At 64.2% G+C, this 54,554-nt stretch carries 61 protein-coding genes (1 of these 61 running past the window's edge); 29 read left to right on the forward strand and 32 right to left on the reverse strand.

The annotated features are described in order from the left end of the window. Positions 1-227: 227 nt before the first annotated feature. The 5 genes from AC4FWB_RS18755 to AC4FWB_RS18775 form a co-directional block, all read right to left on the reverse strand. Entirely contained in the window at positions 228-1,289 is a 1,062-nt protein-coding gene (locus tag AC4FWB_RS18755) for a cyclic nucleotide-gated potassium channel (RefSeq protein WP_491027756.1), read from the reverse strand. A gap of 293 nt (positions 1,290-1,582) precedes the next feature. After that, the gene (locus tag AC4FWB_RS18760) at positions 1,583-2,158 is read right to left on the reverse strand and encodes a DUF2272 domain-containing protein (RefSeq protein WP_491027757.1); all 576 of its coding nucleotides are present in this window, start codon (positions 2,156-2,158) and stop codon (positions 1,583-1,585) included. 217 nt (positions 2,159-2,375) lie between these two features. Then, complete coding sequence (gene gshB, locus AC4FWB_RS18765; protein WP_491027758.1) at positions 2,376-3,323, reverse strand: glutathione synthase; 948 nt, start codon at positions 3,321-3,323, stop codon at positions 2,376-2,378. Between the two features lie 78 nt (positions 3,324-3,401). Next, a complete protein-coding gene (locus AC4FWB_RS18770; RefSeq protein WP_491027759.1) occupies positions 3,402-3,776 on the reverse strand; it encodes a GtrA family protein in 375 nt (124 codons plus the stop codon). Next, positions 3,776-4,783 (reverse strand): glycosyltransferase, encoded by a 1,008-nt coding sequence (locus AC4FWB_RS18775; RefSeq protein WP_491027760.1) that lies wholly within the window; start codon positions 4,781-4,783, stop codon positions 3,776-3,778. The genes AC4FWB_RS18770 and AC4FWB_RS18775 overlap by 1 nt, the downstream gene beginning before the upstream one ends. 179 nt (positions 4,784-4,962) lie before the next feature. Between AC4FWB_RS18775 and AC4FWB_RS18780 the strand changes: the two genes are divergently transcribed. From AC4FWB_RS18780 to AC4FWB_RS18810, 7 genes are all read left to right on the forward strand, one after another. Continuing rightward, positions 4,963-5,112 carry a hypothetical protein gene (locus AC4FWB_RS18780; protein ID WP_491027761.1) on the forward strand — a complete coding sequence of 50 codons (150 nt, stop codon included), beginning with the start codon at positions 4,963-4,965 and terminating at the stop codon, positions 5,110-5,112. Further along, positions 5,112-6,461, forward strand: coding sequence for a putative bifunctional diguanylate cyclase/phosphodiesterase (locus tag AC4FWB_RS18785; protein WP_491027891.1), 1,350 nt, complete (start codon positions 5,112-5,114; stop codon positions 6,459-6,461). Before AC4FWB_RS18780 ends, AC4FWB_RS18785 begins: the two co-directional genes overlap by 1 nt. Positions 6,462-6,694: 233 nt before the next feature. Next, positions 6,695-7,462, forward strand: coding sequence for an SDR family NAD(P)-dependent oxidoreductase (locus tag AC4FWB_RS18790; RefSeq protein ID WP_491027762.1), 768 nt, complete (start codon positions 6,695-6,697; stop codon positions 7,460-7,462). Beyond that, positions 7,459-8,394, forward strand: coding sequence for a 2-dehydro-3-deoxygalactonokinase (locus AC4FWB_RS18795; protein ID WP_491027763.1), 936 nt, complete (start codon positions 7,459-7,461; stop codon positions 8,392-8,394). Before AC4FWB_RS18790 ends, AC4FWB_RS18795 begins: the two co-directional genes overlap by 4 nt. Then, complete coding sequence (locus tag AC4FWB_RS18800; RefSeq protein WP_491027764.1) at positions 8,391-9,029, forward strand: 2-dehydro-3-deoxy-6-phosphogalactonate aldolase; 639 nt, start codon at positions 8,391-8,393, stop codon at positions 9,027-9,029. Before AC4FWB_RS18795 ends, AC4FWB_RS18800 begins: the two co-directional genes overlap by 4 nt. After that, positions 9,029-9,901 (forward strand): SMP-30/gluconolactonase/LRE family protein, encoded by an 873-nt coding sequence (locus tag AC4FWB_RS18805; protein WP_491027765.1) that lies wholly within the window; start codon positions 9,029-9,031, stop codon positions 9,899-9,901. The genes AC4FWB_RS18800 and AC4FWB_RS18805 overlap by 1 nt, the downstream gene beginning before the upstream one ends. Positions 9,902-9,995: 94 nt before the next feature. Continuing rightward, positions 9,996-11,054, forward strand: coding sequence for a D-alanine--D-alanine ligase family protein (locus AC4FWB_RS18810; protein WP_491027766.1), 1,059 nt, complete (start codon positions 9,996-9,998; stop codon positions 11,052-11,054). A 296-nt stretch (positions 11,055-11,350) separates the two neighbouring features. On the opposite strand, the gene AC4FWB_RS18815 is transcribed toward AC4FWB_RS18810, so the two are convergent. From AC4FWB_RS18815 to dnaK, 6 genes are all read right to left on the reverse strand, one after another. Next, positions 11,351-11,638: a DUF1330 domain-containing protein gene (locus AC4FWB_RS18815; protein ID WP_491027767.1), complete on the reverse strand. Its 288-nt coding sequence runs from the start codon at positions 11,636-11,638 to the stop codon at positions 11,351-11,353. Positions 11,639-11,735: 97 nt separating this feature from the next. Further along, a complete protein-coding gene (gene pyrF, locus AC4FWB_RS18820; protein WP_491027892.1) occupies positions 11,736-12,434 on the reverse strand; it encodes an orotidine-5'-phosphate decarboxylase in 699 nt (232 codons plus the stop codon). 17 nt (positions 12,435-12,451) lie between these two features. Next, complete coding sequence (locus AC4FWB_RS18825) at positions 12,452-13,048, reverse strand: NADPH-dependent FMN reductase (protein ID WP_491027768.1); 597 nt, start codon at positions 13,046-13,048, stop codon at positions 12,452-12,454. A gap of 98 nt (positions 13,049-13,146) precedes the next feature. Next, complete coding sequence (pmtA, locus tag AC4FWB_RS18830; RefSeq protein WP_491027769.1) at positions 13,147-13,752, reverse strand: phospholipid N-methyltransferase PmtA; 606 nt, start codon at positions 13,750-13,752, stop codon at positions 13,147-13,149. Between the two features lie 114 nt (positions 13,753-13,866). Continuing rightward, on the reverse strand, positions 13,867-14,997 hold the full coding sequence (gene dnaJ, locus AC4FWB_RS18835) for a molecular chaperone DnaJ (RefSeq protein WP_491027770.1): 1,131 nt from the start codon (positions 14,995-14,997) through the stop codon (positions 13,867-13,869). A gap of 219 nt (positions 14,998-15,216) precedes the next feature. Further along, positions 15,217-17,133, reverse strand: coding sequence for a molecular chaperone DnaK (dnaK, locus tag AC4FWB_RS18840; RefSeq protein WP_491027771.1), 1,917 nt, complete (start codon positions 17,131-17,133; stop codon positions 15,217-15,219). Positions 17,134-17,692: 559 nt separating this feature from the next. Here dnaK and AC4FWB_RS18845 point away from each other — a divergent pair. Beyond that, entirely contained in the window at positions 17,693-18,313 is a 621-nt protein-coding gene (locus AC4FWB_RS18845) for a L,D-transpeptidase (protein ID WP_491027772.1), read from the forward strand. 40 nt (positions 18,314-18,353) lie between these two features. On the opposite strand, the gene AC4FWB_RS18850 is transcribed toward AC4FWB_RS18845, so the two are convergent. The 5 genes from AC4FWB_RS18850 to AC4FWB_RS18870 all read right to left on the reverse strand — a co-directional run bounded on the left by AC4FWB_RS18850 (position 18,354) and on the right by AC4FWB_RS18870 (position 23,551). Then, a complete protein-coding gene (locus AC4FWB_RS18850) occupies positions 18,354-19,148 on the reverse strand; it encodes an inositol monophosphatase family protein (RefSeq protein ID WP_491027773.1) in 795 nt (264 codons plus the stop codon). Positions 19,149-19,221: 73 nt separating this feature from the next. Further along, a complete protein-coding gene (locus tag AC4FWB_RS18855; RefSeq protein WP_491027774.1) occupies positions 19,222-20,220 on the reverse strand; it encodes an LLM class flavin-dependent oxidoreductase in 999 nt (332 codons plus the stop codon). 3 nt (positions 20,221-20,223) lie between these two features. Next, positions 20,224-21,066: an arylamine N-acetyltransferase family protein gene (locus AC4FWB_RS18860; RefSeq protein ID WP_491027775.1), complete on the reverse strand. Its 843-nt coding sequence runs from the start codon at positions 21,064-21,066 to the stop codon at positions 20,224-20,226. Positions 21,067-21,155: 89 nt separating this feature from the next. Then, positions 21,156-22,337 carry an AI-2E family transporter gene (locus AC4FWB_RS18865; RefSeq protein WP_491027776.1) on the reverse strand — a complete coding sequence of 394 codons (1,182 nt, stop codon included), beginning with the start codon at positions 22,335-22,337 and terminating at the stop codon, positions 21,156-21,158. 161 nt (positions 22,338-22,498) lie between these two features. Beyond that, complete coding sequence (locus tag AC4FWB_RS18870; protein ID WP_491027777.1) at positions 22,499-23,551, reverse strand: LLM class flavin-dependent oxidoreductase; 1,053 nt, start codon at positions 23,549-23,551, stop codon at positions 22,499-22,501. A 226-nt stretch (positions 23,552-23,777) separates the two neighbouring features. On the opposite strand from AC4FWB_RS18870, the gene AC4FWB_RS18875 reads away from it, so the two are divergent. Continuing rightward, on the forward strand, positions 23,778-24,206 hold the full coding sequence (locus tag AC4FWB_RS18875) for a DUF6481 family protein (RefSeq protein WP_491027778.1): 429 nt from the start codon (positions 23,778-23,780) through the stop codon (positions 24,204-24,206). A 230-nt stretch (positions 24,207-24,436) separates the two neighbouring features. On the opposite strand, the gene sugE is transcribed toward AC4FWB_RS18875, so the two are convergent. Next, a complete protein-coding gene (gene sugE / locus AC4FWB_RS18880) occupies positions 24,437-24,751 on the reverse strand; it encodes a quaternary ammonium compound efflux SMR transporter SugE (RefSeq protein WP_320218099.1) in 315 nt (104 codons plus the stop codon). Positions 24,752-25,039: 288 nt separating this feature from the next. Beyond that, the gene (locus AC4FWB_RS18885; protein WP_082953831.1) at positions 25,040-25,165 is read right to left on the reverse strand and encodes a hypothetical protein; all 126 of its coding nucleotides are present in this window, start codon (positions 25,163-25,165) and stop codon (positions 25,040-25,042) included. Between the two features lie 246 nt (positions 25,166-25,411). On the opposite strand from AC4FWB_RS18885, the gene AC4FWB_RS18890 reads away from it, so the two are divergent. Beyond that, positions 25,412-26,371 (forward strand): cation diffusion facilitator family transporter, encoded by a 960-nt coding sequence (locus tag AC4FWB_RS18890; protein WP_491027779.1) that lies wholly within the window; start codon positions 25,412-25,414, stop codon positions 26,369-26,371. A gap of 34 nt (positions 26,372-26,405) precedes the next feature. Next, a complete protein-coding gene (locus AC4FWB_RS18895) occupies positions 26,406-26,810 on the forward strand; it encodes a GFA family protein (RefSeq protein WP_491027780.1) in 405 nt (134 codons plus the stop codon). A 231-nt stretch (positions 26,811-27,041) separates the two neighbouring features. Here AC4FWB_RS18895 and AC4FWB_RS18900 read toward each other — a convergent pair whose 3' ends face one another. After that, entirely contained in the window at positions 27,042-28,292 is a 1,251-nt protein-coding gene (locus tag AC4FWB_RS18900) for a DNA recombination protein RmuC (RefSeq protein ID WP_491027781.1), read from the reverse strand. Positions 28,293-28,395: 103 nt separating this feature from the next. Between AC4FWB_RS18900 and def the strand changes: the two genes are divergently transcribed. The 5 genes from def (at position 28,396) to AC4FWB_RS18925 (ending at position 32,179) form a co-directional block, all read left to right on the forward strand. Then, positions 28,396-28,926 (forward strand): peptide deformylase, encoded by a 531-nt coding sequence (gene def, locus AC4FWB_RS18905; protein ID WP_491027782.1) that lies wholly within the window; start codon positions 28,396-28,398, stop codon positions 28,924-28,926. Positions 28,927-28,931: 5 nt separating this feature from the next. Then, positions 28,932-29,867 (forward strand): methionyl-tRNA formyltransferase, encoded by a 936-nt coding sequence (gene fmt / locus AC4FWB_RS18910; protein ID WP_491027783.1) that lies wholly within the window; start codon positions 28,932-28,934, stop codon positions 29,865-29,867. Then, positions 29,864-30,370, forward strand: a complete 507-nt coding sequence (locus tag AC4FWB_RS18915) for a GNAT family N-acetyltransferase (RefSeq protein WP_491027784.1) — start codon at positions 29,864-29,866, stop codon at positions 30,368-30,370. Before fmt ends, AC4FWB_RS18915 begins: the two co-directional genes overlap by 4 nt. A gap of 116 nt (positions 30,371-30,486) precedes the next feature. After that, entirely contained in the window at positions 30,487-31,287 is an 801-nt protein-coding gene (gene truA / locus AC4FWB_RS18920; RefSeq protein WP_491027785.1) for a tRNA pseudouridine(38-40) synthase TruA, read from the forward strand. Between the two features lie 256 nt (positions 31,288-31,543). Further along, complete coding sequence (locus AC4FWB_RS18925) at positions 31,544-32,179, forward strand: LysE family translocator (RefSeq protein ID WP_491027786.1); 636 nt, start codon at positions 31,544-31,546, stop codon at positions 32,177-32,179. 97 nt (positions 32,180-32,276) lie between these two features. Here the strand turns inward: AC4FWB_RS18925 and AC4FWB_RS18930 are convergent, their stop codons facing one another. From AC4FWB_RS18930 to AC4FWB_RS18960, 7 genes are all read right to left on the reverse strand, one after another. Beyond that, a complete protein-coding gene (locus AC4FWB_RS18930) occupies positions 32,277-33,368 on the reverse strand; it encodes a 3-deoxy-7-phosphoheptulonate synthase (protein WP_491027787.1) in 1,092 nt (363 codons plus the stop codon). A gap of 212 nt (positions 33,369-33,580) precedes the next feature. Beyond that, positions 33,581-34,375 carry an SDR family oxidoreductase gene (locus tag AC4FWB_RS18935; RefSeq protein WP_491027788.1) on the reverse strand — a complete coding sequence of 265 codons (795 nt, stop codon included), beginning with the start codon at positions 34,373-34,375 and terminating at the stop codon, positions 33,581-33,583. Positions 34,376-34,753: 378 nt separating this feature from the next. Continuing rightward, positions 34,754-35,746, reverse strand: a complete 993-nt coding sequence (iolG, locus tag AC4FWB_RS18940) for an inositol 2-dehydrogenase (protein WP_491027789.1) — start codon at positions 35,744-35,746, stop codon at positions 34,754-34,756. A gap of 79 nt (positions 35,747-35,825) precedes the next feature. Continuing rightward, complete coding sequence (locus tag AC4FWB_RS18945; RefSeq protein ID WP_491027790.1) at positions 35,826-36,596, reverse strand: ATP-binding cassette domain-containing protein; 771 nt, start codon at positions 36,594-36,596, stop codon at positions 35,826-35,828. A gap of 2 nt (positions 36,597-36,598) precedes the next feature. Next, positions 36,599-37,675 (reverse strand): ABC transporter permease, encoded by a 1,077-nt coding sequence (locus AC4FWB_RS18950; protein ID WP_491027791.1) that lies wholly within the window; start codon positions 37,673-37,675, stop codon positions 36,599-36,601. A 136-nt stretch (positions 37,676-37,811) separates the two neighbouring features. Continuing rightward, positions 37,812-38,753, reverse strand: a complete 942-nt coding sequence (locus AC4FWB_RS18955; RefSeq protein WP_491027792.1) for a sugar ABC transporter substrate-binding protein — start codon at positions 38,751-38,753, stop codon at positions 37,812-37,814. 370 nt (positions 38,754-39,123) lie between these two features. Beyond that, a complete protein-coding gene (locus AC4FWB_RS18960; RefSeq protein WP_491027793.1) occupies positions 39,124-40,155 on the reverse strand; it encodes a LacI family DNA-binding transcriptional regulator in 1,032 nt (343 codons plus the stop codon). Positions 40,156-40,331: 176 nt separating this feature from the next. On the opposite strand from AC4FWB_RS18960, the gene AC4FWB_RS18965 reads away from it, so the two are divergent. The 4 genes from AC4FWB_RS18965 to AC4FWB_RS18980 are packed head-to-tail and all read left to right on the forward strand — an operon-like array spanning position 40,332 to position 43,881. After that, positions 40,332-41,438, forward strand: coding sequence for a fatty acid desaturase family protein (locus AC4FWB_RS18965; RefSeq protein ID WP_491027794.1), 1,107 nt, complete (start codon positions 40,332-40,334; stop codon positions 41,436-41,438). 46 nt (positions 41,439-41,484) lie between these two features. Continuing rightward, positions 41,485-41,799 carry a MocE family 2Fe-2S type ferredoxin gene (locus tag AC4FWB_RS18970; protein ID WP_491027795.1) on the forward strand — a complete coding sequence of 105 codons (315 nt, stop codon included), beginning with the start codon at positions 41,485-41,487 and terminating at the stop codon, positions 41,797-41,799. A gap of 5 nt (positions 41,800-41,804) precedes the next feature. After that, on the forward strand, positions 41,805-43,034 hold the full coding sequence (locus tag AC4FWB_RS18975) for an NAD(P)/FAD-dependent oxidoreductase (RefSeq protein ID WP_491027796.1): 1,230 nt from the start codon (positions 41,805-41,807) through the stop codon (positions 43,032-43,034). Between the two features lie 40 nt (positions 43,035-43,074). Then, entirely contained in the window at positions 43,075-43,881 is an 807-nt protein-coding gene (locus AC4FWB_RS18980; protein ID WP_491027797.1) for a 3-methyl-2-oxobutanoate hydroxymethyltransferase, read from the forward strand. A gap of 15 nt (positions 43,882-43,896) precedes the next feature. Here AC4FWB_RS18980 and AC4FWB_RS18985 read toward each other — a convergent pair whose 3' ends face one another. From AC4FWB_RS18985 to hslV, 5 genes are all read right to left on the reverse strand, one after another. Continuing rightward, positions 43,897-44,856: a DUF1402 family protein gene (locus tag AC4FWB_RS18985; RefSeq protein ID WP_491027798.1), complete on the reverse strand. Its 960-nt coding sequence runs from the start codon at positions 44,854-44,856 to the stop codon at positions 43,897-43,899. A gap of 253 nt (positions 44,857-45,109) precedes the next feature. Beyond that, a complete protein-coding gene (hslU, locus tag AC4FWB_RS18990; RefSeq protein WP_491027799.1) occupies positions 45,110-46,423 on the reverse strand; it encodes an ATP-dependent protease ATPase subunit HslU in 1,314 nt (437 codons plus the stop codon). Positions 46,424-46,425: 2 nt separating this feature from the next. Next, a complete protein-coding gene (locus tag AC4FWB_RS18995; protein ID WP_491027800.1) occupies positions 46,426-47,025 on the reverse strand; it encodes a DUF2585 domain-containing protein in 600 nt (199 codons plus the stop codon). Between the two features lie 5 nt (positions 47,026-47,030). Continuing rightward, positions 47,031-47,555: a GNAT family N-acetyltransferase gene (locus AC4FWB_RS19000; RefSeq protein WP_491027801.1), complete on the reverse strand. Its 525-nt coding sequence runs from the start codon at positions 47,553-47,555 to the stop codon at positions 47,031-47,033. A gap of 50 nt (positions 47,556-47,605) precedes the next feature. Beyond that, complete coding sequence (gene hslV, locus AC4FWB_RS19005; protein ID WP_491027802.1) at positions 47,606-48,157, reverse strand: ATP-dependent protease subunit HslV; 552 nt, start codon at positions 48,155-48,157, stop codon at positions 47,606-47,608. A gap of 209 nt (positions 48,158-48,366) precedes the next feature. Here hslV and hisB point away from each other — a divergent pair, with 209 nt between their 5' ends. The 9 genes from hisB (at position 48,367) to coaA (ending at position 54,206) form a co-directional block, all read left to right on the forward strand. Continuing rightward, positions 48,367-48,966: an imidazoleglycerol-phosphate dehydratase HisB gene (gene hisB, locus AC4FWB_RS19010; protein ID WP_491027803.1), complete on the forward strand. Its 600-nt coding sequence runs from the start codon at positions 48,367-48,369 to the stop codon at positions 48,964-48,966. 4 nt (positions 48,967-48,970) lie between these two features. Then, complete coding sequence (locus AC4FWB_RS19015; protein ID WP_491027804.1) at positions 48,971-49,447, forward strand: DUF2628 domain-containing protein; 477 nt, start codon at positions 48,971-48,973, stop codon at positions 49,445-49,447. 2 nt (positions 49,448-49,449) lie between these two features. Continuing rightward, on the forward strand, positions 49,450-50,100 hold the full coding sequence (gene hisH, locus AC4FWB_RS19020; RefSeq protein WP_491027805.1) for an imidazole glycerol phosphate synthase subunit HisH: 651 nt from the start codon (positions 49,450-49,452) through the stop codon (positions 50,098-50,100). Position 50,101: 1 nt separating this feature from the next. Next, on the forward strand, positions 50,102-50,392 hold the full coding sequence (locus AC4FWB_RS19025) for a DUF1330 domain-containing protein (protein ID WP_040972857.1): 291 nt from the start codon (positions 50,102-50,104) through the stop codon (positions 50,390-50,392). Between the two features lie 2 nt (positions 50,393-50,394). After that, entirely contained in the window at positions 50,395-51,141 is a 747-nt protein-coding gene (gene hisA / locus AC4FWB_RS19030; protein WP_491027806.1) for a 1-(5-phosphoribosyl)-5-[(5-phosphoribosylamino)methylideneamino]imidazole-4-carboxamide isomerase, read from the forward strand. Further along, positions 51,138-51,977 carry an arginase family protein gene (locus tag AC4FWB_RS19035; RefSeq protein ID WP_491027807.1) on the forward strand — a complete coding sequence of 280 codons (840 nt, stop codon included), beginning with the start codon at positions 51,138-51,140 and terminating at the stop codon, positions 51,975-51,977. The genes hisA and AC4FWB_RS19035 overlap by 4 nt, the downstream gene beginning before the upstream one ends. Then, the gene (gene hisF / locus AC4FWB_RS19040; RefSeq protein ID WP_491027893.1) at positions 51,974-52,768 is read left to right on the forward strand and encodes an imidazole glycerol phosphate synthase subunit HisF; all 795 of its coding nucleotides are present in this window, start codon (positions 51,974-51,976) and stop codon (positions 52,766-52,768) included. The genes AC4FWB_RS19035 and hisF overlap by 4 nt, the downstream gene beginning before the upstream one ends. Positions 52,769-52,838: 70 nt before the next feature. Continuing rightward, complete coding sequence (locus AC4FWB_RS19045) at positions 52,839-53,162, forward strand: phosphoribosyl-ATP diphosphatase (protein WP_491027808.1); 324 nt, start codon at positions 52,839-52,841, stop codon at positions 53,160-53,162. An 84-nt stretch (positions 53,163-53,246) separates the two neighbouring features. After that, positions 53,247-54,206, forward strand: a complete 960-nt coding sequence (gene coaA, locus AC4FWB_RS19050) for a type I pantothenate kinase (RefSeq protein WP_491027809.1) — start codon at positions 53,247-53,249, stop codon at positions 54,204-54,206. Positions 54,207-54,270: 64 nt separating this feature from the next. Here coaA and AC4FWB_RS19055 read toward each other — a convergent pair whose 3' ends face one another. Next, positions 54,271-54,554 carry the 3' portion of a phosphatase PAP2 family protein gene (locus AC4FWB_RS19055; protein ID WP_491027810.1) on the reverse strand. Its footprint extends 838 nt past the window's final position, so 284 of the gene's 1,122 nt are visible here — the last part of the coding sequence; its start codon lies off the right edge, out of view — the gene reads right to left on this strand; its stop codon occupies positions 54,271-54,273.

A 54,554-nucleotide genomic window follows, 5' to 3' on the forward strand; every position in this document is an offset into this window, starting at 1 on the left:
GCGGCGTGAGACGGGCATTCTTATGGATGTTCATTCGGACCCTCCGGCGAATCTGAAGCGTGGTAACTCCAGTCTCCTCGGTCAGGTCCGAATGGACAACCTTCTGAAAGCCCACACCTAGAGCAATTCCAGGAAAAGTGCGTAACGGTTTTCCGTCCGGAATTGCCTGAAACAAATAGATAGAGCGGTTCGGCGTTTTCGTGAAACGCTGAAGCGCTCTGGTACGGTCAAGCCGTCGGCGCCGCGCCGCGCCGCTCGAGCGCGGTCTTGCGGATGATTTCCGCGATCTCCGGGCTGCTGCTGCACAGCATCTGGAAATCCGCCGAGTGCAGCGACAGGAGCGAGACCGCCGTTGCGGCGCTGACGGTCGCCATACGCGGTTCGCCGGTGATCAGCGCCATCTCGCCGAAGAAGGCGCCAGGGCCAAGCTCCACCGGGTTCGGCGTCGCGACGCTGACGCGCCCCTCCACGACGAAGAACATCTGATCGCCGGGCTCGCCCTTGCGACAGATCACGGCGCCCTCAGGCACGATGCGAGGTCTTAACGCGCGCACGATCTCGACCAGCACGGCCGGGCCGAGCTTCTGAAACAACGGCACGGCGGCGACCAATTGCCAATTGCGGACGAAATCTCCGCGACGCACTTCTTGATAGAAGCCGGTGGCAAGAATGCCAGCCCAGAGCGCGAAGATGCCGATGCCACTCATCATGACCATCCCGGAAAGGACGCGGCCGGCGAAGCTTTGCGGTATAGCGTCGCCATAGCCGGTGGTGGACAGCGTGACCACCGCCCACCACATTGCCTGGGGGATGCTGCCGAACTTTTCTGGTTGGATGTCGCGCTCGATGACATAGCCCGCGAGCGCGACACCGAACAGAACGACGCCGAAGAGCGTGGTGACGCCGATCAGGTTGCGCGCTTCGTTGGCCAGCACCCTGCCCAGCACCGGGAAGAAGGTCGAGTCGCGCAGCGGTTTCAGCAGCCAGACAGCACAGTAGAGGCTCCGGTCGGGCGTGCCGACGAGCAGAAATGCGGCGAGTGGAACCAAGACCGCGAGCACATCGATGGCGATTGCCGGCGTCCGTACGTCTCCCGCCCGCCGCTTGAGCAGCGTCGCGGCGAGTTGCAGGAGATAGGCGCCCCAAATGACAGCGAGCACGGCAGCCAGAGCCAGTCTGCTTCGTCCGGACAGGTCCGGTATCGTGAGCGCGGCCACCGCCAGAAGCCCGGGCGCAGCCAGCGCCGCGTTGGGCGGCGCGTAAATTCTTAGGAAAGGCAGTACCGACATTCCATGCCCACGAGCGGCGACTACGCTCCAAAATAGAATGCCTTCAAGGCAAGCGCAAAGGTGCTTGTCGCTGCGAATGGTCCGAATGTGTGAAACCGGTCGTCACGGCGGACAACTGCCAGGTACCGCATGTCGGCTATGTCGTTTCCATCACCGTCAAAATGGATGACGGAACCCGCAAGACGTTCACGCAGGGAGCTTCCTACACGATTCCGCCCCTGCGTTAAAACAAGGAGATAGCGGGTTTCACCGTTTCCGTGAAACAGTTTCCGCACTCAGATAAGAGTCGAACGTTACTTCAAATTCTCGATCACGCAGATATAGCGTGCTGGATCGGCGACTGGCTGCTTGATGAGGCCGCCGGCCGTGAGGCGAATAACGTGGTCGCCGACTGTGTCGGACTCATTGCCGCCGATGGTGCGGACATACTTTCCGCTGCCATCGACACCTTGCTCCACCACTATGGCCGAATGTGACTCATAGGCCTTGTGCGCGGCCGCAAAGGCGAAGTCGAACTTATTTCCGCTGCGGTTATTCTGGATGATGTCGCCGATCTTCGGTGCATAGCTCAATGCTCGGCCACGAAAAACCCCACTGTTGGCTGCGGCATTCTGTATGGCGGTGAACACAAACTGTGAATGCGCCGCCGCGAAATGGAACTCGGCGGCTGTCGCGCCGGCCGACTTCACGAAAAACGACACAAAGACCGCCGACCATGCAGTGCCGACGCCTGGAAAGCCCAGACCTATACCTGTCCAATACTTCTTGATGCGACCCGCCATCTTCGGCGTAGTCTCATGAAATCCACCAAAGCTGTTAAATTCAGCCTCCGCCAAAGAGGCGAGCTTCGCTGCATAAGCAGTAGGCATGTGACCACCCCTCCCTACAAGCAGAGAAATACTAACCTAAGTTAGCATATCCTGCAATACGGGGAGCTAAATTACGCTTAGCTATATTTATAGCTGGGATACGGGCGGAGGTTCTAGCAGAGCGTGTCGGCGCGCACATGATTCTTGAGAGCGGGAGGACGGCAGCCTGCAAAGTGCAGTCAGATACGACCGCCTCTCGCCCGAAGCGGGTGTGCGGCTAGTCGTTCCTCCGCTTCCCCTCGACGCAATCCCAGAACAAGCTCGCAATATCGGCCCCGCCGAAACGCTGCACCTCGCGTATGCCGGTCGGCGAGGTCACGTTGATCTCGGTCATGTAGTCGCCGATGACGTCGATGCCGACGAGGATGAAGCCGCGTTCCCTGAGCGCCGGCCCGATGCGGGCGCAGATCTCGCGCTCGCGCTCTGTCAGCTCGGTCTTTTCGGCGCGGCCGCCGACATGCATGTTGGAGCGCGAATCGTGCTCGGCCGGCACGCGGTTGATGGCGCCCACCGGCTCGCCGTCGATCAGGATGATGCGCTTGTCGCCCTTGCGCACGTCCTTGAGATAGCGCTGCACGATATAGGGCTCGCGGAACAGCTGGCCGAACATTTCGAGCAGCGAGGCAAGGTTGCGGTCGGCCTCATGCAGATGGAAGATGCCGGCGCCGCCATTGCCGTAGAGCGGCTTGACGATGATGTCGCCGAACGCCTTGCGGAAGGCGGCCACTTCCTGCGGGTCCTTGGTGATCAGCGTCTCCGGCATCAGGTCGGGAAATTCGGTGACGAAGATCTTTTCCGGGCTGTTGCGCACCCAGGCCGGGTCGTTGACCACCAGCGTCTTCGGATGGATGCGTTCCAGGATATGCGTGGTGGTGATGTAGTTCATGTCGAAGGGCGGATCCTGTCGCAGCAGGATGACGTCCATCTCCGACAGGTCGGTGCGCACGGGATCGCCCAACGAATAGTGGTTGCCCTTCTCGTCGCGGACTTTCATCTCCTCGATGTGGGCAAACACCTTGCCGCCCAGCATCGACAGCCGGTCCGGTGTGTAGTGGAAGAGCTGATGGCCGCGCCGCTGCGCTTCCAGCGACAGCGCGAACGAGGTGTCGCCGGCGATCGACACGGTCGAGACATGGTCCATCTGGACGGCGATCTTCAGCGGCATTTTCATCTCCGGCAAACCCTGCCGCCGATATAAGGAACTCGAAGGCTTCTGCCAATCGTGCTTGCTTGGTGCAGGCTCTCAGCGGTCGAAGACCAGCCGCGAGTAACCTAAGAAGGAAAGCGCCATGGCGACGATCGAGGCAACCGCTAGCGCTGCCAGCGGCGGCAGGGCGGGCAGCGCGTAGAGGATAGCGCAGTAGACCAAATAATTGACGATGCTGGTGGCGATGCCGACGCCGCCATAGCGCGCGCCTTCCTGCGCGATGCCCCGGCTCGACGGCGCAAAGGTCAGATGCCGGTTGAACTGCCAGGTGACGGTGAGCGCGAAGCCGATCGAAAGCACGCGCGCCACCAGTGGTCCGAGCGGCGTGACGGAAAGCAGCAGCCAGAGCCCGGCGGCGTCGGCGACGAAGCCGATGCCGCCGGCAAGCACGAAGCGGGCAAGCCGGCCCATCAAGCCGCCCGCGAGGCCTTGCCCGGCTCGCTCTTCGGAGATTGCCCGCTGCCGCTCGCGCGGCGCTCGCTACGACCGGAGGGGATGGACAGGTAGAAGATGCGCTTCTGCTCGGCGCGGCCGCGCGAGACGGAATCGAGGATCAGCCCGGTCACCGCCGCCAGCATGGACAGGAGCAGCAGGCCGACCGAGAGCACCCAGGTCGGCATGCGTGGCACCAGCCCTGTCTCGGCGAACTCGACGAGCACCGGGATCATCAGGCCGATGCTGGCCGCCAGGAAGAACAGGGCGAACGTGCCGAAAAAGCGCAATGGCTGCGTCTCCTTCATCAGCATGGCGAACATCCACAGGATCCGGGCGCCGTCGCGAAAGGTCGACAGCTTCGAAGCCGAGCCTTCCGGCCGGCGGCCGTAGTCGAGCGCCATTTCGCTCACCGGCAGCTTGAGTTGCGAGGCATGGACCGACATTTCGGTCTCGATCTCGAAACCGCCGGAAACCGCCGGGAAACTTTTGACGAAGCGCCGCGAAAAGACCCGGTAGCCGGAGAAGATGTCGGTGAAATCGGCGCCGAACAGGCCCTTGTAGAGCCGGTTGAAGATGCGGTTGCCGAAGGCATGGCCGGAGCGGCCGGCATCGTCGGCGACGCCGCGCCTGGTGCCCACGACCATGTCGCAGCGCTCGGTCAAAAGCGTGTTGATCAGCTGCGGCGCATCTTCGGGCGCATAGGTGCCGTCGCCGTCGGCCATCACATAGATGTCGGCTTCGATGTCGGCGAACATGCGGCGCACCACATTGCCCTTGCCCTGGCGCGGTTCGCGCACGACGACGGCGCCGGCGGCGCGGGCCTTCAGCGCGGTCAGATCGCGCGAATTGTTGTCGTAGACATAGATCGTTGCGGAAGGCAGCGTATCGCGGAAGCGCCGCACGACCTCGCCGATCGTCAGCTCCTCATTGTAGCAGGGCAGCAGCACGGCGATTGCCGGCTCGTTGCGGACCTCATGCGGCATGTCTGTCTCCGGTGCCCGGCCAGCCTCTGGCCGTTCTTAGGCCGGGCTGTCGGACCAGTTTACTATTTATCGAAGCCGTTAAGGCCAGGTTTAAACCCATCCCATGCTCCGAAGGCCTCGACGCTGCCAACCTTCTGGCCCTGGACACATTTCTGGAACCTCCGACGAGGCACGCCAAAGTGCTGGAAGCGCATGGGGTCGGTCTGGTCGCCATCTGCGAAGCGCCGTCCTTTTTTGGGGGCATCGGAAAAATCGATTTTCCCGATACCTTTCCTAAACGCTTTGCTGTCAGTCTGAAGATAAATACCGCCGTCAGAACAGGGACATGATGCAAACGACGTTTGGCACCGGACAGCCAGGCAGGGAAAACTCGGATCTGGCCTTCACCGATCCGCTGACCGGGCTTGGCAACCATCGTCGCTTCTTCGACAAGGTCGATCGCCTGATCAGCGATCGCGCCGATGATCCTGCGCCGTTCACCGTCGGCATCCTCGACCTCGACGGCTTCAAGCCGATCAACGACCTGTTCGGCCACAAGGCCGGCGACGACATCCTGATCCAGGTGGCGATGCGCCTGCGCGCCTCGATGGACGGCTATTCCACCGTCTGCCGCATCGGCGCCGACGAGTTCGCCTTCCTCTATCCGATGGTGTTCAGCGAGGAGCAGGCGGCCGAGAAGTCGCGCATGCTGATCGAAATCCTGTCGGCGCCCTATGACGTCGGCGAGCGCACCGCGCGATTGTCGGCCTCGGTCGGCTGCTCGCTGTTCTATTCCGGCGACGAGACCACCGAGATCCTGATCAACAAGGCCGAGACCGCGCTTTACCACGCCAAGCGTTCGGGCCGCGGCCGCGTCGTCGTCTACACCCGCGAGATGGAGGAGGCGGCCAAGCGCGTCACCCGCATCGAGCAGGCGCTGCGCCGCGCCGTTTCCGCCGGCGAGGTCGAGCCGCATTTCCAGCCCATCGTCGATCTCAACACCCGCCGCACCATCGGTTTCGAGACCCTCGCCCGCTGGACCGACCGCGATCTCGGCATGGTGCCGCCGAGCGTCTTCATTCCCATCGCCGAGGAGCGCGGCATCATCGGCCCGCTGTCGCAACTGGTGCTGCGCAAGGCGACCGAGGCGGCGCGCAGCTGGCCGAAGGACCTGTTTTTGTCCTTCAACCTGTCGCCGTCGCAGCTGGTCGACCAGAACACCGGCCTGCATATTCTCGCCATCCTCGACCGCACCGGCTTCGATCCGCGCCGGCTGGAGATCGAGATCACCGAAACCGGCTTGATGACCGATCCGGCTTCGGCCGAGAAGATCGTCGAGGATCTGCGCCGGGTCGGCATCCGCGTCTCGCTCGACGATTTCGGCACCGGCCAGTCCTCGCTCGGGCGCCTGCGCGAATTTCATTTCGACAAGCTCAAGATCGACCGCGCCTTCGTCTCCTCCATTCTCGACGATCGGCCGTCGGAGCATATCATTCGCGCCATTCTCGCCATGTGCGAAGGGCTCGGCATGGATGTGGTGGCCGAAGGCATCGAGGAGGAGGCGCAGGCCGACCGCCTCGTCCAGTTCGGCTGCGCCGGTGGGCAGGGCTACCTCTTCGGCAAGCCGGTCGATGCCGACGCCACGCTCGGCTATCTGCGCGATTCCTATCGCGGCGCGCTGTACGCCAAGGCGATCTGACCGAAGCAATTCCAGGAAAAGTGTGAAACAGTTAGGCTCGGCGCCTTCGCCGTAGCCTTCCGTCTGGAATTGCGTAAAGGCAAATACCAATCCGCGATCCAAGCCGACCAGTTCGCGCCGCGCGAAGGCGCGGCGGCCATTTTGTCAGACATAAGCCCGAAAAACGCCTTTTCGCCCTTGCTCCCGGGGCCGGCGTGGCTAGGATGCGCGCCGGCCAAAGGGAGAAAGAAATCATGATGCCATCGGCGCGTTTCGCCGACCTCGACGGCGCCTCGGTGCTGATCACCGGCGGCGGTTCCGGTATCGGCGCGGCGTTGACCGAAGGCTTCATGCGGCAGGGCGCCAGGGTCGCCTTCATCGACATTGCCGACAAATCCAGCACGGCGCTCGCCGACCGTATGGAAAAGGAGCTTGGCCGGCGCCCGCTCTACCTCAAGACCGACCTGCGCGACGTCGAGGCGCTGCGAGCGGCAGTGGTGAAGGCGGCACAGGCGCATGGCGATGTCACCGTGCTCGTCAACAATGCGGCGCTCGACGACCGCCATGAGGTGAAGGACGTCACGGTCGAGTTCTGGGACAACAACCTTGCGATCAACCTGCGGCCGCATTTCTTCAGCGCTCAGGCGGTGGCGCCCGGCATGAAGCGCGCCGGCGGCGGCTCGATCATCAACTTCACCTCGACCTCCTATCTCATCAACCATCCGGACATGCCGGCCTATACCGCCGCCAAGGCCGGCATACTCGGCCTCACCAAGGGCCTCGCCGGCAAGCTCGGCGCCGACGGCATCCGCGTCAACGCGGTCGCGCCCGGCTGGGTGATCACCGAGCGGCAGAAGGAGCTCTGGGTTACCGAGGAGGCGCTCGCTGCCCACGTCGCCAAGCAATGCATCAGGCAAGTCATGCAGCCCGACGACATCGTCGGCACCGTGTTGTTCCTGGCCTCGGACGCCTCGCGCATGCTGACGGCGCAGATGCTGATCGTCGACGGGGGCGTGCTGTGAGCGGCGCGCCCGCGGTCGCCGCGCTCGATTGGGGCACGACCAGGCTGAGGGCCTGGCTGCTCGACGGCGCCGGCAAGGTACTTGCCGAGCGGCGCGGCGACGACGGGCTGATCACCGCGCGCGAAAAAGGTTTTGCCAAGGTGCTGGAAGGCCACCTCGCCGCCATGGGCGCGCCGGAAGCGCTGCCGGTCATCATCTGCGGCATGGCCGGTTCCCGCCAAGGCTGGATCGAGGCGCCCTATGTCACCGTGCCGGCGCCGATCGGCGCCATCCTTGCCGGCGCCGCCCGCATCGAGGGCTCGAGCCGCGATATCCGCATCGTTCCCGGCCTCGCCCAGCGCCTGGCCGACGCGCCGGATGTCATGCGCGGCGAGGAAACACAGCTCGCCGGCGCCGGTTTGCCGGCAAAGGGCCGCCATCTCGTCTGCATGCCGGGCACGCATTCGAAATGGGTCGCGGTCGAGGACGGCGCGGTCGCCGGCTTCGGCACCTGGCCGACGGGCGAGCTGTTTTCGGTGCTCGCCGCGCATTCGATCCTGAAACATTCGCTGGGCGAGCATCCGGCCCCCGTGGCAGTGGACAGCCCATTCTTCCGCCAGTGGTGCAGCCAAGCGCTCGGCGAGGGCGGCGACGTCACGTCAAAACTGTTCGCGATCCGCGCCGCCGGGCTGCTCCAGGATCTGAAATCCGAAGATGCCGCGGCTTGCCTGTCCGGGCTCTTGATCGGCGGCGAGATCGCTTCGGCCAGGCGCCGCTATGGCGCAAGCGATGCTCCGGTCGTGCTGATCGCTTCCGGTGCGCTCGCCGCGCTTTACGGCGCCGCTCTCGGCTTCGCCGGCCTTGCCTTTCGCATCGTCGATGCCGATGAAGCGGTGCGCGCCGGCCTTGTGGAGGCCGCGCGCGAGAACGGCATGATCGGAGGCGCTCGATGAGCCAGACCGCACCTTTCCCGAAACTACGGCGCGGCCTCGTCGCCATCCTGCGTGGGCTGAAGCCTACGGAAGCGGTGGCGATCGGCCAGGCGATCTTCGACGCCGGCATCGAGGCGATCGAAGTGCCGCTCAATTCACTGGAGCCGTTCGCCTCCATCGCCAGCATTGTGGCGGCGCTTCCCAAAACCGCGCTGGTCGGCGCCGGCACGGTGCTGACGGCAGTCGATGTCGATGCCTTGCACAAGGCCGGCGGCCGGCTGCTGGTCAGCCCCAACATCGATGTCGAGGTGATGGGCCGCGCGATGCGTTACGGCATGGTGACGATGCCCGGCGTGTTCACGCCGACCGAAGCCTTCCAGGCCATAAAGCTTGGCGCTTCGGCGCTGAAATTCTTTCCGGCAAGCGTGCTCGGCGCTGGCGGCATTTCGGCGATCCGCGCGGTGCTGCCGACCACGACCCTGATCGGCGCTGTCGGCGGCGTTTCCGACAAGGATTTTGCCGGCTACAAGGCGGTCGGCGTCAGCGTGTTCGGGCTGGGGTCGAGCCTCTACAAGCCGGGCGCCAGCGTCGAGGATGTGGCGCAGCGCGCCCGCGCCGCGGTCGCCGCTTGGGACGAGGCTTTCGGAGAGAAATGATGGATAGCGTTTCGATCTTCAGCGACCACATCTGCGAGCTCGGCGAGGGTCCGAGCTACGATCCCGCCACCGACACGCTGTTCTGGTTCGACATCGTCAACGGCAAGCTTCTGGAAAAGCCGCTCGCCGGCGCGCTGAAGGTGCATGACCTCGGACTGATGGCCAGCGCCATCGCCATCATCGACGATGCCCGCCAGCTCATCGCCACCGAGAAGGGCCTCTATGTGCGCGATGTCGCGACCGGCAAGCTGGCGCTGCACACGCCTATCGAGGCCGACAATCCTCTGACCCGCTCCAACGATTCTCGCGTCCATCCCTGCGGCGCCTTCTGGACCGGAACGATGGGCAGGGACGAGGGCAAGGGCGCCGGCGCGATCTACTGGTTTTTCAAGGGCGAGCTTCGCCGGCTGTTTGCCGACATCACCGTCTCCAACTCGATCTGCTTTTCCGAGGACGGGTCGGTCGCCTATTACACCGACACCGCCACCGGGCTTCTGATGCGTGTTGCCTGCGATCCGGCGACGGGGTTGCCCATTGGCGAGCCAAAGGTGTTCGTCGATCACCGTTCGTCCAAGGGCTATGTCGACGGCTCGGTCGTCGACCGCGACGGCGTGCTGTGGAACGCCGTCTGGGGCGGCAAGGCGATAAAAGCCTATTCGCCGGACGGCACGCTGCTGCGCGAAATCGCGATGCCGGTGACACAGCCCTCCTGCCCGGCCTTTGTCGGCCGGAAGGCCGACCGCCTGGCGGTGACCTCGGCCTGGAAGGGCAAGGATGAAAAACAGCGCAAGCTCGACCCGCAGGCGGGCATGACGTTTCTTCTCGACATCCCGGTTAAAGGCCGCTTCGAGCCGCGTGTGCTGATCGCCTGAGCGGTTTGCGGATTATCGCCCGGCGCGGTCGGTTTCCCGCAAGCCGATTGCAACGGCCATGCGATGGTAGCGCCTGATTTCGCTGGGAGCTTCCATGCCGCGCAACGGGCCGACGCTGATCCTTGTCCATGAGCCGGAGAAGGCCTGCTTCGACCGGCTCGTCGCCGACGGCTATCCGGCCGAGCGCGCCATAGAAATCTCGTCCTATCTGGCGCAGTCGACCGATCTCGCGCCTGAGTTCGACCAGCTCGCCGCCGCTTGCGAAAAGCGTGGCCTCGCCTTCATGGCCGTCGAGCTCGACGATGCAGCCCTGGTCCTGGCAAAAGCCGATCCGGCCAGCACCCTGGTCTGGACGCTGACCGACGGCACCGCCTATTTCCGCGGCGGTGCAGCACCCGCCATGGCGCGGTTGAACGGACTGCGCACGATCGGCGCCGACGATGCGCTGTTCGCGCTCTGCCAGGACAAGTTCCGCTCCGGCGCCGTGCTTGGCTCGCTTGGCCTGCCGGTGCCACCGGCCGGCCTGGCGCGCAACGGCGAATGGCTGGCAGAGCCGCTGGCCTCGCCCGCCGGCTGGTTCGTCAAGCCCAACCGGCTCGGCGCCAAGATCGGCATCTGGCCGGACTCGCGCTGCCATGATCTTAGCCACGCGCTGGAGCTTAGCCGGCGTGTCTTTGCCTTCTATCGCGACGATGTCGTCGTCCAGCCCTATGTCGCCGGCCGCAATGTGCGGGCAAGCTTCCTCGGGCTGGAGCCTCAGACCGGCGTCGAGGCGCTCGGCATCGCCTTCGTCGAGTCCGGCGGCGACTTCCAGACCATGGCCGACTCGATGGCGCTCTATGGCGATACCGGCCAGGTCGCCAAGGATGCCGGAAACTACGCCGAGCCCGAGCTCGAGCCGGTCGCCGGCAGCCAGCCGGCGGCCGACCGGGCGATCCGCGCCATGGTGCAAAAGCTGATCACCGGGCTTGGCCTGAAGGACGTCTTCTCCGTCGATCTCAGGGCCGAGGCCGACGATACGATCCATTTCATCGAGTTCGAAGTCTGCCCCGGCCTGCCCTGCTTCGATTTTCGCGACTATTGCCGCAAGCAGTGGGGCATGAGCCTGGCGGAAGCGATGGCGGAGACGGCGGCGAATCGGCTGAGGCCATGAACCTTCGGGATTGGGCTGAAGCCTGTGGCGGTGGAGAGGTTTTTGAGACGCCGGCGGGACAGCGCCCCCCTCTGTCCTGCCGGACATCTCCCCCACTTGGGGGGAGATCGGATGTCGCGTCGGCTTTCGCCAATCTTCAGCGTTGAAGGAAGGGCGCCGCCGGTGACGCTGCCAATCTCCCCCCTTGTGGGGGAGATGTCCGGCAGGACAGAGGGGGGCGCGAAGGATCACTACATATCTTATTCTGCGCCACCGCATTCTTTGATCATGTCCAGGCCGAACGGTCGGCCGACAAACTAAACCCCCTCGACCAGCACGATCTCGCCATCGGCTACCTTCTGGCGGATGGCGACGGCGCGCTGGTATTCCGGCGAGTGGTAGCAATCATGCGCTGCGGCGAAGGATTCGAACTCGATGATGACGTTGCGCGCGCGTCCAGGTCCCTCGGCCTTCTCGTGCTCGCCGCCACGCGCCAGGAATTTCACGTCGAAACGGTCGAAGGCGAGCTTTGCGGCCGCGACATAGTCCTTGTAGCCCTCGGCGTCGCGCACATCGACGCGGGCGATCCAGTATCCCTTTGGCATGCCTTTTCTCCTGCTTGTGTTGCGCGGACCAGGACCGATTGTGGAGTCGCTCAGGCGAGGCCAGATGACCACCGGAGTAGGGTTTCAGAACTGGTCCTTAGGCCGATTGCATCTCGGCCAGGATCGCCTCGGCCGCCGCGCGGCGGTCCGGCGCCGCGACGATTGGCCGGCCGACGACGAGGTGGCTGGAGCCGTTGCGGATCGCTTGCGCGGGCGTCACCACACGCTTCTGGTCGCCATGGGCGCTGCCGGCCGGCCGAATGCCGGGGGTCACAACGGCCATGTCGGGTCCGACGATCCGGCGTACCGCCTCGGCCTCTTCGGCCGAGCAGACGATGCCGCCCATGCCGGCATGCAGCGCCTGTTCGGAGCGCCTCAGCACCAGCGTGTGCGGATCATACTCATAGCCGGCGTCGATCATGTCCTGCTCGTCCATCGAGGTCAGCACGCTGACCGCCAGCAGGCAAAGGTCGCTGCCCTTGGCGGCTTCAACGGCGGCCCGCATCGCCTTCGGATAGGAGTGGATGGTGAGCATCGTCATGCCCATCCTGACGATGTTCTCGACTCCCTTGGCCACGGTGTTGTCGATGTCGAGCAGCTTCATGTCGAGGAAGACCTTGGTGCCGCCGCTGGCGAGCTCGCGCGCGAAATCCAGCCCGCCGGCGAAGGCGAGCTGGTAGCCGATCTTGTAGAAGGAGACGGCGCCCTCCAGCTCGCGCACCGCCTTTTCGGCTTCCTTGAGCGTCGGCACGTCGAGGCCGACGATCAGCCTGTCGCGCATCGTGTCGGCGTGCATGGCGTCTCCGACCTGGATCACGCCTCGATCCGGGTGGACAGCATGCGCGAGGTTTCGATCAGTGTGCGGCATAGACGCTCCATCGATTGGCGTAATCTTTCGTCCCTGAAATTCCCATCCTCGTCAAAGGCGTTGTCGCCCTCCGGCACCGAGCACTCCGGTGTCACCACCTCCATCTGGCATCGCACCAGCACGGCGCGCAGATGGTTGATGCAGCGTATCCCGGCGAAGTGGCCTTTGGAAGACGAGCAGAGGCCGGCGACCTTGCCGGCAAGCGGCCTGAAGCTGCGGGCGCCGTCATGGCGCGCCAGGCTCACCCAGTCGATCGCATTCTTCAGCAGCGGCGGCAGCGAGCCGTTGTATTCGGGGGTCGCGATCAGCACGCCGTCATGGGTGGCGATCAGCCAGCCAAGCTTCATGGCGTTTTCGGGAATGCCCTTTTCCTTCCGCAAGTCCTCGTCCACGATCGGCAGCGGATAGTCGCCGAGCGAGATGCGGGTTACTTCGGCGCCTTGCAGGGCAAGCTCCTTCTGCGCCGCATCGGCTGTCCGCCCACTGAAAGCGCCGGTTCGGACGGAGCCCGCGAAGACGAGGATTCTTGGGATCAACGCCATTGGCTCGCTTCGCTAAGGGAGTAGGGGAGTAAGGGAGTAGGGCAGTAGGGATAGCGCGGAAGTTGAACTGTTCATTCCCTACTCCCTACTCCCCTCATCTAATGCCTTTCGCGCCGGTATATCCACAGCTGCGTCGGCGGGATGTTGCGGATGATGAAATCGAAATGCTTGACCGTGTAATTGCCGCGGCCGGGCGGGATCGGCGACAGCGGGCCGTAGGTCAGCTGCACGATCGGCCGTCCATGCGGGATGCGGTCGAGCAGGCTCTCGACATAGGCGATGCGCTGGGCGACCGGGAAGTTGAGCAGCGGCACGCCGGAGACGACGGAATCGAACACCATGTCGCGCTTGTCGCCGAGCGTGGCGTTTAGATTGAAGGCATCGCCCTCGATGACGTTGACGCGCGGATAGAGCCGGCGCAGGTGGCGTACGAAGTCGGTCGAGTATTCGACCGCGTAGAGATTTTCCGGTTTCACGCCCTGAGCAAGGATGGCGCGGGTGATGACGCCGGTGCCGGGACCGACCTCAAGCACCGGCAGGCCCGATTTAGGGTTGACGATCGAGGCCATCTTGCGGGCGGTGATGGAACTGGTGGGAACGATCGAACCGACCGCCTTCGGCTTGTCGATCCAGCCTTTGAAGAACTTCAGCTCGTCGTCGAATTTTTCCGCCAGCGCTTTGCGCAACCCGGGACCACGTGCCATGCGAGCTCTCCTCAACGCTCCCCCGAACCGCTACTTATCAGCTAGGTGGAACAAGGCAAGGCGTCAACCTGGCATAAGGTGTTGATGACGCTCGGGAATGTTGCCGGATAAAGATCAGCTTTCGCCGAACGACTCGAAAAAGTCCTTCATACGGGCGAAAAAGCCGCTCGACTGGGGCGAATTGTCCTTCGAGGAGAGCTGCTCGAACTCTTCCAGCAATTCGCGCTGGCGGCGCGACAGATTCTGCGGCGTCTCGACCGCCGTCTGGATGTAGAGGTCGCCGACATTGGGCTGCCGCAGCACCGGCATGCCCTTGCCTTTCAGCCGGAACTGGCGGCCGTTCTGGGTGCCTTCCGGCACCTTCACCTTGGTCTGCGTGCCATCGAGCGTGGTGACCTCGAACGAACCGCCAAGGGCGGCGGTCGTCATCGAGATCGGCACCTTGCAGTAGAGATCGGCGCCGTCGCGCTGGAAGAATTCGTGCGGCTTGACCGCCAGGAAGATATAGAGGTCGCCCGACGGGCCGCCGCGCAGGCCGGCCTCGCCCTCATTGGCAAGCCGGATGCGGGTGCCGTCCTCGATGCCGGCCGGGATGTTGACCGAAAGCGAACGCTCCTCGGTGACGCGGCCCTGGCCGGCGCATTTCGGGCAGGGGTCCTTGATCGTCTGGCCGCGGCCCTGGCATTGCGGACAGGTGCGCTCGATCGAGAAGAAGCCTTGCGTGGCGCGCACCTTGCCGTGGCCATGGCACATGGCGCAGGTGACCGGCTGCGTGCCGGGCTTGGCGCCGCTGCCGGAGCATTCCGAGCAGGCCATCGAGGCCGGCACGCGGATCTGCGCCGTCTTGCCGGAGAATGCCTCCTCGAGCGAGATCTCCATATTGTAGCGCAGGTCCGCCCCGCGCTCGCGGCCGCCCGACGAGCGGCGCTGGCGACCGCCCATCATGTCGCCGAAAATATCTTCGAAAATGTCGGCGAAGCCGCCGGCGCCGAAGCCGTGCGCCGCGCCGTTCATGCCGCCCTGCTCGAAGGCGGCGTGGCCGAAACGATCGTAGGCCGCGCGCTTCTGCGGGTCCTTCAGCGTCTCGTAGGCCTCGTTGATTTCCTTGAACTTGTGCTCGCAGGCATGGTCGCCGGGATTGCGGTCGGGATGGAACTGCATGGCGAGCTTGCGGAAAGCGCTCTTGAGTTCCTTGTCATCGGCGCCTTTTTGCACGCCCAGCGTTTCGTAGAAATCAGCTTTCATTTTTTCCCGCAGTCCGGATGCTCAATGTCTTCAAGCATTGTTGCGTCGTCGCCGGCACGTTGTTCGATTTAGGAGCGATGTTGCCCGGATACTAGTGCCGGGCCGGGCTCAGCCCGTGTTTTTCCGTGCTTTTTAGGCCGGACCCGCACTTTTTCAGCGAAGGTTGCAAAAAAGCCCGGCTTTGCGCCGGGCTTTTCGCATTATTCGCCGTCAGCCGGCTCAGGCCGACTTCTTCTTCTCGTCGTCTTCGTCGATTTCCTCGAAGTCGGCGTCGACCACGTCCGAATCCTTGGCGGCATCCGCCTTGGCGTCGGCTTCGGCCGCTTCCTTCTGTGAGGCCTCGTACATGGCCTGGCCAAGCTTCATCGAGGCTTCGGCCAGCGACTGCGACTTGGCCTCGATGTCGGCCACGTCGTCGCCCTCGGCGGCGGTCTTCAGCGCCGCAATCGCGTCGGCGATCGCGGTGCGGTCGGCCTCCGAGACCTTGTCGCCATAGTCCTTCAGCGACTTCTCGGACGAATGCACCAGGGATTCGGCCTGGTTGCGGGCCTCGACGAGGGCACGGCGCTTCTTGTCGGCGTCGGCGTTGGCCTCGGCGTCCTTCACCATCTTCTCGATGTCGGCGTCGGACAGGCCGCCGGACGCCTGGATGCGGATCTGGTGCTCCTTGCCGGTGCCCTTGTCCTTGGCCGAGACGTTGACGATGCCGTTGGCGTCGATGTCGAAGGTGACCTCGATCTGCGGCACGCCGCGCGGGGCCGGCGGGATGCCGACCAGGTCGAACTGGCCAAGCAGCTTGTTGTCGGCCGCCATTTCGCGCTCGCCCTGGAAGACGCGGATCGTCACCGCCGACTGCGAATCCTCGGCGGTCGAGAACACCTGGCTCTTCTTGGTCGGGATCGTGGTGTTGCGCTCGATCAGCCTGGTGAACACGCCGCCTAGCGTCTCGATGCCGAGCGACAGCGGCGTCACGTCGAGCAGCAGCACGTCCTTGACGTCGCCCTGCAGCACGCCGGCCTGGATGGCGGCGCCGAGCGCCACGACCTCATCCGGATTGACGCCCTTGTGCGGGTCCTTGCCGAAGAACTGCTTCACGATCTCCTGGATCTTGGGCATGCGGGTCATGCCGCCGACCAGGACCACCTCGTCGATCTCGCCCGCCTTCAGGCCGGCATCCTTGAGCGCCGCCTTGCAGGGGTCGATGGTGCGCTGCACGAGATCCTCGACCAGGCTCTCGAACTTCGCCCGGGTGAGCTTCATCGTCAGGTGCTTCGGTCCGGTGGCGTCGGCGGTGATGAAGGGCAGGTTGATCTCGGTCTGCGTCGTCGACGACAGCTCGATCTTGGCCTTCTCGGCCGCTTCCTTCAGGCGCTGGAGCGCGAGCTTGTCGGCCTTGAGGTCGATGCCCTGCTCCTTCTTGAACTCGGCCGCCAGGTACTCGACCAGGCGCATGTCGAAGTCCTCGCCGCCGAGGAAGGTGTCGCCATTGGTCGACTTCACCTCGAAGACGCCGTCGCCGATCTCGAGCACCGAAATGTCGAAGGTGCCGCCGCCAAGGTCATAGACGGCGATGGTCTTGCCGTCCTTCTTCTCGAGGCCATAGGCAAGTGCCGCGGCCGTCGGCTCGTTGATGATGCGCAGCACCTCGAGGCCGGCGATCTTGCCGGCGTCCTTGGTCGCCTGGCGCTGGGCGTCGTTGAAATAGGCCGGAACGGTGATGACCGCCTTCTCGACCTTCTCGCCGAGATAGGCCTCCGCCGTTTCCTTCATCTTCTGCAGGATCATGGCCGAGATCTGGCTGGGCGACTGCTTCTTGCCGCCGGCCTCGACCCAGGCATCGCCATTGTCGCCCTTGACGATCTTGTAGGGGACAAGCTTCTTGTCCTTCTCCGTCACCGGATCGTCATAGCGGCGGCCGATCAGGCGCTTGACCGCGAAGATGGTGTTTTCAGGATTGGTGACCGCCTGGCGCTTGGCCGGCTGGCCGACGAGACGTTCGCCGTCGCTGTTGATGGCGACGATGGAAGGGGTCGTACGCGCGCCTTCCGCATTCTCGATAACCTTGGGCTCCTTGCCGTCCATGATGGCGATGCAGGAGTTGGTGGTTCCGAGGTCGATACCGATTACTTTTGCCATTGTTCTGGTCTCTCCGCTAAGCAGGCTCTCAGGACCCTGATAAGGCGTTCCGACGAAAGCCCCTGTTCACAAGAAATTCCGTCACGGTCCCGGATTTTCAAGGCCGGACGGTTGGCGCGTATATAAGAACAGGCGGCACGGCGCGCAAGCATTCTGCGCAAGGCGTCTGCCATCCCGGAACGGACCGGCGCGCCTTACACGAGGATCGGTGCGAATTTCTTCTATCTCATTGTCCAGACGGGATTTTTTCCGAGCCTAAGCATGCCTGTCGCATATCGGGCAAGGGCAGGCTTGGCGCGGCGGGCGTGACTTTGGGTCGCGAATGCGCGGAAAAACTTCTTTGCCGCCATGCACTTGGCCCTGTCGGGGGTCGTTCGGAAGTACGCACGGGCCGGCGGCCCTAGCGATCGTGCAAACCGTCATCGCTTAGCTTGGTGGCATCGACCGAACGAAGCAGCCAGTGTCAGCCGAAGAAGATGGAAACTTGGCAATTGAAGCATGCGGGACTACGAATAAGACAAGATGCGGCAGATCGCCGGCACGAACGCCGGCTTGGATCATGCGCGCGAAATCGATCCTGATCGGGGTACTTGCCGGGATGGTCGCATTCTCCGGCTGCACCACCGGCGGCGCATTGCAGACTTCCCCACTGGCCTATGGCGGCCTCACCGACGCCGGTTTCCGCATTCCGCCGGTTCCGATCTACAAGGTCGACCAAAAGTTCCACCGGCAGACGGTGCCTTACGCGACCGACGAAGCGCCCGGCACCATCGTCGTCGATACGGGAGCAAAATTCCTCTACTACGTGTTGGGAGACGGTCAGGCGCTGCGCTACGGCATCGGCGTCGGCAAAGCGGGCTTCGAGTGGCATGGCACCGCGCATGTCGAGCGGAAGCGCGAGTGGCCGGATTGGAGCGCGCCGTCGGCGATGATCGTGCGCGAGCGCAACCGCGGCCACATCATACCGGCCCATATGGACGCCGGACTCATGAACCCGCTCGGCGCGCGGGCGCTCTATCTCTTCAACGAGAAGGGCGACACCGGATACCGCCTGCATGGCAGCCCCGAATGGTGGTCCATCGGCAAAGCCGTCTCGGCGGGCTGCATTCGCCTGATGAACCAGGACATCATCGATCTCTATGACCGTGCCGCAATCGGCACCAAGGTGATCGTCATATAGACGCCGCGTTGCCGTCTTCCCGCGGCCGCTCCAATACCGACTAGTTTCGGAACGCTTCCGTGCAAAGCATGCGCAGCTTCGGAAAGATGTTGCTTCCGCCGGCGATCACTTGCGTTCCTTGGCTGACGACCGTTCTCGGGTCCGGCTTCAGCACTGTGCCGCCCGCCTCTTCGACCAGAAGCATGCCGGCAAGGCAGTCCCACGCATTCATGTGCTCCTCGACATAGCCGAGCAGCCGGCCTGCGGCGGCATAAGCGAGCATCAGGGCGCCGGACGCGTTGCGAAAGAAGACGCCGCCCTCGGCCATGATCATCTTGACCAGCACGGCGACATGTTCGGTCGACGCGCGGTTCGACAGCCCGGTTCCGACCGAGCCTTCGGAAAGCGCGGAGGCGCCGCTTGCCCTGATCGGCCTGCCGTTGACGAAGGCGCCGCCGCCAAGGCGGCCATGGAAGGTTTCGCCGGTCGACGCCTCATGGATGACGCCGACGACGGTCTCGCCGTTCCTGGCGCAGGCGATCACCACGCACCAGGCGGGAATGCCGCGCACGAAATTGGCGGTGCCGTCGATCGGGTCGATCACCCAGACATAGCCGGTCTTGCCGGTAACCGGCGCATGCTCCTCGCCGACAATGCCGTCGTCCGGATAGGCTGCTGTTATCGCCGCACGGACGAAAAGCTCCACCTCGCGATCGGCGTCGGAGACAAGATCCTGATGGCCCTTGCTCTCGATGGTCAGGTTTTCGAGGTCGCGGAAATATTTCAGCCCAAGCTCGCCTGCGCGCCGCGCGAGATCGATGGCGAAATGCGTGCGCTGGTCGAGATCATCGGTCACGGGAAAGCTCGCGCTTGAGGAGAGACGCCTGCCCCCTAGCAGATGAGCATGTCAGGCAAAAGGCGCTCAGTGATCAGGCGGCTTGCGACATCGATCCGTGCACGTCCGCCAGAACCTCGAAGGAGCGCACCCGCGCCGCGTGGTCGAACATTTGCGCCGTCACCATCAATTCGTCGGCGCCGGTGCGGCGCACGAAGGCGTCGATGCCCTGGCGGACCGTGTCCGGCGAGCCGACGACGGCGCAGGACAGCGCCTGGGCAAGCATGGTCTTGGCCACCGGATCGAGATCGCGATCATAGTTCTCGACCGGCGGCGGCAATTGCCCGGGCCGGCCGCTGCGCAGATTGACGAAAGCCTGCTGCAGCGAGGTGAAGAGCAGCTTCGCCTCGGCATCCGTGGAAGCCGCGAAGACATTGAGGCCGAGCATTACATAAGGCTTGTCGAGCTGGGCCGAGGGCTGGAAGCGCGTGCGATAGACCTCCAGCGCTTGGTCGAGTTCGGCGGGCGCGAAATGCGAGGCGAAAGCATAGGGCAGGCCGAGCAATGCGGCGAGCTGCGCGCCGTAGAGGCTGGAGCCCAGGATCCAGACCGGCACCTCCTGGCCTTCGCCTGGCACCGCGCGGATGCGCTGGCCTTCCTCGGCCGGCTGGAAATAGCCCATCAGCTCGACGACGTCCTGAGGGAAGTTGTCACTGGCCTCCAGATTGCGGCGTAGCGCCCGCGCCGTCATCATGTCGGTGCCCGGCGCGCGGCCGAGGCCGAGGTCGATGCGGCCCGGATGAAGCGCGTTGAGCGTGCCGAACTGCTCGGCGATCACCAGCGGCGCATGGTTGGGCAGCATGATGCCGCCCGCGCCGACGCGGATCGTCTTCGTCCCGCCCGCCACATGGGCGATGACGACGGAGGTCGCGGCGCTGGCGATGCCAGGCATGTTGTGATGTTCGGCGAGCCAGTAGCGCTTGTAGCCCAGCCGCTCGGCATGGCGGGCAAGGTCGAGCGAATTGGCGAGCGACTGCGAGGCATTGCTGCCTTGGGTGATCGGCGACAGGTCGAGAACCGAAAGGGCCGTCATTGATCAGGTCTCCACGATTTGCTTCTGCCGCAACCTCGCCTCGAAGGCGGCGCGGTCGGGAATGACGATGGCGAGCTGGCCTTCCAGCACGTCGGCGAGCTCGGCCGCCGAGGCGATTTCCCGCTGCTCGCTGCGGCCGCCAAGGTGATGGGTCGACAAGCGGTTGTTGCGCAGCGCGTAGCGCCGGTCCGGCAGGGCGCGCGCGGCAACCAGGGTCGACAGGAAATGCGAGCTCGGATGCGTCGACAGGAAATGGCTGCTCACGGAATAATCGACCTCGTAGGCCCGCTGCATGTCGAAGCGGTAGAGCGTGCGCCAATCACCGCCGATATGGGCGCCGCCGATATTGGCCTGCAGGCGAAAATGATCGCCGGCCTCGGCGATACGGAACACTTCGTGCGGAGTCTGCTGCTCGAGATTTGGCTCCAGCAGCAGCGGCGCCGTCAGCGTCAGGGCGCCGAAGCCGACATCGGCGATATAGGTTTTTCCATCGAGCTCGACCCGCAGCAGCATATGGCTGCGCGCCGTGATGGTGTCGTCCGGCTGGCCCCAGAGCACGCGGGCGGCGAGCCCGGTCACATTGAAACCCAGCTCCCCAAGCGCATGCATGAAGATCAGATTGTGCTCGAAGCAGTAGCCGCCGCGGCCTTGGCCGAAGACCTTGTCCTGCAGCGACGCCGGATCGAGCCCGACCGAAATACCCATCAGCGCATCGACATTCTCGAACGGGATCGCATGCGGATGTTGCCGGTGCAGCGCCTTCAGCGTTGCCAGCGAAGCATCCGTCGGGCCGCGATAGCCAATGCGCGCGAAATAGGCATCGATGTCGAAGGAAGCGTCGGTCATGAGGGGCGGGTCCGGCTTGACCGGTCCGATATAGGCACTCGTCGCCGATGCGGCAAACCAGGGCCGAGTTTGAGGATTGGGCCAGGGCGTCAGACGGCCTTGTGGTTGTTCTCGGCCGGCTCGTCTTCGACGAGGATGGTCTGTTGCGCCGCCAAGAAATTGCCGACATGGCTGAGGCCGTCGAAATGGTCGCAGAACACCTTGATGACCACCAGCAGCGGCACCGCCATCAGCGCGCCGACAAAACCCCATAGCCATGACCAGAAGGCGATGGCGATGAAGATCGCCACCGCATTGATCTCCAGCCTTCGGCCGACCATGACCGGTGTCACGAACTGGCCCTCGACAATATCGCACAGCAACACGAAGGCGGGCGCCAGCAGCGCATAGGAGATCGAATCGAAGCTGATCAGCGCGATGACGGTGACCAGGAGGATGGTCGTCAGCGCGCCGACATAGGGCAGGAAATTGAGGAGCGCCGCGGCCGCGCCCCAGACCAGCGGGTTCGGCATGCCGAGCCCCCACAGGCCCAGCCCGATCACCGTGCCGAGGCCGGCATTGATGAGCGTGACGGTGAGCAGGTAATGCGAGATCTCGCGCTCGACGTCATAGACGACGCGCAGCGCCCGCTTCTTCTGGCTGAGGCTGGTGAAGGACTGGACGATCTTCTCGTAGAACAAGGTGCCCGAGGCGAGCAGGAACAGCGACAGCACGAAGACGATGGTGATCGAGGTGCCTGCCCCCAGGATGTTGCTGGCCGCGGCGGACAGAATACCGGACGGCGCCACCGAGACCCTTTGCACGCCCGGTTCCTGCGCGGTCTCGGTCAGCGCCCCGAGTTGGCGCGAAACATCCGCCATCATCTCGAGCGGACGCTTGAACGGCGCCAGCCTTTCTGTGAGCTGCTGGCCGATCGAGTAGCTGTTGTTGACAAGGTTGATAACCGGCCCGCTCAGCAGATAACCGGCGCTGACGAAGATGAATATGGAGAGCAGCACCAGCAGCGTCGCGGAGAGCACGTCTGGAATACCGTGCTTGCGCAGGAAGCGCACGATCGGCGTCAACGTCAGCGCCAGCAGGAAGGCGAGGATCACCGGCATGAAGAAAGCGCGGGCGAAATAGAGCGCGAATACCGTCAGCAGAATGAAGATGCCGATCAGCAACGACCGCATCAGCCGCAACTCGGCGCGCGCTCCGGCACGCGGGTCTGAGGCACGCGGATCGGGGCTTTCGGCAACGCTCGCGCCCGACGCGGTCGTTTCGGCTTTCATCGGTTCCCCTCGCAATCGTCGAGAAAAACGTGCGCGCCGCGCCAAGGTTCCGTTGGAGCAATTCCAGGAAAAGTGTGACCGGTTTTCCGTCCGGAATTGCATTAAAACAAAGTGATAGCTTTAGCCGGCGTGGATGAACGGACCCTACCGGACTGGCATCGTCAGGCCACCGGCGCCGGCGCGGCCTTCGCCGTTTCCTTGCGCACGATCGGCGCCACCCTGGTGCCGTAAAGCTCGATCGCCTTCATGATCTTGGCATGCGGCATGGTGCCGATCGCCATCTGCAAGAGGAAGCGGTCGTTGCCGAAGATCCTGTGCTGGGCGACGATCTTTTCCGCCACCTGCTCGGGATTGCCGACGAACAAGGCGCCACCGGGACCTCGCGCCTGGTCGAAATGCGCCCGCGAGGTCGGGCCCCAGCCGCGCTCGCGGCCGATGCGGTTCATCACCTCGGCCTGGGGCTCGTAGAAGTCGTCGGCCGCCGCCTCGGTGGTCTCGGCGATGAAGCCGTGCACGTTGAGGCTGGTGGCAAGCGTGGCGGGATCGTTGCCGGCGCGCTTTGCCGCCTCGCGGTAGATATCGAACAGCGGCGCGAAGCGGGCCGGCTCGCCGCCGATGATGGCTAAAGCCAGCGGCAGGCCGAGCACGCCGGCGCGGGCGGCGGACTGGGGCGTGCCGCCAATGGCGATCCAGATCGGCAGCTTTTCCTGGAATGGCCGTGGATAGACGCCGCGGCCATTGATCGGCGCGCGCAAGCGTCCTTGCCACGTCACCTTCACCTGGTCGCGAATGGCAAGCAGGAGGTCGAGCTTCTCGGCGAAGAGCTCGTCATAGTCCTCGAGGTTGTAGCCGAACAGCGGGAAGGATTCGATGAAGGAGCCGCGCCCGGCCATGATCTCGGCGCGGCCGCCGGACAGAAGGTCGAGCGTCGCGAACTGCTGGAAGACCCGCACCGGATCGTCGGAGGAAAGCACGGTGACCGCGCTGGTAAGCTTGATGCGCTTCGTCCGCTCCGCGGCCGCCGCAAGGGCTACGACCGGCGCCGAGGCCGCATAATCGGGGCGATGATGTTCGCCGAGGCCGAACACGTCGAGACCGACCTGGTCGGCCAGCTCGACCTCCTCGATCAGGTTGCGCAGCCGTTCATGCGGCCCGATGGCGCCGGGGCCGGGTTCCGGGCTGACATCCGCGAAAGTGTAGAGGCCGAGTTCCATTTCTTTGCATCCTGATGCGCCGCTTGGGCGTTGATTGTTGGCGCTAGAGTTAGCGATCGGCCTGGCCAGCCGCCAGAGGCGCGATTTGTGAACAGTGCATCGCGCCGTCGCGACGTGCCCCGGCGGCAACAGCTCAGATTTTCATGGCTGGCATACCGTTTTGGCGCTTGAACTCGTCACTTTCGCGCGTATGTAAGCGTCGCGAATTGACTGCAGGGAAGTGGATTTGGCTATCTACAGGGAAAAAGACATATTCGAGCGGCGCAATGCCGCGAACGAGGCAAAGAAGGCGCTCCTGGAGCGCTTCAAGGCAAAGCCGGCGGCGGACGATCCAGCGGTGCTGGCGCGTCAGGCGGAACGCAAGGCGATCCTTGCGGCCCGTGCGATCCGCGAGGCCGAGAAGACCAGGCTGAAGCAGGAAAAGCTGGCGCGCGAAGCGGCCGAGAAGGCTGAACGCGAGGCAGCGGCCGAGGCTGCTCGTATTGCCGCTGAAGAGGCGGCGGCAGCCGAGGCGAAGATCCGCGAAGCCGAGGAGAACGAGCGTATCTCCCGTCTGCTTGCAGATGAGGCAGAGCGCAAGGCCAAGCGCGATGCGCGCTACGCCGCCCGCAAGGCGCGCGTCGGCCGTACGCCTCCGGGTTTCTCCGCCCGCTGACATAGGTTCGTTCGAAGATTGGTTCAGGGTCGCCAGCGGCGGCCCTGAAGGCGTTTGTCTGATGCATGTCGCCCAAAAGTGTGCAGCGGTTTTGGGACAACGACATGCATCAGAACAAAGACATAAAGCGCGTCGCCTGAATCCGTTTCAGCGCGACGCGCTTTAGCGCAATTCCAGGAAGAGCGCGTAGCGGTTTTCCGTCCGGACTTGCGTAAGAACAAAGAGAGGCGTCAGGCGACAAGCTTCAGCCCGACGATGCCTGAGACGATCAGGCCGATGCAGGCGAGCCGGACCGCTGTCGCCGGCTCGCCGAGCAGCCAGATGCCGAGCAAGGCGGTGCCGACGGTGCCGATGCCGGTCCATACCGCGTAGGCCGTGCCGACCGGCAATTCCTTCAATGCCAGGCCGAGCAGGCCGAGGCTGACGATCATCGAGGCAATGGTGAGAAGGGTCGGCAGCGGCTTCGAGAAACCGTCGGTATATTTGAGGCCGATCGCCCAGCCGATCTCGAACAGGCCGGCGAAGAAAAGAAAAATCCAGGACATCGCAACGCTCCATCGCTCCAGCATCGCGCTCGATGCTGGAAGTGGCGGGTCGTCCCGGCCGATTTTTCAGAGAAGCGAGGTCGTCCTCGCCGCATCGATATAGGTAGCCTTGCGCTCCGATCAACAAAACACCGGCAGCATTCGGCATGCCGCCGGTTCAAATCCGCATCGAGACGGACAATGCATGTCGCCCAAAAGTGCGAAGCGGTTTTGGGAGAACGACATGCATCAAAACAAAAAAGCGTGACGCCTTGATCCGTTTCAGCGCGGCACGCCCGCGCTGGCGGCTTACTTCTCCTTGATGCGCATCGCCTTGACCGGCGGCGCCTTCGGAGCCGGGGCCGCGGCTGGTTTCTTCGCGTCCTTCTTCGGCTTGCGGGGTTCCTTGCCCGCCTTCATCGCACCTTTAGCCATGATTCGTTCCTCCGATTGTGGGCAGCCCAAGTGAAACAAGAGAAACGCCCGACCGCAAGAGGCCGCTTGACGCTTCGAAAGCCGGCTTCCCCGATGTCAACCGTTTTCCCTCGATCCGCCGGCACAGGTTTCGAGCAGCGGGCAACAGGATGTCCCCCTTGAACCTCGCAACGGCTGGCGCATTGTCTGTAGAGCTTCGGCCGGCGGGTCGTTAAGCTCGGCGCTCTGAAGAGGATCTGGAAGCGGATGGCAGGGCATAGCGGCTCCAGAAGGGTGATCTATGCTGCGCTCGCCGGCAATCTCGCGATCGCGCTCACCAAGTTCGCCGCGGCGCTCTTCACCGGTTCCTCCGCCATGCTGTCGGAAGGCGTGCATTCGCTGGTCGATACCGGCAACGGCGCGCTTCTGCTTCACGGCATGCGCCGTGCCGCGCGCCCGCCCGACCGCACGCATCCGCTCGGCCACGGGCGCGAGCTCTATTTCTGGAGTTTTATCGTCGCCCTTCTGGTCTTCGCGCTCGGCGCCGGCGTGTCCTTCTACGAGGGCGTCATCCACATCATGGCGCCCGTGCCGGTCGTCAACGCCAGGGTCAACTACATCGTGCTTGGCCTGTCTTTCCTGTTCGAAGGCAGCTCCTGGCTGGTGGCGCTGAAGGAGTTCCGGGGACAGAAAGGCCGGGAGGGCTGGTTCGAGGCGGTGCGGCTCAGCAAGGACCCGAGCGTCTACACGGTACTGTTCGAGGACAGCGCGGCACTGCTTGGCCTGATCGTCGCCTTCGCGGGTATCCTCGCATCCGAACTGCTGGAAATTCCCGAGCTCGACGGTGTCGGCTCGATCGGCATCGCCATCATCCTCGGCGCGACCGCGATCTTCTTGGCGCGCGAGAGCAAGGGCCTGCTTCTCGGCGAGCCGGCCTCTCCGGAAGTGCAGCGCAAGGTTCTGGCGATCGCCGAGCAGGACCCGGCCGTGCAGCGGGCAAACGGCATATTGAGCGTCCATATCGGCCCCGAGGAAATCGTTGCAGGCTTGAGCATCGAGTTCGAGGATCATCTCACTGCGCCGGAGATCGAAGCCTGCGTCGAGCGCCTGGAGGCGCGGCTGAAGCAGGAGATGCCGGAGATCGCCAAGCTGTTCGTCAAGCCGCAGGCCACCGGCACATGGGAGCGCAGGCGTAAGGCTATCGCCGAGGCCTCTGAAGAGGATTAGGTTTGAGCGAAGCAAACTTTCGGGGAGTATTCCTATGAGAATCGACGGCGGGTGCCATTGCGGCGCCATCACCTATGAGGCGGAGGTCGATCCGGAAAAGACTTCCATCTGCCACTGCACGGATTGCCAGAAACTCACAGGCACGGCCTTCCGCGTCACCGTGCGCGTGCCGGAGGAGGATTACCGCATCACCAAGGGCGAGCCCAAGGTCTACATCAAGACCGGGTCGAGCGGCGCCAAGCGGGCTCAGGGCTTTTGCGGCGAATGCGGCTCGCATCTTTACGCCACATCGGTCGGCGAAGGGCCCAAGGTCTATGGCATCAGGACCGGCACGGCGCGCCAGCGCGACCAGCTGGTGCCAAGGACGCAATACTGGCATCGCTCGGCCTTGCACTGGCTGCCGGAATTCGAGGGCACAAGGATCGTCGAGGAGCAGTAAGCTTGTTGGGCGACCTTGAAGAGCGGCCGATGCCCATCCTTCGTCATCCTCGGGCTTGACCCGAGGATCCATGCCGTAACGCTCGCCGAGGAATGCGACGTATCAGAATTCTGCACCGTTGCGGCGCTCCGCAGTCACGGCATGGATTCTAGGGTCTGCGCGCGTCGCTTCGCTCCTTGCTGCGCCCTAGAATGACGATGTGAGTGGGCGCTTCGCCAATCTCCGGCGAAACTAGTCGTCGCCTTCGACGACCCTGAGCCGCAATTGACCCGTCTTGGAATCGGCCACGCGCGCGCCGGCCTCCGCCTTGGCCGGACCGCGCGGCGGCTCGGTTTCCCCTTCGGCGAACTCCAGCGCCTCGATCTTCTGGCCGCGCTTGGTGACTTTCGACGTCGAGACGAGGATGTCGTCGATGTCCTTGGCCGCCTGGCCGAAATGCGTCTGCAGCCGGCGCACGCGCTCATCGACGCGCTGAACATCCTCCATCAGGCGGATGACCTCGCCCTGGATCAGATGCGCCTGCTCGCGCATGCGAGCGTCCTTCAGGATCGCCTGGATGACCTGGATCGACAGCATCAGCAGCGAGGGCGAGACGATGACGACGCGGGCGCGGTGCGCCTTCTGCACCACGGCCTCGAAATTCTCGTGGATCTCGGCGAACACCGATTCCGACGGCACGAACATGAAGGCGGTGTCCTGCGTCTCACCCTGGATCAGGTATTTTTCGGCGATATCGCGGATATGCACCTCGATGTCGCGCCGGAACGCCTGCGCCGCCGCCTTCTGCGGATCGGCGCCCTCGGCGGCGCGAATGGCGTTCCAGGCTTCCAGCGGAAATTTGGCGTCGATGGCAAGCATCGGCGCGCCGTTGGGCATCCGCACCAGGCAATCCGGTCGGCTGCCGTTGGAGAGGCCCGCCTGGAACTCGTAGGCGCCGTGCGGCAGGCCGTCGGCGATGATCGCCTCCATGCGCGACTGGCCGAAGGCGCCGCGGGTCTGCTTGTTGGAAAGGATCGCCTGCAGCTGCACTACCTGGCCGGCCAAAGACTGGATGTTGCCTTGCGCGGTGTCGATCACCGCCAGCCGCTCCTGCAGCTTGGCCAGGCTTTCATGCGTCGACTTGGTCTGCTCGGCCATGGTCTGGCCGAGGCGGCCGGTCATGGCGTCGAGACGCTGTCCCAGCGACTGGGTAAGCTCGGCCTGCCGCGCCCCGAACACTTCGGCGATCGCGCCCATGCGTCCTTGCATCTCGGCCTGCGCCTGCAGGATGTCCGCCATCCGCGCCTCGGTGTCACGCGCATGGTCGGCGGCCTCTGCCGCCGCCACCGCGCGCGCCCCGGCAGCGCGCCACAACGCGACGACGAGCGCCAGGAACAGTGCCAGCAGCAGCGCCGCCCCGAAACCCAGCGCCTGGCCGAGCGTGATCGTGGTGGCGCCAAGCCTTGCAACGGGCTCAGAAAGGATGGAGGTCATGTCGTTCATGCCGGCAGCATAACCGATTCGGCCTGCTGGCATAGATCAAAACGTGAACAGCCTAAAGATGTCCCGGTTGACGCTGCTGTGGCGAGGTCTTAGGTGAGACGCCATGTCGATCAAGCCGCTCATCATCCTTCCCGATCCGATCCTGCGCCAGGTTTCCAAACCGGTGGAGCGCGTCGATAGCGATTTGCGCAAGCTCGCCGACGACATGCTGGAGACCATGTATGACGCGCCGGGCATCGGGCTGGCGGCGATCCAGATCGGCGAGCCGAGGCGCTTGCTGGTCATCGACCTTGCCAAGGAAGGCGAGGAGCCGGCGCCGCATGTCTTCATCAATCCGGAGGTCCTCGAAAGCTCCGACCAGCGCTCGGTCTATGAGGAAGGCTGCCTGTCGATCCCGGACTATTACGCCGAGGTCGAGCGCCCTGCCGCCGTGCGGGTAAAATATCTCGACCGTGACGGCAAGCTGCAGGAGATTGAGGCTGAAGGCCTGATGGCGACCTGCCTGCAGCATGAGATCGACCATCTCAACGGCGTGCTGTTCATCGACCACATCTCGAAGCTGAAGCGCGACATGGTGGTGAGAAAATTCAAGAAGCTCGCCAAGGACAAGGCGCCGGGCAAGATGGTGGGCTAGGGGTCATGCCCCTGCGCGTCATCTTCATGGGCACGCCGGATTTTTCGGTGCCGACGCTCAGCGCCATCGCCGAGGCCGGCCATGACATCGCGGCTGTCTACACGCAGCCGCCGCGCGCCGCCGGCCGGCGTGGACTGGAACTGACGCCCTCGCCCGTGCAGCGCGAGGCCGAACGGCTGGGCCTCGAGGTGCGGGCGCCGGCATCGCTGAAAGGCGAGGCCGAGCAGCAGGCCTTCGCCGCCTTGGGAGCTGATGTCGCCGTGGTCGTCGCCTATGGGCTGCTTCTGCCAAAACCCGTCCTGGAGGCCACCAAACTCGGCTGCCTCAACGGCCACGCCTCGCTTTTGCCGCGTTGGCGTGGTGCTGCTCCCATTCAGCGCGCCATCATGGCCGGCGATGCCGAGACCGGCATGATGATCATGCGCATGGAAGAAGGTCTGGACACCGGTCCGGTGGCATTGGTTGAAAAATGCGCCATCGCACCCGATGTGACGGCCGGCGAATTGCATGACGGGTTGATGGACATAGGCGCTTCGCTGATGGTGGAAGCGCTGACGCGGCTGGGGATAAATTGTCTGACATTTACCCAACAGGCGACGGAAGGGGTGACCTACGCCCGAAAGATCGATAAATCGGAGACACGCGTAGACTGGACGCGGCCTGCCGGCGAAGTCCACAATCACATTCGCGGCCTCTCGCCCTTTCCGGGCGCGTGGTGCGAGGTCGAAATTGGCGGCCGCATGGAGCGGCTGAAACTGCTTCGCTCGACGCTCTCGGATGGCGTCGGCGAGTCGGGAGGAATTCTCGATGACCGGCTGACGGTCGCCTGCGGGTCAGGCGCGATCAGACTGGTCGAAGTTCAACGGGCGGGCGGAAGGCCCGCCGCCGCGCAGGAGTTTTTGCGCGGGGCCAAGATCGAAAAAGGAACGAAACTCACATGAGCATGATGTCGATACGCGCGGCGACGCCGCGGGATCGCGAGGCGATCCGCCTCGTCGAAGAACATGCCTTCGGCCAGCAGGCGGAGGCCGGTCTGGTCGACGCGCTGGTGACGGGCGGCGACGCCGTCGTCGAACTGGTCGCGGAAGAAGACGGCCAGGTCGTCGGCCACATCCTGTTTTCCAGGCTTTTCGTGCAGACCGGCGGCAAGCGCTTCGCGGCCGTGGCGCTGGCGCCGCTGGCGGTGGAGCCGTCCTTCCACGGCACCGGCATCGGCGGCGCGCTGATCCGCGAGGCGCATATCCGCCTCAAGGAAGCCGGCGAGGCGCTGGCCGTGGTGCTGGGTGACCCGGCCTATTACGGGCGCTTCGGCTATACCCACGCCCGCGCCGAGAAGTTCGAGAGCGAGTACCAGGGCGAAGCGCTGCAGGCTCTTGTCTGGGGCGACGCGCCCGCGACCGGCAAGCTGGTCTACGCTTCGGCCTTCACCGCGCTCGCCGCCTAGAGCATGATCCCGAACCGAAGGTCCGCGTCCGCGAAAAGTGGGAACCGGTTTTCGGGAAAGATCATGCTCAACCGAAAAGACGAGGCCTCGTCTCCATCGCGGGCAGTTGTCTGAGCATGCCGCGTTTTCGTCTCGATATCGAATATGACGGCAGCCAATTCGCCGGCTGGCAGCATCAGGCGGACCAGCCTTCGGTGCAGCAGGCGATCGAGCAGGCGATCGCGAAATTCTGCGGCGAAGAAGTAAGGTTACGTGCCGCCGGCCGCACCGATGCCGGCGTGCACGCTACCGCCCAGGTGGCGCATGTCGATCTCGCCAAACCCTGGGCGGGCGACAAGGTGCGCGATGCCGTCAACGCCCATCTGCAGGCGGCCGGCGCGCGCATCGCCATCCTCAAGGCTGCCGTCGTTGCCGATGGCTTCGACGCGCGCTTTTCGGCCACCGGCCGCCACTATCTCTACCGCATCCTCAATCGCCGCGCCCCGTCGGCGCTGGAAAAGGGCAAGGTCTGGTGGGTGCCGAAACGCCTCGATGCCGAGGCCATGCACGAAGCGGCGAAAGTGCTGCTCGGGCGGCATGATTTCACCACCTTCCGCTCCACCCAGTGCCAGGCCGAAAGCCCGGTCCGCACGCTTGATCGTCTTGATGTCAGCCGCGCCGGCGATCTCATCGAGGTCCGAACCTCGGCGCGCTCCTTCCTGCACAACCAGGTGCGCTCGATGGTGGGGTCGCTGAGACGCGTCGGCGACGGCTCCTGGAGCGCCGCCGACCTCAAGGTCGCACTCGAAGCGCGCGACCGCGCCGCCTGCGGCCAGGTTGCCCCGCCGGACGGGCTGTTTCTTGTCGGCGTCGATTATCCGCAATCCACTGAGCAAACCGGTCGGTCAGCGTCGCCCACGACCCAATCGTCTGACTAAAGCATGTCTCCCGAAAAGTGGGCACCGGTTTCGGGACAAAGACATGCGTAAAATCAAAACCTAAAGCGCATAGAGCGAATCTGAAAGATCGCTATGCGCTTTAGACAGGCGCGGCGCGCCTTGCGCATTTTCTTCAGACAATCGAAACGCTACTGACACCGCCCCGTCAGTTGGGATGTCTTATAGGACCGCCCATCGGTTTGAAAATCAACGGAATCCTCCGTGGTTCGGCCGCATGGGGCTCCGCGCAACTGACATGAGCTACAGCGAAAACCTCTGGCTGTTCTTCGTGCTGCTTTTCGGCATCATCGCCGTTCCCGGCATGGACATGCTGTTCGTGCTGGCCAATGCGCTGACCGGCGGACGCGACAGAGGCCTTGCCGCCACCGCCGGCATCATGCTCGGCGGTGCGGTGCATACGCTGAACGGCGCCATCGGCGTCGGCCTGCTCATGCATTTCGTGCCGATCCTGTTCAAACCGCTGCTGGTCGCCGGCGCCGCCTATATGGCCTATATCGGGATATCGCTGATGCGCAGTTCCATCACCGTCGGCGATGATGGACCGGCCGGCAGCCGCTCCGCCTGGAAAGCCTTTCGCCAGGGATTGGTCACCTGTCTGATCAACCCGAAGGCCTATCTCTTCATCCTCGCTGTCTATCCGCAATTCCTGAAGCCGGCTTACGGTCCGGTCTGGATGCAGGCGACCGTCATGGGATTGCTGACGATCGCCACACAGGCAGGGATCTATGGCGGACTCGCAATCACTGCCGGGCGCAGCCGGGCGCTGCTAATCGACAATCCGCGGGCGACCATCCTTGCCGGCCGCGCGGCCGGACTGCTGCTTTTTGCAGTCTCGGTGTTCACTGCTTGGGAAGGGCTGAGGGCGGCGTGAGCCTCAAAGGCTCACGCCGCGTTCTTCCAACACCCCTCAACCGTCTCGGCGCTGCGCGCCGATCCACCTTCTCCCACAAGGGGAGAAGGGGAGCGCGTCAGGCGGCGCCCTGACGGCTGGCCAGCAGTTCGCGCTTCACGGACCGGCGCCATTCGACAGCGCCGGCAAGGCCGTGCAGCACCGTCTCGGTGGTCGCCCAGTCGATGCAGCCATCGGTGATGCTCTGGCCGTAGGTGAGCGGCTTGCCCGGCACGACATCCTGGCGGCCGGCGACGAGATTGCTCTCGATCATGACGCCGATGATACGCTCGTCGCCCGCGGCCACCTGGCCCGCCACGTCATGCGCGACCTTCGGCTGGTTCTCCGGCTTCTTGCCGCTGTTGGCGTGGCTGACATCGATCATCAGCCGCGGCGCGACGCCGACGCGGGCAAGCTCCGTGGCCGCCGCGTCAACGCTTGCCGCGTCGTAGTTGGGCACGACGCCGCCGCGCAGGATGACGTGGCAGTCCTCATTGCCGGTCGTCGCCGCGATCGCGCTGCGGCCGCCCTTCGTCACCGCCATGAAATGATGCGGCTGGGCGGCCGACTTCACCGCTTCGGCGGCGATCCTGAGATTGCCGTCGGTGCCGTTCTTGAAGCCGACCGGGCAGGACAGGCCCGATGCCAGCTCGCGGTGGATCTGGCTCTCGGTCGTGCGCGCGCCGATGGCGCCCCAGGCGACGAGGTCGGCGATGTATTGCGGCGTCGTCATGTCGAGGAACTCGGTCGCCGCCGGCAGGCCGAGATTGTTGACGGCCGAGAGCACGTTGCGCGCCATCCTCAGCCCCTTGTCGATGTTGAAGCTGCCGTCGAGGTCGGGATCGTTGATCAGGCCCTTCCAGCCGACCGTGGTGCGCGGCTTCTCAAAATAGACGCGCATGACGATCTCGAGCCGGTCGGCCAGGGCCTCGCGCAGCGCCGCCAGACGGCTGGCGTAGTCCACGGCGGCGACCGGATCGTGAATGGAACAAGGGCCGACGATGACAACCAGTCGATCGTCGGCCCCGGTCAGGATGGAGTGGATGGCGTTGCGCGAAGCGGCAACGGTGCGCGTCGCCGTGAGTGAGCGCGGTATCTCGCGCATCACCTCGTCCGGCGTACTCAGTACCTTGAGTTCCTTGACCCGAAGGTCGTCTGTGGTGGTCAACACGGCTTTCTGCTCCTGGTTAGGAGACCTGCCGGCTGAAACGAAAAAGCCGCCAGGTCTGGCGGCTTTTCGGATTTAGGTGCTGCAATCTTCAGATCGAGCGCAATCCTCCCGCCGCCAGCGAGCTGTCGTAGTAAAAGTACCAAAACGAGGCGGTCAGGTGGATCATGCGGCTCATATAGTCGAAGCTGAGGCGTTTGTCACCTGGCGAGATTCTACTCGCCAATCACGCCGGCAATGTTCTGGTCGTAATCGACCAGCGAACCGGTCATGACGCCGGCCTGCGGACTCAGCATATAGGTGATCAGGCGGGCCAACTGCGCCGGCTTGACGAGCTGGCCCATCGGCTGCGCGGCCTCGGCCTTTGCCAGCCAGTCGTCCGGCGCGTCGTGCCATTTCTTCTGCACGATCGCCTCGCCCTCGGTGTCCATCCAACCAGGCAGCACGGCGTTGCAGCGGATGCGGTTCCGCCGATAGGAGCTGGCGACATTCTTGGTCAGCGTCATCAGCGCCCCCTTGCTGGTCGAATAGGGCGTCAGGAAGGACTGGCCGGCATGCGCCGACATCGACAGCACGTTGACGATCGAGCCCGGCGCCTTGCGCTCCAGCAAATGCGCGACGAGGCCCTGCATCAGGAAGAAGGGGCCGCGCACATTGGTGTCGAATATCTGGTCGAAAAGCTCTTCGGTGGTCTCGACCAGCGAGCCGCGCGCCGAGGTGGCGGCGGCGTTGACCAGCGCGTTGAGCGTGCCGAAATGGGCAATGGCCGTTGCGACAGCGCCCTTGCAGTCGGCGACCTTGGCGACGTCGGCGCTGATGAAGATGGCGTCGACGCCGCTCTTCTTCAGCGCCGCGACCGCTCTGTCGCCCTTCTCCTGCGAGCGGCCGATCAGCGCCAGCGCGCGGCAGCCCTCATCCGCCAAGGCCTCGGCCACGGCGAAGCCGATGCCTTGCGCGCCGCCGGTGACGATGGCGCGCGTTTCTGAATTGCGACCGGCCAAACCGCTCATCGCTCTGCTCCTGTGTTTTTGACTACCAATAGATTTTCGAGGTTCATTGAGGTTCCGATCGGTTTTCTCGGTGTCTTGCCCCAACGTTGAAACGTTGGTCCAAGCATCCTCAACGTCGTCATCCTAGGGCGAAGCAGGAGCGAAGCTCCGTCGCGAAGACCCTAGGATCCATTCCGTGACCCCGGCCGAAGAACGCAGCGGAGCAGAATTCTGCACCGTTGGCGCCACTCCGATGTAACGGAATGGATCCTCGGGTCTGCGCCGCGTCGCTTCGCTCCTTGCTCCGCCCGTGGATGACGACGTGATAAGCGGTCCGGCTAATCGCCAAGCGTTGGAGACAGACAATCCGACCGCCATCGAAATACCTGCCTCATCGAATCAATCAATGCGGACGGTCTTGCCCGTCTTGGCCGACTGCAAGGCCGCGTCGGCCAGCTTCAGCGCAACCAGCCCGTCCTTGCCGCTCGGCGCTGCCTTCTTGCCCGCCGTTGCAGCGGCGATGAAGGCGGCGATCTCATTGGCATAGGCGTCGATGTAGCGGGTCATGAAGAAGTCGTGCAGCGGCGGACGGGTATAGCCCTTGTCGTTGGCGAGCTCGATCGACACCGGGCGCTGGTTCTCGGCCGCGACCATGCCCTTCGAGCCGTGCACCTCGATGCGCTGGTCGTAGCCATAGGTGGCGCGGCGCGAGTTGGAGATGATGGCCTGCTTGCCGGACGCGGTCTCGAGAATGACGCTGACCGAGTCGAAATCGCCGGCTTCGCCGATCTTCTTGTCGACCAGCACCGAGGCATGGGCGCTGACGGCGACCGGCTCCTCGCCGAGCAGGAAGCGCGCCATGTCGAAATCGTGGATGGTCATATCGCGAAAAATGCCGCCGGAGCGGGCGATATAATCGAGCGGCGGGGCGCCGGGATCGCGCGAGGTGATGGTGACCATCTCGACCGCGCCGATGGCGCCGTCGTCGATCGCCTTGCGCACGGCGGCGAAATGCGGATCGAAGCGGCGGTTGAAGCCGACCATCAGCACGGCATTGGCTTTCTCGACCACGGCCAGGCACTGCTCGACGCGCTTGACGTCGAGGTCGATCGGCTTCTCGCAGAAGATCGCCTTGCCGGCTTTGGCGAAGCGCTCGATCAGATCGGCATGGGTGTCGGTCGGCGTGCAGATGATGACGGCGTCGATGTCCTTGGCTTGCTCGATCGCGTCGATGGTGCGCACTTCGGCGCCATAGGCGGAGGCCAGCTCCGTCGCCGCCTTCTCGAAGGCGTCCGCCACGGCCACCAGTTTGGCCTGCGGGTTTGAGGCAACGGCGCGGGCATGCACCTTGCCGATACGGCCGGCGCCGAGAAGAGCGAAGCGGAGAGTCATGGAATGTCCTTTGAGGGTGGTTCTAAAACATGTCCGCGCCGGCCGGCGCGGACGATTTGGTTGATCCCGTCGTGACGCCTCAGGCGGCCTGAAGCTCCGCCTGTCCGGTCTTGGCGCCGGTGATGTAGGCGACGATGTCGTTGCCGTCGGTGTCCTGCTTGCGCAGATTGGCGACGATGCGGCCGCGCCGGAAGACGACGATGCGGTCGACCAGGTCGAACACCTGGCGCATGTTGTGGCTGATCAGGATCAGCGGCTCGCCGTTTTCCTTCAGCGTGCGGATGATGTTTTCGACCTGAGCCGTTTCCTGCACGCCCAGCGCTGCCGTCGGCTCATCCATGATGATCAGCTTGGAAGCGAAGGTCGCGGTCCGGGCGATCGCCACGCACTGACGCTGGCCGCCCGACATGTGGCGGATGGTGCTGGAAAGGTTCGGGATCTTCACCGCCGTGCGAACAAGTGCCGCCTCCGTCGCCTTGCGCATCGCCTTGCGGTCGAGGATCGAGAAGGGGCCGAGGTTGAACAGCACCTTCTCGCGGCCCAGGAACAGGTTCGACGGAACGTCGAGATCGTCGGCCAGCGCGAGGTTCTGGAACACGGTCTCGATGCCCGCCTCGCGCGCCTCGATCGGGCCGGCGAAGCTCACTTCCTTGCCGTCGAACCAGATCTTGCCGTCGGTGCGCTGCTCGACGCCGGTGATCTGGCGCACGAAGGTCGACTTGCCGGCACCGTTGTCGCCCATGATGGCGACATGCTCGCCCTTGCGCAGCTCGAAATTCGCCTCCTGCAGCGCGTGCACGCCGCCATAGTGCTTGGTGAGGTTTTCGGTCTTCAGAACGATGTCGGACATGGTCAAGCTCCTATCGCCCGGCGGCGCTGGCGCCATTGGTCGAGAACGACTGCGCCGACGATGATCACGCCCTTGACCATCTCCTGGTAGTAGGCGTCGAGGCGCAGGAAGGTGAAGCCGGAGATGATGACGCCGAAGATCAGCGAGCCGATCACGGTGCCGATGATAGACCCGCGGCCGCCCGAGAGCGAGACGCCGCCGATGACCGCCATCGCGATGGCGTCGAGCTCGTACATCACCCCCATGCCGGCCTGGGCGGTGAGGTTTTTCGACGAGAGCACCACGGCGGCGATCGAGGCGAGAATGCCGGCGATCACATAGACCAGCACCTTGTGGTTGGCGATCTTGATGCCCGACATGCGCGCGGCGTCCTCGTTGGAGCCGATGGCGTAGCAGTGCTTGCCGTATCGGGTGTAGCTCAGGATGAGCTGGAACAGGATCGCTAGCGAGATGAAGATGACAACCGGCATCAGCCCCTTGCCGATTGCGGCGAAGCTGTCGGTCGGGAACGAGATCGGCTGGCCCTTCGACCACCATTTGGCGATGCCGCGCGCGGTGACCATCATACCGAGCGTGGCGATGAAGGGCGGAATGCGGGTGTAGGCGATCAATGATCCGTTGATGAGACCGGCCAAAAGCCCGCAGCCGACCGCGACCAGCAGCGGCACGATGACCGGTAGGTCGGTCCAGCCATAGTCGATGAACATCGCCTTGGGATTGGGATTGCCGTTCACGGTCGCAACTTGCGCGAAGCTCATGGCGATCATGGCGGTGGCGCCGACGATCGAGCCCGAGGACAGGTCGATGCCGCCGCAGATGATGACCTGCGTGACGCCGATGGCGATGATGCCGACGATCGACACCTGCAGGATGATGATCTGCAGACGCTGCTCGTTGAAGATCGCGTCGACGTTGGGCCGGGTGTTGAACAGGAAGCTGTCGCCGAGAAAGACGCGGCCGATCAGCTCGAAAGCGCCGACCAGGATGACCAGCGCCAGGAACACGTTGAACTCTGCAGGCCAGGGGCGCTTCTTGGCGTCGTAGCTCAGCCCGCCAATGCCATGCGATGTCTGTGACACGTCTTCTTCCTCCGAATGACCGCGCCCGCTCTCCCGCCCGGTGGGGCGGGAGAAGGAAGGGAGCGGCGCCGCCCTATCAGCAGCCGGTTTCAGCCAGTCCGATGCGTCGGAGCGCCGCTCCTTGAGAAGCGCAGCCTCAGTTCTTCTTCAAGAACTTGTCGATGTTCGCCGGCGTGACGAGCTGGAACGGGATGTAGACCTTGTGTTCCACCTTCTCGCCCTTGGCGAGCTTCAGCGCCGCATCGAGCGCGCCGGCGCCCTGGCCGGCCGCGTCCTGGAAGACCGACACGTCGAGATCGCCCGCCTGCATCGCGGCCAGCGCGTCCTGGGTGGCGTCGACGCCGCCGACGACGACCGACTTCATGTCGATGTTGGCAGCCTTCATCGCCTGGATGGCGCCGATGGCGCTTTCGTCGTTGTTGGCGATGACGCCGTCGAAGGCCTTGCCGGACGACAGCCAGTTGGTCATCAGGTTCTGCGCCTCGTCACGCTTCCAGTTCGAGGTCTGCTTGTCGATGATCTTGATGAAGTTGCAGTCCGGCGTGGCGATCACTTCGTCGATGTCCTTGGTGCGCTGCACCGCGGCCTGGTTCGAGAGCTCGCCCATGATCACATAGACATTGGCTTCCTTCTTGCCGGCTTCCTTGAACAGGCGGCAGGCTTCCTTGGTTTCGAGCGTGCCGGATTCAGCCTCGTTCGAAGCGACGAAGGCCTGGTTGTCCGGCAGCGAGTCGACATTGACCGGCTCGCGATTGACATAGACCAGCGGAATCTTGGCCGCGGCGGCCGCGTCCGACATCGCCTGCGTGGCCGAGGTATCGACCGGGTTGACGATGATGGCGTCTACGCCGGAAGCGGCGAAGTTCTTGATCTGGTCGAGCTGCTTGGCGACGTCGTTCTGCGCGTCCTCGACCTGCAGCTCGACGCCGTCCATGCCTTTGGCCTGGGCGATCATGCCGTTGCGCAGAACGGTCAGGAAGTTGTCGTCGAAAAGAGCCATCGAAACGCCGATCTTGGCGGCGAAGGCGGATGAACACATCAGCGCCGAAAGCGCGACGCCCAAAAGCAGTTTCTTCATTTTAGTTTCTCCTCCACTTGGTGTCCGGCTGCACCGATTGAACCGGAATCCCCGATCTCTCCGGGGAATCTCTCCCTTTGGCCGTTCCGACGGCGTTTTCCTTGCCCAAATGGAACGCCTGGTCCTCTGTTTGAAACAGATGTTCCGGAACGAAAGAACCAAAATGCCCAGTTGGTGAAATATTTATTCCATTTCGCTCGGCGACGTCAAGGGAGATTCGGAATGGCCATGCCGGATTTTCATTGCCGATCGGCCTGCGGCGCTCTCCGTGACCGGGGGCGGAAGCAATCTGCGGCGAATCCTGGGCCAAATCCCGCCGCGAAAGAATTCCATCAGCCTGATGGATCACATCATTCCGGCGGGCGACGGCTCAGATGTTTTCCGGCAGATAGATGTCGAAGGGCAAAAAAGTCTGGCCGGGTGCATTGGCGGCGCCGCTCTCGATGGCATGCGCCATCAGACCGACAAGCTCGCGACACAGCGCAGCCAGCGGTGTCGAGATCACCATGGTGAGGATGTTGTCGGCAAGTGCTGCGCGCGACTCCGCATTGATCTCGTTGCAGATGACCACCGGCATGTTGGCCGGCTTTGCCGCCCTCAGCGCCGCGACCGCGCCTTCCATGCCGCCGCCGGCGACATAGCAGCCGGCAAGGTCCGGATGCCGGGCCAGAAGATCGAGCATCGCGTCATGCGTCACCTGGTTGGCTTCCAGATTGACCAGCGTCTCCATCACGGTGAAGTCCGGCGCGTGCTCGCGGAAATAGGAGCGGAAGCCGATCTCACGCAACTCATGGCCGTGGAAGCGGTGGCTGCCGACGAAAAGCGCGACCTTGCCCGGCTTCTTCGCCGCCTTGGCGATCATCCAGGCCGCGGTGCGGCCGACCTTGCGGTTGTCGAGCCCGACATAGCCCTCGCGGATGCCGGCTGCGAAGTCGGACAGCAGCGAGAAGACCGGTTGGCCCCTGGCCTTCAGCGCCTCCACGACCGCCGTCAGCGTCGGGTGGTCCGGGCCGACGACGGCGATGGCCCTGGATTTTGCCGCCAGCCTGCGCATCTGGGCGGCGATCTCGTCGGGCGCCAGCGAGGCGGCGAAGTCGATCATCGCGACACCACGGATGCGTTGCGATTGCGAGACCGCCAGTTCCAGCTCGCGCGCGAAATCGCCGTAGAAGACATCGTTGCCGCGCAGGAGCAGGAAGCCGAGGCGGTATTCCGGCATTTCCTGGCGCATGCGCTGCTTGATCAGCCCGGCGGCGTGATAGCCGATATCGGTCGCCGCCTCGTAGACCCGGCGCGCCGTTTCCTCACGCACCGGCAGGCGGTTGTTCAGCACCCTGTCGACGGTGGCGACGCTGACGCCGGAAACGCGTGCGAGATCGGTGATTGTCGGCCGCCTTGCCATGAATGCTCCATCGCCTGCTCGACTTGAGAATAGCTCATTATGATAGGAAATGATAGAATCTATCTTTATGACATTGAGACTATCACGGCTTGAAGCTATGGTGAAGTCGAAGCCAGCCATGCGCGAGCCTGGGCCCGTCGAGGACCGCTCGCCGGGCGGCGATGGAGGAACCTGCAATGACGGCAATCACGTCTTCGGCGCTGTCCGGACGCGACTACAGCCTGACCGGCCGCGACGCCAGGCGGGCGGTCGAGAACGGGCTGGCGGCGGCCGAGTGGTACCATACCGAGATCCTGCGCAAGCAGATGAAGGAGCTGATGCAGCGCTCCGACCAGCCGGCGATCCGCGACACCGTCATCTGGCTTGGCGCGCTGGTCCTCAGCGGCGCCGGCGGCGCCTGGTTCTGGGGCAGCTGGTGGTGCGTGCCGTTCTTCTTCGTCTATGGCACGCTCTACGGCTCCTCGACCGATTCCCGCTGGCACGAATGCGGCCACGGCACGGCCTTCCGCACGCAGTGGATGAACGATGCCGTTTACCAGATCGCCTGCTTCATGATCATGCGCAATCCGGTGACCTGGCGCTGGAGCCATACGCGCCACCACACCGACACCATCATCGTCGGCCGCGACCCGGAGATCGCCGTCATGCGGCCGCCGGACCTTTTGCGCCTCGTTCTGAACTTCTTCGGCATCGTCGACGCCTGGCACGCCATGGTCGACATGCTGCGCAATGCCGCCGGCGTCATCAGTGCCGCGGAAAAGACCTTCATTCCCGAACAGGAGCAGCCGAAGGCGATCCGCGCCGCCCGCATCTGGCTCGCCATCTATATCGCGACCATCGCCTTGGCGCTCTACCTGCATTCCTGGCTGCCGCTGATGCTGGTCGGCCTGCCGCGCCTCTATGGCGCCTGGCATCACGTCATGACCGGGCTGCTGCAGCATGGCGGCCTCGCCGAGAACGTCATCGACCACCGCTTGAACAGCCGCACGGTACTGATGAATCCGGTCAGCCGGTTCATCTACTGGAACATGAACTACCATGTGGAGCACCACATGTTCCCGATGGTGCCCTATCACGCGCTGCCAAAGCTGCATGAATTGATCAAGCACGACCTGCCGGCGCCGACGCCGTCGATCCTCGCCGGCTATCGCGAGATGATCCCCGCCTTCCTGCGCCAGCTGCGCAACGAGGATTATTTCCTCAAGCGCGAGCTGCCGCCGACGGCCAAGCCCTATCGGGAAGAGCTGCACAACGACAATCCGGTGGCGGCCGCGGCCGAGTGACCGGTTTCGCCACACCAGACAACCAGGAATTTCGCCGGAGAACGACATGAGCGACTGGGTCGAGGCCTGCGCGGCCGGAGACATCGACGAAGAGGACGTGATGCGGTTCGATCACGGCGGCCGCACCTACGCCATCTATCGCAGCCCGGACGACGAGTATTTCGCGACCGATGGCCTGTGCTCGCATGAGAAGGTGCATCTGGCCGACGGGCTGGTGATGGACGACATCATCGAATGCCCGAAGCACAACGGCCGTTTCAACTACAAGACCGGCGACGCGCGCGGCGCGCCGGTCTGCGTCAACCTCAAGACCTATCCGGTCAAGGTCGACGCCGGCAAAGTCCTCATTCAGGTCGGGTGACGACGATGACGGGAGGAATGGTGATCATCGGCGCCGGCGAGTGCGGCGGGCGCGCCGCGCTCACCTTGCGCGACCTCGGTTTTGAAGGGCCGGTGACGCTGGTCGGCGATGAGCCGCATCTGCCTTACGAACGGCCGCCGCTGTCGAAAGAGGCGATGACCAGCGAGACGCCGCTCATCAAGGCGATCGCCAGCGACGAGCTGCTGGCCGAACGTTCGATCCGCCACATCCATTCCGTCCGGGCCGTTTCGATCGACCGCGCCGCGCATGTCGTGCGCCTGTCGGACGGTTCTTCGCTGCCCTACGACAAGCTGCTGCTCGCGACCGGGTCCGTGCCGCGCAAGCTGCCGATGCCGGGCCTGGGCGGCCGCTGCGTTTATCTGAGGACCTTCAACGACGCGCTCGCCATCCGTTCCCATCTCAGCGCCGGCAACCGCGTCGCCATCATCGGCGGCGGCTTCATCGGGCTGGAGCTTGCCGCTGCGGCGCGAAAGCTCGGCGCCGCGGTCACGGTGCTGGAAGCACAGCCGCGCATCCTGATGCGCGGCGTGCCGGCCGAGATCGCCGAGATCATCCACAAGGCGCATGAAGCGGAAGGCGTGAAGGTGCTCACCGGCCAGGGCATCACGGCGATTACCGACGATGGCGCCGAGGTTCGCATCACCCTTGCCGATGGGCAGGAGGTTGTCGCCGACCTCGCGGTGATCGGCATCGGCGCTATACCGGTGACGGCGCTTGCCGCCGAGGCCGGACTTGCGATCGACAACGGCATCGCCGTCAATGCAACGCTGCGCACCGATGATCCGGACATCTTCGCCGCCGGCGATTGCTGCTCGTTTCCGCTCGCCGTCTATGGCGGCCGGCGCGTGCGGCTGGAAGCCTGGCGCAACGCGCAGGAGCAGGGCGCTTTGGCCGCGAAGAACATGCTCGGCGCCGACGAGGCGCATGCCGCCGTGCCTTGGTTCTGGTCGGATCAGTACCGGCTCACGCTGCAGATCGCCGGGCTTTCGGACGAGGGCCGCTCGACGGTGCGGCGCGACCTCGACGACGGCGCCTTCATCCTGTTCCATTTGGCCGAGGACGGCAGGCTGGTCGCCGCCAGCGGCATCGGCCCCGGCAATGCCGTGGCGCGCGACATCCGCCTGGCGGAGATGCTGATCGCGAAGCGGGCAAGCCCGGCGCCGGAGGCGCTCGGATCGCAGGCGGTCAAGCTCAAGTCGCTGCTGGCGGCGTAAGCCGTGCCATCAGGCAATCAACATTTTTGAGGGGACGAAGATGGCACGCAGCAGACCGACGGTCGCCGATTTGCAAGCGCTGAAGGGCAGGCGCCAGCTTTCGAAGCTCCGCGTCTTCTCGCTGGAGGAGGCCGAGGCCGCCGAGCGTGCCGGCATCGACATCATCTCGGTCACCTATGACGTGATGTTCGATCCGCGTTTTCGCGACGCCGCGCCGACCTGCTTTGCCATTCCCGGCGACGAACGTGTCAAGCTGGGCGCCACTACCGACGAGATCCTCCGCATGGCGGTGAAGCTGCGCGCGGCGAGCGCCGACGCCATGTATTGCTCGGCCAGTCTGCAGACCATCCGCCGCCTGCGCGACGAGCACATCCCGGTCTGCGGCCATGTCGGCCTGATCCCCGCGCACGCGACCTGGACGGGCGGCTTCAAGGCGGTCGGCAAGACGGCCGAGAGCGCTGCCTTTGTATGGAAGCAGGTGAAGGACCTCGAAGTGGCCGGCGCCTTCGCCGCCGAAATCGAGGTGGTGCCTGCGAGCGTCGCTGCCGCGATCTCGCGGCGCACGCCACTCATCATGATCTCGATGGGCGCCGGCGCGGGTTGCGATGCTCAGTATCTGTTCTCGGAAGATGTGCTCGGCTCCAACCGCGGCCGCTATCCGCGCCACGCCAAGCGCTACCGCGACTTCGCGGCGGAATTCGACCGGCTCCAGAACGAACGCATCGCCGCCTTCCGCGAATATGCTGCCGACATCCAATCCGGCGCCTATCCGGCGCCACAGCACATCGTCGAGGCGGACCCTCAGGAATTGCAGAAGTTCGAGGCGTTTCTGGAATCCCAGCCGTAGCAGCGCAACCGTTCCTCAGAACAGCGCCTTCAATTCGTCCAGCTTGTCGTTGACCAGCCAGCCGTAATAGTTCTCCTCGGGCAGCTTCTCCGGTTCCCCTGCGGCGCGGCGCTTCTCGTTCTCTTCCTTCAGCGCATAGGCGCGCTGCTCGGGATTGCCGACATTGTAGAGCGTGGCGGTCAGGCCCGGATTGTGCGAGATGTCGAAGCCGGCGATGGTCCGGTACGCATCGATCGACTTCCTGATGGTCGCCGCGACGTAAGGCAGCGTCAGGTCGGGATCCATGATGGTCTTGTAGACCGAGTTGGGATCCCCGACGTCGAGCTCCGGCAGGCCGGACACTTTGTGCACGATGTCGCTCATCTGCAGCGCCGTCAGCGGGTTGAGCTGGCCGAGGCCGAAGGTCTGGCCGGCATAGTAGGGCTGGAAGAACGTGGCGCCGAAGCGGTCATTGGGGAAGCTCGTCCCGCCGACGGTCTTGCCGCGGAAGGCGTGGTTCCACACCTGCTCGCGGCACTCCCAAAGATCGTAGCTGTCGTCCATGCCGGCGCATTTCTTGAATTCGGGCCGCTGGACGAAATCGCTGACATCCTCGCCGTCATAGGCGAAGGTGAGCTTGCTCGACAGATACGACATCGCCTTGACGTAATAGGTCTGCAGCCGATCGTAAGCGTCGACATTGTAGGTGTGCTCACCGACGATGGCGCCGACGATGTGCATCGGATCGATGCCGTAGGCCGCTGCCGTCTTCCTGATCTTGGCCCGAAGCTCGGCATCGTTCTGCAGCAGCGCGTAGACCTTGCGGTACTTGGCCTGGAAGGTGGTGTTGGTGGCCTGGGTGCGCCGGCTGGACGCGCCGGGAATGTCGGGCTGCACGCCGTTGCGGTTGCCCGGCGGCACCATGGTCGCCGCGTCGGCTATCGATATAGCCGACGCCAAAGCCAGGCCGAGAAAGAGGAGTACAAGCTTCTTCATGCGCCGCCGCTCTGGACCGGCTCAGCTATCGCCGATCCGTTCCAACCACTTATTTTTACACAATTTCGGACGGAAAACCGCTGCGCACTTTTCCTGAAATTGCTTTCGAAATCGGCGGCAACCTAGGTAAAGGCGGCAGGAGAGTCGAGAGAAGGCTTTGGCCTGCCACCAAGAATGGTGGCCAGTTGCTTCCATTTGGCCACACTTTGGATTTCGGGCCGGCACATGTGCCGGCCCGAGGTGAACCCAGCGATCAGAGGATGAATCGCGACAGGTCGGTGTTCCGCGACAGGTCGCCGACATGCTTCTGCACATAGTCGGCATCGATGGTGACCGCCGTGCCGTTGCGGTCCGGCGCGTCGTAGGAGATCTCGTCCAGAACGCGCTCCATCACCGTCTGCAGGCGCCTGGCGCCGATGTTCTCGACGCTTGCGTTGAGATCGACGGCGATGCCGGCCAGCGAATCGATGGCGTCGTCGGTGAAGACGAGATCGACGCCCTCGGTCTTCATCAGCGCGATGTACTGCTTGATGAGGCTGGCCTCGGTCTCGGTGAGGATGCGGACGAAATCCTCCTTCTCCAGCGCGCGCAGCTCGACGCGGATCGGCAGGCGGCCCTGCAGTTCCGGCAGCAGATCCGACGGCTTGGAAACGTGGAACGCGCCCGAGGCGATGAACAGGATGTGATCCGTCTTGATCGGCCCGTATTTGGTCGCGACCGTGGTGCCCTCGACCAGCGGCAGCAGGTCGCGCTGCACGCCTTCACGTGAAACGCCGGCGCCGATGCCGCCCTCGCGCGACGCGATCTTGTCGATCTCGTCGATGAAGACAATGCCGTCATTCTCGGCCGATTCCAGCGCCTGGCGCACCACCTCGTCCTGGTCGAGCAGCTTGTCGGACTCGTCATTGACGAGCAGCGAATAGGAATCGCGCACCGTGGTCTTGCGGCTCTTGGTCTTGCGGCCCCCCATCGCCTTCGACAGCATGTCGTTGATGTTGAGCACGCCGATATTGGCGCCGGGCATGCCAGGGATCTCGAAGCCCGGCATGCCGCCGGTGCCGGTGTCGGCCACCTCGATCTCGATCTCCTTGTCGTCGAGCTCGCCGTCGCGCAGCCTCTTGCGGAAGGAGTCGCGGGTGGCGGGGCTTGCCGTCTTGCCGACAAGGGCTTCCAGAACGCGCTCCTCGGCGTTGACCTGCGCGCGCGCCTTGACGTCCTCGCGCATCTTCTCGCGCGCCAAGCCGATGGCGACCTCGACCAGATCGCGCACGATCTGCTCGACGTCGCGGCCGACATAGCCGACCTCGGTGAACTTGGTGGCCTCGACCTTGACGAAAGGCGCGCCGGCAAGGCGTGCCAGGCGGCGCGAGATCTCGGTCTTGCCGACGCCGGTCGGGCCGATCATCAGGATGTTCTTCGGCATCACCTCTTCGCGCATCTGGCCTTCCAGCTGCTGGCGGCGCCAGCGGTTGCGCAAGGCGATCGCCACGGCGCGCTTGGCGTCCTTCTGGCCGATGATGAAGCGGTCGAGTTCCGAAACGATTTCGCGGGGGGAGAAGGTGCTCATACTCAAATTCCACTTTGCCACTGCTTGATGGACTCGAACGGATGCAGCAGCATGATCACGTTGAGCGTCAGATTGTCCCGGATGATGTAGCCCGTGCCGAACTCGAAGATGAGAGCCAGGGCAACGATCACCCATATAGGAAGCTTTCGCGCCATCACAAATCCCAGCACCATGAACAGCGTGTCGGACACCGAGTTGATGACGCTGTCGCCGTAATAATTGAGCGAGATGGTGCCAGCGCGGTAGCGGTCAATGATGAAGGGGCTGTTTTCCAGCAACTCCCAGCCGCCTTCGATGAGGACGGCGAAGGCGAGCCTCAGCCCGACCGGCGAGCGTGGAAACAGGAATGTGGCCAGCGCATAGAACAGGAAGCCGTGGATGATGTGCGAGAAGGTGTACCAGTCGGCGATGTGCTGGGAGTTCTCCGAGCTGTTCACCACGCCGTGCCAGAGCTTGACGTAGCCGCAGGTGCAGATCGGCGGATGGCCCATGCCATAGAGAGCGCCGGCCTGAAAAATGATCAGCGCCAGCACCAGCAGCAGCCCCATCCGCCAGCTGTCTTCGTACGCGGAAAGCGTCTTGTCTTCCCCGGATGCGGTCATTGCGGTCAGTCCCCCTCTTCTGTGTCGGCTTGGGCCGCGTCGACGGCCATCAGCACGACGTCCCCATATTGCGATTGCCTGCGGCCGATCGGCCTGAAGCCGGCCTTTTGATAGGCGCGGATCGCCCGGCCGTTGTCCGGATGCGGGTCGATGATGACGCGTGGCGCGCCTTCCTCGAACAGTTCCTCGACGAACTGGCGGACAATCGCCGAGCCATGGCCGATGCCGACCAGTTCGGCCGGGCCGATCGACAGATCGATGCCCAGCGTGCCGAATGGCTGGTCGGCGTAAGGATGGTCGTCCTCGAGATGCGGATCGTAGCTCTGCAGGTAGGCGATCGGCCTGCCGTCGAGCTCGACGATCAGCGGCTCCACCGAAACCGAAGAGATATGCGCGCGGATCTCGGCGATTTCCTTTTCCGGATCGTCCCACCATGCGGCGACATGCGGCTCGGCAAGCCAAGCAGCGATCATCGGCAGGTCCTTCTCGGTGACCGGCCGAAAATCGTAGCTATCTTCTTGTTCGACCATGATCTTTTCCAAAAACCGGTTCCCACCTTTTGGGATCATGGCCGGCCGCCTCAGGCGGCATCGAGCGTTTCGACGACGAAGCTGTTGTTGGTGTAGACGCAGATGTCGGCGGCGATCTGCATCGCCTTGCGGGCGATCTCCTCGGCGTCCTTGTCGGTGTCCATCAGCGCGCGGGCAGCCGCCAGCGCGTAATTGCCGCCGGAGCCGATGGCCATGACGCCATGTTCGGGCTCGAGCACGTCGCCGGTGCCGGTCAGCGCCAGCGAGACCGATTTGTCGGCGACCAGCATCATAGCTTCCAGCCGGCGCAGATAGCGGTCGGTGCGCCAGTCCTTGGCGAGCTCGACGCAGGCGCGCGTCAGCTGGTCCGGATATTGTTCGAGCTTGGCTTCGAGGCGTTCGAGCAGGGTGAAGGCGTCGGCGGTGGCGCCGGCGAAACCGGCAATGACGCTGCCACCCTTGCCGATGCGGCGCACCTTGCGGGCGTTGCCCTTCATGATGGTCTGGCCAAGGCTGACCTGGCCGTCGCCGGCGATCACAACCTTGTTGCCCTTGCGCACGCTGACGATGGTCGTGGCGTGCATGGTCAGTTCATTCGACATTTCCAGCTCCGATTCGCGCTATCCCTTTTCAAAGGCGATTGGCGCGGTACGAGTGACGTTTGATTGCCATATGTATGCATGGGACGAGTGATTGCAAACCGCCCTTCGGCTAGGCCGATACCGTCCGGAATGGCAACTGGCAATCGCCGGATCATGCTGATAGAAGGCTCTCGTTTTCAAGCCCATGACCTCTGGATAAGGACAGAGCGATGCCGTCGCGTTCCGCCGAAGTGAGCCGCAAGACCAGGGAAACCGAGATTTCGGTGTCGGTCCATGTCGACGGCAAGGGCAAATCCGACATCGCGACAGGCGTCGGCTTCTTCGACCATATGCTCGACCAGTTGTCGCGCCATTCGCTGATCGACATGACGATCAAGGCGAAGGGCGATCTGCACATCGACGACCACCACACCGTCGAGGATACCGGCATCGCAATCGGCCAGGCGCTGAGCAAGGCTTTGGGCGAGCGGCGCGGCATCATGCGCTACGCCTCGATCGATCTTGCCATGGACGAGACGCTGACAAGAGCGGCGATCGACGTCTCCGGCCGGCCGTTCCTGGTCTGGAACGCATCCTTCTCGTCGCCGAAGATCGGCACCTTCGATACCGAACTGGTGCGCGAGTTCTTCCAGGCGCTGGCGCAGAATGCCGGCATCACGCTGCATGTGACCAACCATTACGGTGCCAACAACCACCATATCGCCGAGACCTGCTTCAAGGCGGTGGCGAGGGCGTTGCGCGCGGCGCTGGAGCCCGACCCGCGCCAGCCCGATGTGGTGCCGTCCACCAAGGGATCCCTGAAAGGATAGCCCTATGGCCATCTATGTCGTGATGGAGCCGCCGGCGGGCAGCAACAAGGCCGAGGACGCGATCCTGGTGCGCGACGGCTTTACCTGGCTCGGGTTCCTGTTCTCGCCGATCTGGCTCGCCTGGCATCGGTTGTGGATCGAGGCCTTGCTCACCTTCGCCGTCATGGCGATCCTGTCGGCGCTCGGCGAAAAGCTCGGCCTCGAATGGGCCGGATCGGCCCTGTCGCTGCTGGTGTCGCTCTATGTCGGGCTCGAAGGGCAGGGCCTGCGGATATCGGCGCTGCGCCGCCGCGGCTGGCGTGAATGGGGCGTGGTCGAGGCCGGCAATTTTGGCGGCGCCGAGGCGCGCTACGTGCTGGAAGTCGGTGAACAGGAGGAAGAGCCGGCATCCATGCCGCGCATCGTTCCCGACCCGAGCCTGGCGCGCCCCGCCCAGACAGGCATGGCGCTTGGGCTGACCCATACGCCGGGAAGGCCCTGAATATGCGGGTAGCAATCATCGACTACGGCTCGGGCAATCTGCGCTCGGCCACCAAGGCGTTCGAGCGCGCCGCGCATGAGGCTGGCATTGCCGCGACCATCGACCTGACGGCCGACGCCGAACGGGTGCGCAGCGCCGACCGCATCGTTTTGCCGGGCGTCGGCGCCTATGCCGACTGCGCCGCCGGCCTGCATGCCGTTGCCGGCATGTGGGAAGCGGTGGAAGAGGTGGCGCTTCGCAAAGGACGGCCCTTCCTCGGCATCTGCGTCGGCATGCAATTGATGTCGGAACGCGGCCTCGAGAAGACGATCACAAAGGGCTTCGGCTGGATTTCCGGCGACGTCAAGGAAATCACGCCGGCGGATCCGGCGCTGAAGATCCCGCAGATCGGCTGGAACACGATCGAGCTCGCACGCAAGCATCCGCTGTTTTCGGGCATCGAGACCGGTCCAAAGGGCCTGCATGCCTATTTCGTCCATTCCTATCATCTGGAGGCGAGGAACCCTGGCGAGGTGCTGGCGACCGCCGACTATGGCGGCCCGGTCACGGCGGCCGTTGCCCGCGACAACCTCGCCGGCACGCAGTTCCATCCCGAAAAGAGCCAGGCGCTCGGCCTGGCGCTGATCGCCAATTTCCTGAGGTGGAGGCCGTAGCATGAGCAAGAAGGGCTATTGGATCGCCATGATCGATGTCCGCGACCCGGGGGCCTACAAGAACTACATCGAGGCCAACGCAAAAGCCTTCGCCAAATATGGCGCCAAGTTTCCGGTCCGGGCAGGACGCTACACAAATCCGGAAGGGCCAACCGGGAACCGCCATGTGGTGGTGGAGTTTTCGTCCTACGAAACGGCGCTCGCCTGCTATGAGTCGCCGGAATACCAGGAAGCCTTGAAATTCCGGCTGGCGGCGTCGACCGGCCATTTCGTCATCGTCGAGGGCGCCTGATCGTGATCCTGTTTCCGGCAATAGACCTCAAGGACGGCAAATGCGTGCGCCTGAAGCATGGCGACATGGCGACCGCCACGATCTACAACGATGACCCGGCGGCCCAGGCGAGAGCCTTCGAGGAGCAGGGCTTCGAGTGGCTGCACGTCGTCGACCTCAACGGCGCGTTCAAGGGCCAGAGCGTCAATTCCGCGGCGGTCGGCGCCATTCTCAAGGCGACGAAGAATCCGGTGCAGCTCGGCGGCGGCATCCGCAGGCTGGAGCAGATCGAAGACTGGCTGGACCGCGGCCTGGCGCGCGTCATCCTGGGCACGGTGGCGGTGCGCGAGCCCGAACTGGTGAAGGAAGCCTGCAGGACCTTTCCCGGCAAGATTGCGGTCGGCATCGACGCCAAGGGCGGCAAGGTCGCCGTCGAAGGCTGGGCGGAAGCCTCGGAACTCGGCGTCATCGAGCTGGCGAAGAAATTCGAGGGCGCGGGCGTCGCCGCCATCATCTACACCGACATCGACCGCGACGGCGTGCTCTCCGGCATCAACTGGGACGCCACCATCGACCTCGCCGACGCGGTGTCGATCCCGGTGATCGCCTCCGGCGGGCTCGCCTCGATCGCCGACATCGTGCGCATGACCATGCCCGATGCTAGGAGGCTCGAGGGCGCGATCTCCGGCCGCGCGCTCTATGACGGGCGCATCGACCCGGCGGAGGCACTGGCGATCCTGCGCGGCGAAGCGGCGGAGGCAAGAACGTGAACATCTCGATCATCCTGGCGTCCTATGACAGCGGCCACTATCACGGCGGCTGCGGCCAAGGCCCCGACGCGCTCATCGCCGGCGGGCTGGCCGAGGCGCTGAAGCTCGCCGGTCACGACGTTGACGTGCATGACATCGGCAAGGTGGTCGAGGACGAGCAGGAGCGCGAGATCGGCACTGGATTTGCCGTCTGCAACGCCGTTTCGGGCGAGGTTCGCATCGCGCTGGACAATGGGCGGTTCCCCATCGTTCTGGCCGGCAACTGCCTGACCAGCGCCGGCGCGGTAGCCGGCGAAGGCGCCGACGCCATCATCTGGGCCGACCAGCACGGCGACCTCAACACGCCCGACACCTCTACCTCCGGCTTTCTCGACGGCATGGCGCTGGCAACCATGCTTGGCCTGTGCTGGCGACCGATGGCAGCGCAGATCCCCGGCTTCAAGGCGATCGATCCATCCCACTGCGTTCTGGTCAACGCACGCGACCTCGACACAGCGGAGAAGGATCTGCTGGAAAAGCTGCCCATTATCCGGACCGAGTGCCCTGGATGGTCGACCGCGGCGCAAAGGCTTAAAGCCGATGGCGCAAGCCGTGTCCACATGCATATCGATCTCGACGTTCATGACCCCGAAGAGCTGCAGGCCAATCGCTACACCACGCCCGGCGGTCCGGCGCCCGAACAGGTGCGGGCGGCCATGTGCGGTCTTGCCGGCCCGCTGACCATCGCCGGGCTCACCATCTCCGCCTACGATCCGGCCTTCGACCCGAAGGGCGACGTGCCGCCGCTGGTCGGCCAGTTGGTGGTCGACCTGCTGTCGACCATGGAGGGGCGCTGATGCTGAAGGCCCGCGTCATTCCCTGCCTCGACGTCAAGAACGGCCGTGTCGTCAAGGGCGTCAATTTCGTCGACCTGGTCGATGCCGGCGATCCGGTCGAGGCCGCCAAGGCCTATGATGCGGCGGGCGCCGACGAGCTCTGCTTCCTCGACATCACCGCCTCGTCCGACAACCGCGAGACGATCTTCGACGTCGTCGCCCGCACGGCCGAACAATGCTTCATGCCGCTCACCGTCGGCGGCGGCGTGCGCCAGGTGGCCGACATCCGCAAGCTGCTTCTGGCCGGGGCCGACAAGGTGTCGATCAACACGGCGGCGGTGAAGAACCCGGATTTCGTCGCCGAGGCCGCCGACAAGTTCGGCAACCAGTGCATTGTCGTTGCCATCGACGCCAAGAAGGTGTCGGCGGCGGGCGAAGCCGACCGCTGGGAGATCTTCACCCATGGCGGACGCGAAAAGACCGGCATCGACGCGGTCGAATTCGCCAGGCGGATGGTCGATCGCGGCGCCGGCGAGATCCTGCTGACCTCGATGGACCGCGACGGCACCAAGGCCGGCTACGACATCGCGCTCACCCGCGCCATCGCCGACGCGGTGCGCGTGCCGGTCATCGCTTCGGGCGGCGTCGGCACGCTCGATCACCTGGTCGAGGGCATTCGCGACGGCCATGCGGGCGCCGTGCTTGCCGCCTCGATCTTCCATTTCGGCACCTACACCATCGCCGAGGCCAAGGCGCATATGGCCAGAGCCGGCCTGCCGATGCGGCTGGACTCGCCCGTCCATCGGGCTTAAAGCATGATCCCGAAAGTGGGAACCGGCTTCCGGAAAAGATCACGCTTAAACAAGCAGATAGATGACTGCCATGGCTCAATTTTCGCTCGCCGAGCTGGAAACGATCATCCATCAGCGCGCCCATTCCGGCGACCCGGAGTCATGGACGGCGAAACTCTTCGCCAAGGGCATGGACAAGGCGGCGCAGAAGCTCGGCGAGGAAGCGGTCGAGACCGTGATCGCCGCCGTTCGCGGCGACAGGCAGGCCCTCGTTTCGGAAAGCGCCGATCTTATATATCATTGGCTGGTCGTCCTCGGCATCGCCGGCATTCCTTTGGACGACGTGCTGAAGGAGCTCGAGGGCCGCACCGGCCGCTCGGGCGTCGCCGAAAAGGCGTCCCGGCCCCGGGGCTGATCGAAAGAGACGGATAGAGCATGATGTCGCCCGAAAACCGCTTCGCACTTTTCGGCATCATGCTCTAGGAGGGCAGGAGACTCGATGGACCAGCTTGCTCCGACCGAGAAATACTCCCCCTTTCGTTTCTTCTCCGCCGAGCAATGGTCGCAGTTCCGCGCCGACACGCCGCTGACGCTGACCGAGGACGAGATCGAGCGGCTGCGTTCGCTCAACGACCCGGTCGACCTCGAAGAGGTCAAGCGCATCTATTTGTCGCTTTCCCGCCTGCTTTCGGCGCATGTCGAGGCGAGCCAGCTTCTGTTTCGGCAGCGGCAGGCCTTCTTCAAGGCGCAGGATGTCGTCAAGACGCCCTTCATCATCGGCATCGCCGGCTCGGTCGCGGTCGGCAAATCGACCACGGCCCGCGTGCTCAAGGAATTGCTGGCGCGCTGGCCGTCGAGCCCCAAGGTCGATCTCATCACCACCGACGGCTTCCTTTTGCCCAACGAGATCCTGCGCCGCGACAGTCTGATGGAGCGCAAGGGCTTTCCCGAAAGCTATGACGTCGGCGCGCTGCTGCGATTCCTGTCCGGCATCAAGTCGGCGCAGCGCGACGTCCGCGCGCCGGTCTATTCGCACCTGACCTATGACGTCATTCCCGGCGAATTCGTCACCATCGACAGGCCGGACATTCTGATCTTCGAAGGCATAAACGTTTTGCAGCCGGGCAAATTGCCGAAGGACGGCAAGATCGTGCCGTTCCTGTCGGACTTCTTCGACTTCGCCATCTATATCGATGCCGACGAGAAGCTGATCCACCAGTGGTATATCCAGCGTTTCATGCGCCTGCGCGAGACCGCCTTCCGCAATCCGGACTCCTTCTTCCACCGCTATTCCCAGCTCTCGGAGGACGCCGCGCGCGCCATCGCCGAGGGTCTGTGGAGCAACATCAACCTGAAGAACCTGCGCGAGAATATCCTGCCGACCAGGGCGCGCGCCGACCTGATCCTGCGCAAGGGCGCCAACCACCTGGTCGAGGAAGTGGCGCTGCGGAAGCTTTGACCATCCTGCCGGGGCGTCGGTCGACCGGGGCAATTCCGCAAAATTGCGTGGCCCGTCCCGAGGCTCACGAAATCGCGAGGACCGCCTCGGGGCGGGCAGCGGGTTGCGTGTGCAGCGCCGGCGACCGGCGATCCGCCGGGACCAGCTTGCGGGCCACGACATAGATGAGCAGCGTCACGGAAGCGGCAACATAGCCGTCGATCGCATAGTGCCAGGCCAGATAGACCGAACTGGCCGCGACAAAGGCCACATAGAGGAACGCCAGCGCGCCGAGATAGCGGTTGTATTCGCGCAGGAACAGCGCGTTAAGCGTCACCAAAGCGACATGGACGCTGGGAAACGCCGAAA

The sequence above is a fragment of the Mesorhizobium sp. LEGMi-168a genome (assembly GCF_058312955.1).

Bases quoted from the DNA above. Each gene is read 5' to 3' on its own strand.
- AC4FWB_RS18870 (WP_491027777.1), bottom strand. From the start codon at position 23,551: ATGGAACTCGGCCTCTACACTTTCGCGGATGTCAGCCCGGAACCCGGC.
- AC4FWB_RS18845 (WP_491027772.1), top strand. From the start codon at position 17,693: ATGCGCGCGAAATCGATCCTGATCGGGGTACTTGCCGGGATGGTCGCA.
- AC4FWB_RS18770 (WP_491027759.1), bottom strand. From the start codon at position 3,776: ATGGGCCGGCTTGCCCGCTTCGTGCTTGCCGGCGGCATCGGCTTCGTC.
- AC4FWB_RS18895 (WP_491027780.1), top strand. From the start codon at position 26,406: ATGAGAATCGACGGCGGGTGCCATTGCGGCGCCATCACCTATGAGGCG.
- AC4FWB_RS18975 (WP_491027796.1), top strand. From the start codon at position 41,805: ATGACGGGAGGAATGGTGATCATCGGCGCCGGCGAGTGCGGCGGGCGC.
- AC4FWB_RS18885 (WP_082953831.1), bottom strand. From the start codon at position 25,165: ATGGCTAAAGGTGCGATGAAGGCGGGCAAGGAACCCCGCAAGCCGAAG.
- AC4FWB_RS18855 (WP_491027774.1), bottom strand. From the start codon at position 20,220: ATGACGGCCCTTTCGGTTCTCGACCTGTCGCCGATCACCCAAGGCAGC.
- gshB (WP_491027758.1), bottom strand. From the start codon at position 3,323: ATGCCGCTGAAGATCGCCGTCCAGATGGACCATGTCTCGACCGTGTCG.
- dnaK (WP_491027771.1), bottom strand. From the start codon at position 17,133: ATGGCAAAAGTAATCGGTATCGACCTCGGAACCACCAACTCCTGCATC.
- AC4FWB_RS18890 (WP_491027779.1), top strand. From the start codon at position 25,412: ATGGCAGGGCATAGCGGCTCCAGAAGGGTGATCTATGCTGCGCTCGCC.
- AC4FWB_RS18980 (WP_491027797.1), top strand. From the start codon at position 43,075: ATGGCACGCAGCAGACCGACGGTCGCCGATTTGCAAGCGCTGAAGGGC.
- AC4FWB_RS18945 (WP_491027790.1), bottom strand. From the start codon at position 36,596: ATGTCCGACATCGTTCTGAAGACCGAAAACCTCACCAAGCACTATGGC.
- def (WP_491027782.1), top strand. From the start codon at position 28,396: ATGTCGATCAAGCCGCTCATCATCCTTCCCGATCCGATCCTGCGCCAG.
- AC4FWB_RS18965 (WP_491027794.1), top strand. From the start codon at position 40,332: ATGACGGCAATCACGTCTTCGGCGCTGTCCGGACGCGACTACAGCCTG.
- AC4FWB_RS19045 (WP_491027808.1), top strand. From the start codon at position 52,839: ATGGCTCAATTTTCGCTCGCCGAGCTGGAAACGATCATCCATCAGCGC.
- AC4FWB_RS18785 (WP_491027891.1), top strand. From the start codon at position 5,112: ATGCAAACGACGTTTGGCACCGGACAGCCAGGCAGGGAAAACTCGGAT.
- AC4FWB_RS18800 (WP_491027764.1), top strand. From the start codon at position 8,391: ATGAGCCAGACCGCACCTTTCCCGAAACTACGGCGCGGCCTCGTCGCC.
- AC4FWB_RS18825 (WP_491027768.1), bottom strand. From the start codon at position 13,048: ATGGCGTTGATCCCAAGAATCCTCGTCTTCGCGGGCTCCGTCCGAACC.
- AC4FWB_RS18900 (WP_491027781.1), bottom strand. From the start codon at position 28,292: ATGAACGACATGACCTCCATCCTTTCTGAGCCCGTTGCAAGGCTTGGC.
- iolG (WP_491027789.1), bottom strand. From the start codon at position 35,746: ATGACTCTCCGCTTCGCTCTTCTCGGCGCCGGCCGTATCGGCAAGGTG.
- AC4FWB_RS18810 (WP_491027766.1), top strand. From the start codon at position 9,996: ATGCCGCGCAACGGGCCGACGCTGATCCTTGTCCATGAGCCGGAGAAG.
- AC4FWB_RS18755 (WP_491027756.1), bottom strand. From the start codon at position 1,289: ATGTCGGTACTGCCTTTCCTAAGAATTTACGCGCCGCCCAACGCGGCG.
- AC4FWB_RS19000 (WP_491027801.1), bottom strand. From the start codon at position 47,555: ATGGTCGAACAAGAAGATAGCTACGATTTTCGGCCGGTCACCGAGAAG.
- coaA (WP_491027809.1), top strand. From the start codon at position 53,247: ATGGACCAGCTTGCTCCGACCGAGAAATACTCCCCCTTTCGTTTCTTC.
- AC4FWB_RS18985 (WP_491027798.1), bottom strand. From the start codon at position 44,856: ATGAAGAAGCTTGTACTCCTCTTTCTCGGCCTGGCTTTGGCGTCGGCT.
- pmtA (WP_491027769.1), bottom strand. From the start codon at position 13,752: ATGGCACGTGGTCCCGGGTTGCGCAAAGCGCTGGCGGAAAAATTCGAC.
- AC4FWB_RS18790 (WP_491027762.1), top strand. From the start codon at position 6,695: ATGATGCCATCGGCGCGTTTCGCCGACCTCGACGGCGCCTCGGTGCTG.
- sugE (WP_320218099.1), bottom strand. From the start codon at position 24,751: ATGTCCTGGATTTTTCTTTTCTTCGCCGGCCTGTTCGAGATCGGCTGG.
- AC4FWB_RS18775 (WP_491027760.1), bottom strand. From the start codon at position 4,783: ATGCCGCATGAGGTCCGCAACGAGCCGGCAATCGCCGTGCTGCTGCCC.
- AC4FWB_RS19015 (WP_491027804.1), top strand. From the start codon at position 48,971: ATGGCCATCTATGTCGTGATGGAGCCGCCGGCGGGCAGCAACAAGGCC.
- AC4FWB_RS18960 (WP_491027793.1), bottom strand. From the start codon at position 40,155: ATGGCAAGGCGGCCGACAATCACCGATCTCGCACGCGTTTCCGGCGTC.
- AC4FWB_RS19025 (WP_040972857.1), top strand. From the start codon at position 50,102: ATGAGCAAGAAGGGCTATTGGATCGCCATGATCGATGTCCGCGACCCG.
- AC4FWB_RS18865 (WP_491027776.1), bottom strand. From the start codon at position 22,337: ATGAAAGCCGAAACGACCGCGTCGGGCGCGAGCGTTGCCGAAAGCCCC.
- AC4FWB_RS18915 (WP_491027784.1), top strand. From the start codon at position 29,864: ATGAGCATGATGTCGATACGCGCGGCGACGCCGCGGGATCGCGAGGCG.
- AC4FWB_RS18970 (WP_491027795.1), top strand. From the start codon at position 41,485: ATGAGCGACTGGGTCGAGGCCTGCGCGGCCGGAGACATCGACGAAGAG.
- truA (WP_491027785.1), top strand. From the start codon at position 30,487: ATGCCGCGTTTTCGTCTCGATATCGAATATGACGGCAGCCAATTCGCC.
- AC4FWB_RS18860 (WP_491027775.1), bottom strand. From the start codon at position 21,066: ATGACCGACGCTTCCTTCGACATCGATGCCTATTTCGCGCGCATTGGC.
- AC4FWB_RS18815 (WP_491027767.1), bottom strand. From the start codon at position 11,638: ATGCCAAAGGGATACTGGATCGCCCGCGTCGATGTGCGCGACGCCGAG.
- AC4FWB_RS18760 (WP_491027757.1), bottom strand. From the start codon at position 2,158: ATGCCTACTGCTTATGCAGCGAAGCTCGCCTCTTTGGCGGAGGCTGAA.
- fmt (WP_491027783.1), top strand. From the start codon at position 28,932: ATGCCCCTGCGCGTCATCTTCATGGGCACGCCGGATTTTTCGGTGCCG.
- hisB (WP_491027803.1), top strand. From the start codon at position 48,367: ATGCCGTCGCGTTCCGCCGAAGTGAGCCGCAAGACCAGGGAAACCGAG.
- hslU (WP_491027799.1), bottom strand. From the start codon at position 46,423: ATGAGCACCTTCTCCCCCCGCGAAATCGTTTCGGAACTCGACCGCTTC.
- AC4FWB_RS18995 (WP_491027800.1), bottom strand. From the start codon at position 47,025: ATGACCGCATCCGGGGAAGACAAGACGCTTTCCGCGTACGAAGACAGC.
- AC4FWB_RS18955 (WP_491027792.1), bottom strand. From the start codon at position 38,753: ATGAAGAAACTGCTTTTGGGCGTCGCGCTTTCGGCGCTGATGTGTTCA.
- pyrF (WP_491027892.1), bottom strand. From the start codon at position 12,434: ATGCACGCCGACACGATGCGCGACAGGCTGATCGTCGGCCTCGACGTG.
- AC4FWB_RS18805 (WP_491027765.1), top strand. From the start codon at position 9,029: ATGGATAGCGTTTCGATCTTCAGCGACCACATCTGCGAGCTCGGCGAG.
- AC4FWB_RS18925 (WP_491027786.1), top strand. From the start codon at position 31,544: ATGAGCTACAGCGAAAACCTCTGGCTGTTCTTCGTGCTGCTTTTCGGC.
- AC4FWB_RS18935 (WP_491027788.1), bottom strand. From the start codon at position 34,375: ATGAGCGGTTTGGCCGGTCGCAATTCAGAAACGCGCGCCATCGTCACC.
- dnaJ (WP_491027770.1), bottom strand. From the start codon at position 14,997: ATGAAAGCTGATTTCTACGAAACGCTGGGCGTGCAAAAAGGCGCCGAT.
- hisH (WP_491027805.1), top strand. From the start codon at position 49,450: ATGCGGGTAGCAATCATCGACTACGGCTCGGGCAATCTGCGCTCGGCC.
- hslV (WP_491027802.1), bottom strand. From the start codon at position 48,157: ATGTCGAATGAACTGACCATGCACGCCACGACCATCGTCAGCGTGCGC.